At 62.9% G+C, this 56,539-nt stretch carries 55 protein-coding genes and 2 pseudogenes (1 of these 57 cut by a window edge); 39 read left to right on the forward strand and 18 right to left on the reverse strand.

The genetic code is table 11. The features are described from left to right. Positions 1-194 precede the first annotated feature (194 nt). On the reverse strand, positions 195-1,049 hold the full coding sequence (locus AB4Y32_RS34970) for an alpha/beta fold hydrolase (protein ID WP_368725669.1): 855 nt from the start codon (positions 1,047-1,049) through the stop codon (positions 195-197). A gap of 188 nt (positions 1,050-1,237) precedes the next feature. On the opposite strand from AB4Y32_RS34970, the gene AB4Y32_RS34975 reads away from it, so the two are divergent. The 4 genes from AB4Y32_RS34975 to AB4Y32_RS34990 all read left to right on the forward strand — a co-directional run bounded on the left by AB4Y32_RS34975 (position 1,238) and on the right by AB4Y32_RS34990 (position 3,537). Beyond that, entirely contained in the window at positions 1,238-1,867 is a 630-nt protein-coding gene (locus tag AB4Y32_RS34975; protein WP_368725670.1) for a CGNR zinc finger domain-containing protein, read from the forward strand. A 119-nt stretch (positions 1,868-1,986) separates the two neighbouring features. After that, positions 1,987-2,439 (forward strand): PA2169 family four-helix-bundle protein, encoded by a 453-nt coding sequence (locus AB4Y32_RS34980; RefSeq protein WP_368725723.1) that lies wholly within the window; start codon positions 1,987-1,989, stop codon positions 2,437-2,439. Positions 2,440-3,011: 572 nt separating this feature from the next. Beyond that, a complete protein-coding gene (locus AB4Y32_RS34985; protein WP_368725671.1) occupies positions 3,012-3,284 on the forward strand; it encodes a hypothetical protein in 273 nt (90 codons plus the stop codon). A gap of 52 nt (positions 3,285-3,336) precedes the next feature. Then, the gene (locus tag AB4Y32_RS34990; RefSeq protein WP_368725672.1) at positions 3,337-3,537 is read left to right on the forward strand and encodes a hypothetical protein; all 201 of its coding nucleotides are present in this window, start codon (positions 3,337-3,339) and stop codon (positions 3,535-3,537) included. Between the two features lie 125 nt (positions 3,538-3,662). Here the strand turns inward: AB4Y32_RS34990 and AB4Y32_RS34995 are convergent, their stop codons facing one another. Together AB4Y32_RS34995 and ctaD are read right to left on the reverse strand one after the other, a co-directional pair. Beyond that, positions 3,663-5,042, reverse strand: a complete 1,380-nt coding sequence (locus AB4Y32_RS34995; protein ID WP_368725673.1) for a nicotinate phosphoribosyltransferase — start codon at positions 5,040-5,042, stop codon at positions 3,663-3,665. A gap of 319 nt (positions 5,043-5,361) precedes the next feature. After that, positions 5,362-6,954 (reverse strand): cytochrome c oxidase subunit I, encoded by a 1,593-nt coding sequence (gene ctaD, locus AB4Y32_RS35000; protein WP_368725674.1) that lies wholly within the window; start codon positions 6,952-6,954, stop codon positions 5,362-5,364. 199 nt (positions 6,955-7,153) lie between these two features. Between ctaD and AB4Y32_RS35005 the strand changes: the two genes are divergently transcribed. The 10 genes from AB4Y32_RS35005 to AB4Y32_RS35050 all read left to right on the forward strand — a co-directional run bounded on the left by AB4Y32_RS35005 (position 7,154) and on the right by AB4Y32_RS35050 (position 16,921). Further along, the gene (locus tag AB4Y32_RS35005) at positions 7,154-7,672 is read left to right on the forward strand and encodes a DUF2244 domain-containing protein (RefSeq protein WP_368725675.1); all 519 of its coding nucleotides are present in this window, start codon (positions 7,154-7,156) and stop codon (positions 7,670-7,672) included. 283 nt (positions 7,673-7,955) lie between these two features. Next, a complete protein-coding gene (locus tag AB4Y32_RS35010; protein WP_368725676.1) occupies positions 7,956-8,501 on the forward strand; it encodes an SUF system Fe-S cluster assembly regulator in 546 nt (181 codons plus the stop codon). Continuing rightward, the gene (gene sufB / locus AB4Y32_RS35015) at positions 8,498-9,946 is read left to right on the forward strand and encodes a Fe-S cluster assembly protein SufB (RefSeq protein ID WP_368725677.1); all 1,449 of its coding nucleotides are present in this window, start codon (positions 8,498-8,500) and stop codon (positions 9,944-9,946) included. Before AB4Y32_RS35010 ends, sufB begins: the two co-directional genes overlap by 4 nt. A gap of 13 nt (positions 9,947-9,959) precedes the next feature. Beyond that, entirely contained in the window at positions 9,960-10,742 is a 783-nt protein-coding gene (gene sufC, locus AB4Y32_RS35020) for a Fe-S cluster assembly ATPase SufC (RefSeq protein WP_368725678.1), read from the forward strand. Between the two features lie 42 nt (positions 10,743-10,784). Next, on the forward strand, positions 10,785-12,110 hold the full coding sequence (gene sufD, locus AB4Y32_RS35025; RefSeq protein ID WP_368725679.1) for a Fe-S cluster assembly protein SufD: 1,326 nt from the start codon (positions 10,785-10,787) through the stop codon (positions 12,108-12,110). Continuing rightward, entirely contained in the window at positions 12,107-13,360 is a 1,254-nt protein-coding gene (locus AB4Y32_RS35030; RefSeq protein ID WP_368725680.1) for a SufS family cysteine desulfurase, read from the forward strand. The genes sufD and AB4Y32_RS35030 overlap by 4 nt, the downstream gene beginning before the upstream one ends. Next, positions 13,357-13,812, forward strand: coding sequence for a Fe-S cluster assembly sulfur transfer protein SufU (sufU, locus tag AB4Y32_RS35035; protein WP_368725681.1), 456 nt, complete (start codon positions 13,357-13,359; stop codon positions 13,810-13,812). The genes AB4Y32_RS35030 and sufU overlap by 4 nt, the downstream gene beginning before the upstream one ends. 19 nt (positions 13,813-13,831) lie before the next feature. Further along, positions 13,832-14,188 carry an SUF system Fe-S cluster assembly protein gene (locus AB4Y32_RS35040; protein WP_368725682.1) on the forward strand — a complete coding sequence of 119 codons (357 nt, stop codon included), beginning with the start codon at positions 13,832-13,834 and terminating at the stop codon, positions 14,186-14,188. A gap of 1 nt (position 14,189) precedes the next feature. Further along, entirely contained in the window at positions 14,190-14,522 is a 333-nt protein-coding gene (locus AB4Y32_RS35045; protein WP_368725683.1) for a non-heme iron oxygenase ferredoxin subunit, read from the forward strand. A 242-nt stretch (positions 14,523-14,764) separates the two neighbouring features. Further along, positions 14,765-16,921 carry a glycoside hydrolase family 28 protein gene (locus tag AB4Y32_RS35050; protein WP_368725684.1) on the forward strand — a complete coding sequence of 719 codons (2,157 nt, stop codon included), beginning with the start codon at positions 14,765-14,767 and terminating at the stop codon, positions 16,919-16,921. Between the two features lie 90 nt (positions 16,922-17,011). Here AB4Y32_RS35050 and AB4Y32_RS35055 read toward each other — a convergent pair whose 3' ends face one another. The 5 genes from AB4Y32_RS35055 to ehuC all read right to left on the reverse strand — a co-directional run bounded on the left by AB4Y32_RS35055 (position 17,012) and on the right by ehuC (position 21,493). Next, positions 17,012-18,391, reverse strand: coding sequence for an MFS transporter (locus AB4Y32_RS35055; protein ID WP_368725685.1), 1,380 nt, complete (start codon positions 18,389-18,391; stop codon positions 17,012-17,014). 187 nt (positions 18,392-18,578) lie between these two features. Next, positions 18,579-19,265 (reverse strand): GntR family transcriptional regulator, encoded by a 687-nt coding sequence (locus AB4Y32_RS35060; protein WP_368725686.1) that lies wholly within the window; start codon positions 19,263-19,265, stop codon positions 18,579-18,581. A 46-nt stretch (positions 19,266-19,311) separates the two neighbouring features. Then, on the reverse strand, positions 19,312-20,076 hold the full coding sequence (gene ehuA / locus AB4Y32_RS35065; protein WP_368725687.1) for an ectoine/hydroxyectoine ABC transporter ATP-binding protein EhuA: 765 nt from the start codon (positions 20,074-20,076) through the stop codon (positions 19,312-19,314). Between the two features lie 23 nt (positions 20,077-20,099). Next, positions 20,100-20,771, reverse strand: a complete 672-nt coding sequence (ehuD, locus tag AB4Y32_RS35070) for an ectoine/hydroxyectoine ABC transporter permease subunit EhuD (RefSeq protein WP_368725724.1) — start codon at positions 20,769-20,771, stop codon at positions 20,100-20,102. Next, entirely contained in the window at positions 20,765-21,493 is a 729-nt protein-coding gene (gene ehuC / locus AB4Y32_RS35075; RefSeq protein ID WP_368725688.1) for an ectoine/hydroxyectoine ABC transporter permease subunit EhuC, read from the reverse strand. The genes ehuD and ehuC overlap by 7 nt, the downstream gene beginning before the upstream one ends. Positions 21,494-21,817: 324 nt before the next feature. Between ehuC and AB4Y32_RS35080 the strand changes: the two genes are divergently transcribed. From AB4Y32_RS35080 to AB4Y32_RS35140, 13 genes and pseudogenes are all read left to right on the forward strand, one after another. Further along, the gene (locus tag AB4Y32_RS35080) at positions 21,818-22,963 is read left to right on the forward strand and encodes a M24 family metallopeptidase (protein WP_368725689.1); all 1,146 of its coding nucleotides are present in this window, start codon (positions 21,818-21,820) and stop codon (positions 22,961-22,963) included. An 84-nt stretch (positions 22,964-23,047) separates the two neighbouring features. Further along, on the forward strand, positions 23,048-24,304 hold the full coding sequence (locus AB4Y32_RS35085) for a sarcosine oxidase subunit beta family protein (RefSeq protein ID WP_368725690.1): 1,257 nt from the start codon (positions 23,048-23,050) through the stop codon (positions 24,302-24,304). An 8-nt stretch (positions 24,305-24,312) separates the two neighbouring features. After that, positions 24,313-24,630 (forward strand): sarcosine oxidase subunit delta, encoded by a 318-nt coding sequence (locus AB4Y32_RS35090; RefSeq protein WP_368725691.1) that lies wholly within the window; start codon positions 24,313-24,315, stop codon positions 24,628-24,630. Continuing rightward, positions 24,627-27,626, forward strand: coding sequence for a sarcosine oxidase subunit alpha family protein (locus tag AB4Y32_RS35095; RefSeq protein ID WP_368725692.1), 3,000 nt, complete (start codon positions 24,627-24,629; stop codon positions 27,624-27,626). The genes AB4Y32_RS35090 and AB4Y32_RS35095 overlap by 4 nt, the downstream gene beginning before the upstream one ends. Continuing rightward, positions 27,619-28,245 (forward strand): hypothetical protein, encoded by a 627-nt coding sequence (locus tag AB4Y32_RS35100; protein WP_368725693.1) that lies wholly within the window; start codon positions 27,619-27,621, stop codon positions 28,243-28,245. Before AB4Y32_RS35095 ends, AB4Y32_RS35100 begins: the two co-directional genes overlap by 8 nt. Next, positions 28,242-28,637: a hypothetical protein gene (locus AB4Y32_RS35105; RefSeq protein ID WP_368725694.1), complete on the forward strand. Its 396-nt coding sequence runs from the start codon at positions 28,242-28,244 to the stop codon at positions 28,635-28,637. The genes AB4Y32_RS35100 and AB4Y32_RS35105 overlap by 4 nt, the downstream gene beginning before the upstream one ends. Positions 28,638-28,653: 16 nt before the next feature. After that, entirely contained in the window at positions 28,654-29,919 is a 1,266-nt protein-coding gene (glyA, locus tag AB4Y32_RS35110; RefSeq protein WP_368725695.1) for a serine hydroxymethyltransferase, read from the forward strand. A gap of 16 nt (positions 29,920-29,935) precedes the next feature. Beyond that, positions 29,936-30,013: pseudogene (locus AB4Y32_RS35115) on the forward strand (serine dehydratase beta chain); the annotation flags it as partial. 56 nt (positions 30,014-30,069) lie between these two features. Next, positions 30,070-31,122, forward strand: coding sequence for a low specificity L-threonine aldolase (locus AB4Y32_RS35120; RefSeq protein WP_368725696.1), 1,053 nt, complete (start codon positions 30,070-30,072; stop codon positions 31,120-31,122). Beyond that, positions 31,122-32,549 carry an aldehyde dehydrogenase family protein gene (locus AB4Y32_RS35125; protein ID WP_368725697.1) on the forward strand — a complete coding sequence of 476 codons (1,428 nt, stop codon included), beginning with the start codon at positions 31,122-31,124 and terminating at the stop codon, positions 32,547-32,549. Before AB4Y32_RS35120 ends, AB4Y32_RS35125 begins: the two co-directional genes overlap by 1 nt. A 15-nt stretch (positions 32,550-32,564) precedes the next feature. Beyond that, positions 32,565-33,872: an amidohydrolase gene (locus tag AB4Y32_RS35130; RefSeq protein WP_368725698.1), complete on the forward strand. Its 1,308-nt coding sequence runs from the start codon at positions 32,565-32,567 to the stop codon at positions 33,870-33,872. Then, positions 33,838-34,791, forward strand: coding sequence for an ectoine/hydroxyectoine ABC transporter substrate-binding protein EhuB (gene ehuB / locus AB4Y32_RS35135; RefSeq protein WP_368725699.1), 954 nt, complete (start codon positions 33,838-33,840; stop codon positions 34,789-34,791). The genes AB4Y32_RS35130 and ehuB overlap by 35 nt, the downstream gene beginning before the upstream one ends. A gap of 91 nt (positions 34,792-34,882) precedes the next feature. After that, a pseudogene (locus AB4Y32_RS35140) lies at positions 34,883-34,978 on the forward strand (hypothetical protein); the annotation flags it as partial. 25 nt (positions 34,979-35,003) lie between these two features. Here the strand turns inward: AB4Y32_RS35140 and AB4Y32_RS35145 are convergent. The 4 genes from AB4Y32_RS35145 to AB4Y32_RS35160 form a co-directional block, all read right to left on the reverse strand. Continuing rightward, entirely contained in the window at positions 35,004-35,633 is a 630-nt protein-coding gene (locus tag AB4Y32_RS35145; RefSeq protein WP_368725700.1) for a phospholipid-binding protein MlaC, read from the reverse strand. A 189-nt stretch (positions 35,634-35,822) separates the two neighbouring features. After that, on the reverse strand, positions 35,823-36,860 hold the full coding sequence (locus tag AB4Y32_RS35150) for a Vgb family protein (protein WP_368725701.1): 1,038 nt from the start codon (positions 36,858-36,860) through the stop codon (positions 35,823-35,825). Positions 36,861-36,895: 35 nt separating this feature from the next. Continuing rightward, positions 36,896-37,828 carry a phosphorylase gene (locus tag AB4Y32_RS35155; protein ID WP_368725702.1) on the reverse strand — a complete coding sequence of 311 codons (933 nt, stop codon included), beginning with the start codon at positions 37,826-37,828 and terminating at the stop codon, positions 36,896-36,898. 60 nt (positions 37,829-37,888) lie between these two features. Beyond that, complete coding sequence (locus tag AB4Y32_RS35160; protein ID WP_368725703.1) at positions 37,889-38,374, reverse strand: adenosine-specific kinase; 486 nt, start codon at positions 38,372-38,374, stop codon at positions 37,889-37,891. Between the two features lie 254 nt (positions 38,375-38,628). On the opposite strand from AB4Y32_RS35160, the gene AB4Y32_RS35165 reads away from it, so the two are divergent. After that, positions 38,629-38,913, forward strand: a complete 285-nt coding sequence (locus AB4Y32_RS35165) for a hypothetical protein (protein ID WP_368725704.1) — start codon at positions 38,629-38,631, stop codon at positions 38,911-38,913. A gap of 148 nt (positions 38,914-39,061) precedes the next feature. Continuing rightward, positions 39,062-39,571 carry a DUF1269 domain-containing protein gene (locus AB4Y32_RS35170; protein WP_368725705.1) on the forward strand — a complete coding sequence of 170 codons (510 nt, stop codon included), beginning with the start codon at positions 39,062-39,064 and terminating at the stop codon, positions 39,569-39,571. 93 nt (positions 39,572-39,664) lie between these two features. On the opposite strand, the gene AB4Y32_RS35175 is transcribed toward AB4Y32_RS35170, so the two are convergent. Continuing rightward, positions 39,665-40,006 (reverse strand): zinc ribbon domain-containing protein YjdM, encoded by a 342-nt coding sequence (locus AB4Y32_RS35175; protein WP_368725725.1) that lies wholly within the window; start codon positions 40,004-40,006, stop codon positions 39,665-39,667. A 249-nt stretch (positions 40,007-40,255) separates the two neighbouring features. Between AB4Y32_RS35175 and AB4Y32_RS35180 the strand changes: the two genes are divergently transcribed. The 6 genes from AB4Y32_RS35180 (at position 40,256) to AB4Y32_RS35205 (ending at position 47,020) form a co-directional block, all read left to right on the forward strand. After that, positions 40,256-41,203 carry a DMT family transporter gene (locus AB4Y32_RS35180; RefSeq protein WP_368725706.1) on the forward strand — a complete coding sequence of 316 codons (948 nt, stop codon included), beginning with the start codon at positions 40,256-40,258 and terminating at the stop codon, positions 41,201-41,203. A 234-nt stretch (positions 41,204-41,437) separates the two neighbouring features. Further along, the gene (locus tag AB4Y32_RS35185) at positions 41,438-42,454 is read left to right on the forward strand and encodes an alcohol dehydrogenase (protein WP_368725707.1); all 1,017 of its coding nucleotides are present in this window, start codon (positions 41,438-41,440) and stop codon (positions 42,452-42,454) included. Positions 42,455-42,709: 255 nt separating this feature from the next. Continuing rightward, entirely contained in the window at positions 42,710-43,462 is a 753-nt protein-coding gene (locus AB4Y32_RS35190) for a DUF3348 domain-containing protein (RefSeq protein WP_368725708.1), read from the forward strand. 17 nt (positions 43,463-43,479) lie between these two features. After that, positions 43,480-45,579 (forward strand): DUF802 domain-containing protein, encoded by a 2,100-nt coding sequence (locus AB4Y32_RS35195; RefSeq protein WP_368725709.1) that lies wholly within the window; start codon positions 43,480-43,482, stop codon positions 45,577-45,579. Beyond that, positions 45,576-46,223, forward strand: a complete 648-nt coding sequence (locus tag AB4Y32_RS35200) for an OmpA family protein (protein ID WP_368725710.1) — start codon at positions 45,576-45,578, stop codon at positions 46,221-46,223. The genes AB4Y32_RS35195 and AB4Y32_RS35200 overlap by 4 nt, the downstream gene beginning before the upstream one ends. A gap of 77 nt (positions 46,224-46,300) precedes the next feature. Then, entirely contained in the window at positions 46,301-47,020 is a 720-nt protein-coding gene (locus AB4Y32_RS35205; RefSeq protein WP_368725711.1) for a DUF2894 domain-containing protein, read from the forward strand. Positions 47,021-47,071: 51 nt separating this feature from the next. Here the strand turns inward: AB4Y32_RS35205 and fusA are convergent, their stop codons facing one another. Then, positions 47,072-49,117, reverse strand: a complete 2,046-nt coding sequence (fusA, locus tag AB4Y32_RS35210) for an elongation factor G (RefSeq protein WP_368725712.1) — start codon at positions 49,115-49,117, stop codon at positions 47,072-47,074. 172 nt (positions 49,118-49,289) lie between these two features. Between fusA and AB4Y32_RS35215 the strand changes: the two genes are divergently transcribed. Beyond that, a complete protein-coding gene (locus AB4Y32_RS35215) occupies positions 49,290-49,937 on the forward strand; it encodes a DsbA family oxidoreductase (protein ID WP_368725713.1) in 648 nt (215 codons plus the stop codon). 470 nt (positions 49,938-50,407) lie between these two features. On the opposite strand, the gene AB4Y32_RS35220 is transcribed toward AB4Y32_RS35215, so the two are convergent. After that, complete coding sequence (locus AB4Y32_RS35220; protein WP_368725714.1) at positions 50,408-50,536, reverse strand: hypothetical protein; 129 nt, start codon at positions 50,534-50,536, stop codon at positions 50,408-50,410. Between the two features lie 10 nt (positions 50,537-50,546). Here AB4Y32_RS35220 and AB4Y32_RS35225 point away from each other — a divergent pair, with 10 nt between their 5' ends. Beyond that, on the forward strand, positions 50,547-52,064 hold the full coding sequence (locus AB4Y32_RS35225) for a diguanylate cyclase domain-containing protein (RefSeq protein ID WP_368725715.1): 1,518 nt from the start codon (positions 50,547-50,549) through the stop codon (positions 52,062-52,064). A gap of 364 nt (positions 52,065-52,428) precedes the next feature. Further along, on the forward strand, positions 52,429-52,734 hold the full coding sequence (locus tag AB4Y32_RS35230) for a DUF4148 domain-containing protein (RefSeq protein ID WP_368725716.1): 306 nt from the start codon (positions 52,429-52,431) through the stop codon (positions 52,732-52,734). A 13-nt stretch (positions 52,735-52,747) separates the two neighbouring features. Here the strand turns inward: AB4Y32_RS35230 and AB4Y32_RS35235 are convergent, their stop codons facing one another. Then, complete coding sequence (locus tag AB4Y32_RS35235) at positions 52,748-53,341, reverse strand: phosphatidylcholine/phosphatidylserine synthase (RefSeq protein ID WP_368725726.1); 594 nt, start codon at positions 53,339-53,341, stop codon at positions 52,748-52,750. A 44-nt stretch (positions 53,342-53,385) separates the two neighbouring features. Here AB4Y32_RS35235 and AB4Y32_RS35240 point away from each other — a divergent pair, with 44 nt between their 5' ends. Continuing rightward, positions 53,386-53,664 carry a hypothetical protein gene (locus AB4Y32_RS35240; protein WP_368725717.1) on the forward strand — a complete coding sequence of 93 codons (279 nt, stop codon included), beginning with the start codon at positions 53,386-53,388 and terminating at the stop codon, positions 53,662-53,664. Between the two features lie 81 nt (positions 53,665-53,745). Here the strand turns inward: AB4Y32_RS35240 and AB4Y32_RS35245 are convergent, their stop codons facing one another. Both AB4Y32_RS35245 and AB4Y32_RS35250 read right to left on the reverse strand, forming a co-directional pair. Next, entirely contained in the window at positions 53,746-55,125 is a 1,380-nt protein-coding gene (locus AB4Y32_RS35245; RefSeq protein WP_368725718.1) for an MFS transporter, read from the reverse strand. A 302-nt stretch (positions 55,126-55,427) separates the two neighbouring features. Further along, positions 55,428-56,539 carry the 3' portion of a leucine-rich repeat domain-containing protein gene (locus tag AB4Y32_RS35250; protein WP_368725719.1) on the reverse strand. The gene runs 154 nt beyond the window's last position, so only the last 1,112 of its 1,266 coding nucleotides appear in the window; the start codon falls outside the window, past its right edge; its stop codon occupies positions 55,428-55,430.

Raw genomic sequence — 56,539 nt, forward strand, 5'->3', positions numbered from 1 at the left:
AAAGCCCGCGCAAAGCGCCTGCGGCGCGACCAAATGAACCGGAATGACCATTTTCATTGGTGATTCGGAAAGTTTACGCATGCGCCATCGCAATCAGTCGCGTTTACTCGGCTTGATCAGCATTGCCCTAAGGTAGATGCAGCGTCGGTCGACGCAATGCGATGAAGCGGACGATGCGTCCGCAAATCAGCAAATCAGCGGATCAGAAATCCGGAAATGGCAGCGGCGATTTCTTCCGCATGCGTTTCGAGCGCGAAGTGGCCGGTGTCGAAGAAGCGCACGTGCGCGCCGGGCATGTCGCGCTTGAACGCTTCGGCGCCGGCGGGCTGGAAGAACGGATCGTTCTTGCCCCACACGGCGAGGAACGGCGGCTGATGCGTGCGGAAATACTGCTGGAACGCCGGATACAGCGCGACGTTGCTTCGATAGTCGCCGAACAGGTCCAACTGGACTTCATGTGCGCCGGGACGGCTCATGTAGTAGTCGTCGAGCGAGTAGCCATCGGGCGAAATCGACGCGGTGTCGGGCACGCCATGCGTGTATTGCCAGACGGTCGTCTCTTTGATGAGCAGCACGCGCAGCGCGTCGCGATTCGCTTGCGACGGGTCCTCCCAGTACGCGCGAATCGGATTCCAGCCGTCGCTCAGGCCTTCGACATAGGCGTTGCCGTTCTGCGAAACGATCGCCGTGATCCGCTCGGGGTGCTTGAGCGCGAGACGGAAGCCAGTAGGTGCGCCGTAATCGAAGACGTACACCGCGTAGCGGTCGAAGCCGATCACTTCGGTGAAGCGGTCGATCACATCGGCGATGTTGTCGAAGGTGTACGCGAAAGCGCTGCGCTCGGGCATGTCCGACTGGCCGAACCCCGGCAGATCCGGCGCGACGATATGGAAGCGCTCCGCGAGTAGCGGAATCAGGTCGCGAAACATGTGGCTCGAACTCGGAAAGCCGTGCAGCAGCAACAACTTCGGCGCGCCGGGGCGGCCTGCTTCCCGATAGAACACGTTGAAGCCGTCAACGTCTGCATGGCGATGGGAAATCGTGGGCATGGCGTTCTCTCCGTAAAAGTTGGGGTTTCTACCGACTCCGGACCGAGGTTTTTTTGCCTCGTTTGGTGTAACCGTCGTGTAACCACATAATTGATGTTTTACAGGTTACGAAATGGCGGTGTAACTTGTCAAGGAGATTTTTAGAGGTTACGATGATGTCATCGCCAACACACACGACTGACACGCAAATGGATTACCGCCTCATACCTGCGATGTTCGTGGCCGATGCGCCCGGCCTTGATTTCCTGAACTCGGTTGCGACTCCCGTCGATGAGCCTGTCGACTGGATCAGCGACGGCGAGGCTCTGCTCGGCTGGCTCGAACAGGCGGGCATGGTTCCGGGCGACGTGCTGGCGGCGATGCGCGCGCAGTCGACGCCTGCTGAACTCGACGAGGTCGCCGCAAAGGCGCGCAGTCTGCGCGAGTGGTTCAGGGGATACGTGCAGAAGAGGAAAGGGCGCGCGCTCGCCGTCAAGGACTTGCGCGAACTGGAGCCGCTCAACCAGTTGCTCGCGCGCGACGAACAGCACGGCCAGATCGTCGCGAACGGGCCGGACGAAGGGACGGCCCTGACGTTTCGCATGACGCGCAACTGGCGATCGGCGGAGTCGTTACTGATGCCGATCGCAGAAGCACTCGCAAGGCTCGTCAGCGAAGAGGACTTCACGCACGTGAAAGCGTGCGAAGGACCCAAATGCACGCTGCTCTTCGCCGATCACACGCGCGGCCATGCGCGTCGCTGGTGCAGCATGGCGGTCTGCGGCAATCGCGCGAAGGTGGCGGCGCATCGGGCGCGATTGAAGGAAGCGAAGGGTTAAGGCGCGCGGGTTAAATCCTGCGCGCTGAGGCGCCGTGTGGAAGGCTTCCTCCAAAACGGGCATGGCGCGTGCTGAAGCGTGGTGGCGTCTCACGCGTCTACCTCGATGGGAGCGAACCTATGACGGTCAATATCATTACCCTGCTGAACGAGTTAATCGAAACGTCGAAAGACGGCGAGCGCGGATTCATGAAAGCAGCGGAGGAGGTACAGCAAGCGAGCGTGAACGATGCATTGCTCGAAAGTGCGGAGCTCTGCTCGCGCGACGCGCGCGAACTGCAGGACCTCGTTTTAGAGCTTGGCGGCAGGCCTAAAAGTGACGGCAGCGTCGCGGGTGCGTTGCATCGCGGATGGCTCGGTTTGAAGTCCGCAGTCGGCGGCCGCACCGATCATGCGATCCTGGCCGATTGCGAAAAGGAAGAGGATGCCGCGGAGAAGCGGTTTCACGATGCACTAGAGCAGGATCTGCCTGGTGATGTGAATGTCTTAGTCGAGCGGCTTTATCGGGCCGTAGCGCAGGATCACGATCGCATTCGCGCATTGCGCGATCAATACGCGCCCGCCGAATTCTGAGCGCGCCTGCACATGCAGGGTGATATCCCCGTTCGTATGATGTCGGACGGTTCGTGTTTCTCGTGCGCGTCGTGGCAGGCATCCGGAGGTACACGATATGCGACGAAAACGCTGCGTGAACGGCCAGGAAAACGTCAATCGCCTCGATTGCGCACGAATGGTAGAAACTGCCGGCGATTGGCAGAATTTACCCAGTCCGTGGTAGATGGGCAGCTGCTGGCAAGCGTACCCGTTACTCGAACCCTGAGGAACCGCCGGCCTTCCTGGTGGTGAATGTTTAAAACAGCTTTGGACGGGCGCGGACATGACAACGCGCGAAGCGACAAGGGAGCACCAGGCGGAAACTACCGCTTCGCTCTGGTATGCGTCGACGCCGAATGGACTGAGGAAAATCGTCGATCACGCATGCCGCGTCACTCAAAGCTGTTTATCTTCGTGTAGCTTGCGGCGTCGTACGACCAGCGGAGCCGCGATTCCGGATCGTCAGCGTAATCGCGGCCCGCTTCGCAAAATAATGCCGCGTTCAGCCACGACACCCGATCCAGGTCCCACAGCGGCCAGGAGGCGCTAACGTGCTATCGCCACGAGAACCCATCCTGGTCCGCGCCACTACCCGCACGTTTGGCGTTCGTTGTCCTCCCGGACAGTTGCAGGTCATCACGCTTTGGAAGGTCATCGGTGAGTACGCGTCGCACGTGAAGCGCTGTCGCGCAGTGGCGAAAGGCGGCGCGACCTACGAAGAAATGAGCGTAATTTTCACGTGGGTTCCGGACGATGCGCTGGTCGCCATGGCAAGCCGTCTTGTTGCGCTGCCTTGGGTGCTCGACGTATGGTTCTGCCCTTGATCGAATGAACGAGCGAATGGAATGACGAAAGAAATGATGAAAGGAAGTAGCGATGATCTGGACGGTGACCCTCTCGGGCGCGCATTGGCGGGACGTTGATCCATCTCTCTTCCGCGAGCACCAGACTGTGCCGGATTGGAGCACGGTCGAGTGTGACGAGGTCGATGTATCGGGCGAAATGGTGGAGTTGCGCCGGGGCGAGCTCAAGCTGCTGGTGCCATGCGGAGCAATCCTGGCGGCCATCAAGGCTTGACATCGCGGCAAGCCATCAGTGCGCTTGCGCTGATCATTACGGATACCTCGCGACCTTCGCCATGCTGTACGCAGCGTAGTTTCGCGTGGATTTGAACGTCCCGCTCGCTGCCTTTTCACAGCCAGTTAGCGATCCGGGGTCGTCGCGCGCGTCGTCGATCTGTCCACTTCACGTGTCAGCGCGCGCAGCGGCTCGGCAATCGTAACGGCGTATGGCCTTGTGCCGTTCATCGCGCGCAGCGCCGCAGGCAGCGCTTCAATCTGAGTTTTGCAATAGACGCGAGCCTGATCGAGCGGCACCGGCGGCCGGATGCGCTGCCCCGCTGTGATGACGGGTGTGAGCAGCGCCATGCCATCCTGTTGATCAGTTGCGAGGGTGAGCACGTCGTGCAGCAGGTGGCCGCTCCCATCGACGTATCGATAGACCTGCTTTCGGCCCGGCCACGTGGCTTTGTGCTCCGAGCGTTTGCGACGTGCCCGACCGGCATATTCCTGCAGCTTGTAGACGCAGTCCAGGTACGGTGCATCTGCTGATGTGCCCACATGCGTGCCGACGCCATAACCATCGATGGGTGTGCCTTGCCGTTGCAGTGCTTCCAACCGGTATTCATCCAGGTTTCCGCTTGCAAATATCTGCGTCTGCCGCAGCCCGCCCGCGTCGAGAATGGCACGCACGCGCCGCGCGTGTTCCCCAAGGTCGCCACTATCGATCCGTACCGCGCGGATTTCGATCCCATCGATCCTGAGCCGGTGAGCAAGCGCGACAACCTTTCTCGCAGCGGCTTCCGTGTCGTATGTGTCGACCAGCAGGGTGTTGTTTGCCTGGGCACGGGCAAATGCCTCGAACGCATCCAGTTCATCGTCATGCACCTGAATGAACGAATGCGCCATGGTGCCGAACAACGGGATGCCGAACCAGGCGTTCGCCGGCACCGTTGCAGTGCCGGCAAATCCTGCCAGATAGCTGGCGCGCGCCGAGAGCAAGGCCGCTTCTGCTCCATGCGCCCGCCGCAGGCCGAAATCGATCACGGGCTTGTTCGCCGCAGCCTGCACACAACGGGCAGCCTTGCTGGCAACGAGCGTCTGGTAATGAATCAGATTGAGCAACCGGCTCTCCACGAGCTGAGCCTCGCGCAGCGGCGCAGCAATCTGAAGCAACGGCTCGTTCGGGAAGCAGACTGTACCTTCGGACATGGCCAGGACGTCACCACTGAAGTGCAGATCGGCAAGCGATTCGATGAATGCCGGCGTAAATCGCCCGCTTCGATGCAGCCAGTCGCGTTCATCGTCGCGCAGACGCAGCGCGGTCAGATACTCAATGGCCTGTTCCAGCCCCGCTGCGACGAGAAAATTGCGCTGCGGCGGTAGCGTCCGGACGAACAGTTCGAACACTGCAAGCCCGTTCATGCCACGCTCGAAATAAGCCTGCAGCATGGTGAGTTCGTACAGATCGGTTAGCAGCGCACCGTCACAGGACGGCACGCCGGCTGTGTCATTGATCGGCATACGTTCCTCCTGATGCTCCGTGCAAGGGTCCTTGTCGCTCACGTTCGGTTCGTGACGATCGGGCGGTTCGCCATTGTTCCCCGATCTTCGCCGGCGCTTGTCGCTAACGCTCGAGTACATGGGTGCCAGGCGCCGCACAGCATCGGCTCGGCGGCCAACGGCGGACGCGCGGTCCCCTCGCCGGGGTGCTCGATGAGCCAATATTGCCAGCACGGCCACCACGCGTCGTCGTGGAAGGCAGCCTGCGCGAGCCGCTCGGCTGGAGCCCGATACGGGGCATTCTGCCTGCGTGGATGTTGCCGGGGCGCCGTCGCCCCGCCTACTGAACCACCGGCGGCGTCTCGAACGTGTGATAAAGCGCGGGCGTAGGAACGCTCCATTCAAGCCCGGCGGCACCGTCCCACGGTTTTGCGTCTGCCCGCTTCAGGTCACCGCCTCCGCGATACACGGGCAACGCGACCGCGAACAGAAAATAGACCTGCGACAGGCCGAAGATAAATGCGCCGATTGTCGAAACCTGATTCCAGTCCGTGAATTGCGCCGGATAGTCGGCATACCGTCGCGGCATGCCGGCGAGCCCGAGGAAATGCATCGGAAAGAATGTCAGGTTGAACGCAATCATCGTGAGCCAGAAATGGATCTTGCCGCGCGTTTCGTTGTACATCCACCCGGTCCATTTCGGCGACCAGTAGTACCAGCCCGCGAACAGTGCGAACAGCGACCCCGCCACCAGCACGTAGTGGAAATGAGCCACGATGAAATACGTGCCGTGGTACTGGATGTCGAGGGGAGCCATCGCCAGCATCAGACCCGTAAAGCCGCCCATCGTGAATACGAAAATGAAACCGATGGCGAACAGCATCGGCGTTTCGTAGGTAATCGAGCCGCGCCACATGGTGGCCGTCCAGTTGAACACCTTCACGCCCGTGGGCACCGCGATCAGCATGGTCGCGTACATGAAAAAGAGCTGTCCCGTCACGGACATGCCGATGGTGAACATATGGTGGGCCCAGACGAGAAACGACAGGATCGCGATGGCCGCGCCCGCATACACCATCGAGCTGTAGCCGAACAGCGGCTTGCGCGAGAAAGCTGGAATGACGTGCGAGATGATCCCGAACGCCGGCAGGATCATGATGTACACCTCGGGGTGGCCAAAGAACCAGAAGATGTGGATATAGATCACCGGGTCGCCGCCGCCCGCCGGGTTGAAGAACGATGTCCCGAAATGGCGATCGAACAGCAGCATCGTGACGTCGCCCGCGAGCACGGGCATCACCGCGATCAGCAGATAGGCCGTGATCAGCCACATCCACGCGAACAGCGGCAGCTTCATGATGATCATGCCGGGCGCACGCAGATTGAGGATCGTCACGATGATGTTGATCGCGCCCATGATCGACGAGGCGCCCATGATGTGCACGGCGAAAATGGTCAGGTCCATGGCCGGGCCCTGCTGGACGGACAGCGGCGCGTACATGGTCCAGCCGGCCGCCATTGCGCCGCCCGGCGCGAGGAATGATCCGGCCAGCAGCAGCGCGCCCGCGACCAGAAGCCAGAAGCTGAAGTTGTTGAGGCGCGCAAACGCCATGTCGGATGCGCTGATCTGCAGCGGCAGCAACCAGTTTGCGAACCCCACGAATGCCGGCATGATCGCGCCAAAAATCATGACGAGACCATGAAGCCCAGTGAGCTGGTTGAAAAACTCGGGTCGCATGATCTGCAGCCCGGGTTCGAATAGCTCTGAACGTATGAGCAATGCGAATACGCCGCCAATGAGGAACATCAGAAACGAGAACGTCAGGTACAACGTGCCGATGTCCTTGTGGTTGGTCGTCAGGAGCCAGCGCAGCACGCCCTCGGGCGGGCCGGCATGTTCGTGAGTGGGATGAGCAGGTGTCGCGCGATTCATTGACACGCACTCCGCGAGATGGACCAATGCTTCGCACGTGCATGCGATGTGCCTCGCGGCGATGCTGTGAAGTGCGTGCGTGAGGCCGTCGCATCTTGCCGTTTCCGTTGGAATGGTTATTGCGCGCTGGCGATTGCAGGTCGCGTCGCGCGGAGTGATTCCGCGCGTGCGCAGCAAGGAAGCAGAGGTGTGGTGACAGATGTATACAGACTGGCGCAGCGCGCATGGCTCCGGTGGTGGCTCCGGCGACGGCTGGCATGGTGAATGTCAATGGCGCTTGAGGCGCAACTGTGCGCTTTCGCCCCGGCAATCCGTGGCCGCCATTGGTGTGCTGATCGGGCTGGTGGTCGCGACCGCGTTGTTCTTCGGCATTTTTTTGCGCCTGTGGCTGGTGCTCCCGTTCGCTGCGCTTTGCGCCGCAGCGATAGTGTCATCGTTCGTCTGCTACGCGCGCCATGCCACCGATGGCGAGACGGTGACGCTCGATTCGCTGACGCTCGTGGTCGAAGCGGATGATGGCGCGACTCATCGCGTGTACCGGATGCGCCCGGGATGGCTGCGCGTGATCGTGGATAGCGGCCATGGCACCGATGTCTCGGTGTATCTGTGCGAGAGAAATCGGCGCATCGAGATAGGCCGGGAAATCAGTGCGGTTTCCCGTCTGGAATTCGCGACCCAGTTGCGGCTCGAACTTGCGAGGGGCGCGTCTGAGGGGTAGTCGTCGGCGCGAGCGCATGTCGCCGCGTTCGTGCAGCGTATCGCATATGACGTCCCGCCCGCGATTGCTCATACATGACGAAGCGGAAATGTAGACATCCCGGTTCCAAGTGGCTGAGACCAGACGCTTGGGCAAGAACCGCATTCTTCCGGGAACGTCTACGCGCAGTGATGTCTTTCTTCTTTCGAGGACGACACGGTGCTAGCCTTGTTAATGAATCAGGACCGGTCATGTACGGATTCGACGCACGAATTCGACGCGGCGAATCCCGGGAGGGACAGCCATGCTGCGCATGAGCAAGCTAGCCGACTATGCCACCGTGATCATGATCACGATGGCACGCGACCCGGACGCCGTGAAAAGTGCCGGCAGCCTCGCCGAGGCCACGCGCATCCCGGCCCCGACCGTGTCGAAAGTGATGAAGATGCTCGTGCGCGGTGGTGTGCTTCTGTCGATGCGAGGCGTCAGCGGGGGCTATCAGCTCGCGCTGCCACCGCAGCGAATCACGCTGTCCGATGTGATCGCCGTCGTCGACGGTCCGTTCGGCATGACCGAGTGCAGCGCATTGCCGGGGCTATGCACGCAGGAGGCGGTATGCGGCGCACGCGCCAACTGGCAGAAGGTCAACCGGCTGATACTCGAAGCGCTGCGCCAGGTGTCGCTCGCCGATATGGCGGGTCCGGCGCTCAGCGAAGTCGATATCAGCGCGATTCGCGCGCGCAGCCTGTTGCCGCCAGGGCAGACGGGAATCGATGCGCGCCAGCGGTTTCAGTCTCGTCGCACCGGACCGTCATCCGGCCCCAGCAACGATGAAGGAGGGCATGCATGAGTTCGACCACGTCCAGAATCGATGATCTGATCCGGCGCGAATACAAGCATGGGTTCGTGACGGATGTGCTGTCCGATACATTGCCACGCGGCGTGTCCGAGGACGTCATCCGGCTGATTTCAGAAAAGAAGAACGAGCCCGATTTCATGCTCGAATGGCGGCTCGCGGCCTATCGGCACTGGCTGACGATGAGCGAACCGCACTGGGCCACCGTCGAGCACCCGCCGATCAATTATCAGGACATTGCTTATTATTCGGCGCCCGTTGCACCGAAGGATCGCCCGAAGAGCCTGGATGAGGTCGATCCGGAGTTGCTTCGCACCTACGAGAAACTGGGTGTGCCGCTGAAGGAACGCGAGATTCTCGCGGGTGTCGCGGTGGATGCCGTGTTCGACAGCGTGTCGGTCGCCACGACATTTCGCGAGAAGCTCGGCGCGCTCGGCATCGTGTTCTGTTCGTTCTCGGAGGCGGTGCAGACACATCCTGAACTCGTGCAGCAATATCTCGGCTCGGTGGTGCCGCACACCGATAACTTCTTCGCCGCGCTGAACTCCGCCGTGTTCAGTGACGGATCGTTTTGCTACATCCCGCCGGGCGTGCATTGCCCGGTCGAACTCTCGACGTATTTCCGCATCAACGCGCAGAACACGGGGCAGTTCGAGCGGACGCTGATCATCGCGGACAAAGGGGCATACGTCAGTTACCTGGAAGGGTGTACGGCGCCGATGCGCGACGAAAACCAGCTGCACGCGGCCGTGGTGGAGCTGGTCGCGCTGGAGGGTGCGCAGATCCGCTATTCGACGGTGCAGAACTGGTATCCGGGCGATGCGCACGGGCGTGGTGGGATCTACAACTTCGTGACCAAGCGCGGCGACTGCCGCGAAGCGGACTCAAAGATTTCGTGGACGCAAGTCGAAACGGGCTCAGCGATTACGTGGAAATACCCGAGCGTCATTTTGCAAGGCGACAACGCGGTCGGCGAATTCTATTCGGTGGCGCTCACCAACAACTATCAGCAGGCCGACACGGGAACGAAGATGACTCATCTGGGCCGCAACACGCGCAGCACGATTTTGTCGAAGGGCATTTCCGCGGGCCACGGCAGTAACGCCTATCGCGGGCTCGTGAAAGTCGCCCGTTCGGCGGAGGACGCGCGCAATTACACGCAGTGCGATTCGCTGCTGCTTGGCGATCGATGCAGTGCGCTCACGTTTCCGTATATCGAGGTGAAGAACCCGACTGCGAAGGTCGAACACGAGGCTTCGACGTCGCGCATCGGCGAAGACCAGCTCTTCTACTGCCGACAGCGCGGCCTGTCGGAGGAGGATGCGGTGTCGATGATCGTCAATGGCTTTTGCAAGGAAGTATTCAAGGAACTGCCGATGGAGTTCGCGGTGGAAGCACAAAAGCTGCTTGGCGTGAGTCTGGAAGGCAGTATCGGCTGACGGGGCAACGATCATGCTTGAAATCAGCAATCTGAGCGTTGAAGTAGAAGGCAAGCCAATTTTGCGCGGAGTGGATCTGCGCGTGAGGGCGGGCGAGGTGCACGCGATCATGGGCCCGAACGGTTCGGGCAAGAGCACGCTTGCGCACGTGCTGGCGGGCCATGCGCATTACTGCGTGACGGGCGGCAGCGTGCAGTACGCGGGCCAGGACCTGCTCGCGCTTGCGCCAGAAGATCGCGCACGGGCAGGGCTTTTCCTCGCGTTTCAGTACCCGGTCGAAATACCGGGCGTGAGCAACGTGTACCTGCTGAAGGCAGCGTTGAATGAACAGCGCAAGCACCGCGGCGAGTCCGAAATGGACGCTATGGAATTCCTGCAAGCGGTCAAGGAGAAGATGTCGCTCATGCAGATGGACGAGAGCCTGCTGTATCGCGCGGTCAACGAAGGATTTTCGGGGGGTGAGAAGAAGCGCAACGAGATCCTGCAGATGGCGGTACTGGAGCCGCGCCTCGCGATTCTCGACGAGACCGATTCGGGCCTCGATATCGACGCGTTGCAGGTGGTGGCGCGGGGCGTCAACCAGATGCGCAGCGCGGACCGCGCAATCGTGCTGGTGACGCATTATCAGCGTCTGCTCGAGTACGTCGTGCCCGATTATGTGCACGTGCTTTCGCATGGGCGCATTGCCAGATCCGGGACGCGCGAGCTGGCACTTGAACTGGAACGCAAGGGTTACGGCTGGCTCGATGCGGATGCACCGGCCGAGCCGCATTCCGGACCGCCTGACGCGCACTGACGCGAGGCGGTCAAACGTGATATCGCGAGGAGCAGACGTCAAATGAGTGAGACGACGCTCGAGTACCTCCGCCAAGCATTCGAGACCCTGTCGAGGACGCTGCCGGGCGCGGAACTCCGCTGGTTGCGCAGCGCACGGCGCCATGCGTTCGAGCAGTTCGAGGGGCTTGGCTTTCCCACGACGCAACTCGAAGACTGGAAGTACACGAATGTGGCTACCATCGCGAAGCGGCCGTGGCATTTCGCTTCGCCTCACAGTGATCACCTGGATGTTGCCGGCATCGTCGACGATCTCGTGCCCGACAAGGAGGTAGGCCGGCTCGTGTTCGTCAACGGCCGCCATATGCCGAGACTGTCGCGCATGCCGGCGTTGCCGGAGGGTGCATTCGTCGGCAGTCTGACACGCGCGATCCGCGAGGTGCCGGAGCGGCTTCGGGAAGTCATCGAGCAGCAGTCACCGCATGATGGCTTTGCAGCTTTGAATACCGCGTTGCTGAGCGACGGATATGTGCTCCTGCTGCCACCGGATTGTACGATCGAGACGCCGCTCGTCATGCTTTTCCTGACCGACGAAGCCGGCCTTGCGATGCATCCGTTCAACGCGATACTGGCGGACGCGCGCTCGCGCTGCTCGGTCGTCGAGCAGTTCGTAGGCATCGCAGACGATGCGTATCTCCTCAACACGGTAACGAAGATAGTGGCCGGCGAGGAGGCGAACGTCCAGCATTGCCGCGTCCAGCACGAAGCGCGCAGCGCCTTTCACATCGCGCGCGTCGACGTCGCGCAGCAGCGTGCGAGCCGCTTTACGTCGCATTCGTTCGCGCTTGGTGGCGCGCTGTCACGCACGGAGATCGACACGGCGCTCCGGGCTGTCGATGCCTACGCCGAACTGAATGGGCTGTATTTCGTGGGCGCGCGGCAGCATGTCGATCATCACACGCGCATCGATCACGAGAAGCCGGATGGCACGAGCCGCGAATATTATCGTGGGGTGCTCGATGGCGCATCGCATGGCGTATTCAACGGGAACGTAATCGTGCGCAAGGACGCGCAGCGGACCGACACGCATCAGGCGAACTATAACCTCCTGCTATCGCGCGACGCGCAAATCGACACGAAGCCGCAACTGGAGATTCACGCCGACGACGTGAAATGCACGCATGGCGCAACCGTCGGTCAGCTCGACGAGAATCAGCTGTTCTATCTGCGCTCACGCGGCATCGACGAACGCATTGCGCGGGCGTTGCTCGTATGGGGGTTTGCGCGCGATAGCGTTGAGCGGGTGAATATCGGCGCAGTGCGCAGCAGACTGAAGAAACTGCTGCTGGCGCGTGTGCCGGAAGGCGAGCAGATGCGGGAGCTGATATGAAGCCGTTCGAACCCGTGTGCGTCCCGGACTCAGATACGGTTGCGCGCTGGCGAAGCGACTTTCCGATTCTGCGCGAACGTGTGCGCGGCGCGCCGCTGGTCTATCTCGACAATGGGGCGACAACGCAGAAGCCTTCGGTCGTGATCGATGCGGAACGCGCCTATTACGAGCACATGAACGCCAACGTGCATCGCGGCGTGCATCACCTGTCGCAGTGCGCCACCGACGCCTACGAAGCCGCGCGTGCGCGGATTGCCCGCTTCGTCAATGCGGCGAGAGCAGAGGAAATCGTGTACGTCCGCGGTACGACGGAGGCGATCAACCTCGTCGCGCAAAGCTACCTGCGTCCGCTGGCAAAGCCGGGTGACGAGATCCTCATCAGCGCGATGGAGCATCACTCGAACATCGTGCCGTGGCAACTGCTGTGCGAGCAGACGGGCGCGGTGCTGAAGGTCGTGCCGATCGACGACAGCGGCGCGCTCGATGTCGATGCCTACGCGCGGATGCTTGGCGAACGCACGCGCATGGTGTCGATCGCGCATGTGTCGAATGCGCTAGGCACCATCAACCCCGTTGCGCGGTTGATCGAAATTGCACATGCGCACGGCGTGCCGGTGCTGGTCGACGGTGCGCAAGCGATCGCACACCTGCCCGTCGACGTGCGGGCGCTCGATTGCGATTTCTACGCGTTCTCAGGGCACAAGGTGTATGGGCCGACGGGAATCGGCGCGCTATACGCGCACGCGGACAAGCTGGAAGCGATGCCGCCGTGGCAAGGCGGTGGCGACATGATTCGCTCGGTGACGTTCGAGAAGACCGATTACAACGCCATTCCATGGAAATTCGAGGCGGGCACGCCGAACATCTGCGGTGCGATCGCACTCGCGGTGGCGCTCGACTACGTGAGCGCAATCGGCGCGGATGCGATCAGCGCACACGAGGCCGATCTGCTCGCGTATGCGACGGATGCAATGAGCGCTGTCCCGCATCTGCGGCTGATCGGCACCGCGCACGAAAAGGCGGCCATTGTGTCGTTCGTGCTTGACCAGATACACGCGCACGACGTCGGCACGATCCTCGATCATCAGGGCGTCGCGGTGCGCGCGGGCCATCATTGCGCGATGCCCGTCATGCAACGCTATGGCGTACCGGCAACCGTGCGCGCTTCGTTCGCGCTATACAACACGCGGGCCGACGTCGATGCGCTGATCGACGGCATAGCGCATGTGCATGAGGTGTTTGGGCAATGAACAGTTTGCGCGATCTCTATCAGGAAGTCGTTTTCGACCACTACCGACGGCCGAGAAACTGTCATGCGCTGGCCGATGCGAATCACCGGGCGGAAGGGTACAACCCGCTGTGCGGAGATCGCATCACGCTGTATCTGTGCATCGAAGACGGTGTCGTGAAGGACGCGGCATTCGAGGGGACAGGCTGCGCGATCGCGATCGCGTCGGCTTCGCTGATGACGGAGTCGCTCAAGGGCCGCAGCGAGCAGGAAGTCGAGGCGCTCTTCGGGTCGTTCCACGACATGGTGACGACGCCGGCTGACACGTCCGCTGAAAACGAGGCAGCGCTCGGCAAGCTCGTGGCGCTTTCGGGCGTACGCGAGTTTCCGGCGCGCATAAAGTGCGCGACGCTCGCATGGCATACGCTGCACGCGGCTTTGCATGATGCGCACGGCACGATATCGACGGAATGATGCAACGAGGCGAAAGGACATGACTGGGTTCGAGTGGTTCAAACGAGCAGACGCGCTGGAGTCTGGCGACGGCGATCTGCGCTTGCGCGTGATCGAAGCGTTGCGTACGGTGTTCGACCCGGAGATTCCCGTCAACATCTATGATCTCGGTCTGGTGTATGACCTGAACGTGGACGGCGAAGCAGGCGACGTGGCGATACGCATGACGCTGACTGCGCCGGGTTGTCCCGTCGCGCAGACGTTTCCCGCGACGGTCGAGGACGCCGTCTATTCCGTGACGGGCGTGAACAGCGTACGGGTGGAACTGGTGTGGGAACCGCCGTGGACGAAAGAGCGGATGTCCGAGACGGCACGTTTGCAGTTGGGGATGCTTTGACATGTCGGACTGGGTCGACGTCGTGGCAATGAGCGATTTCCCGCCGGGTTCGGTGCGCAGTGTCGACGTGGACGGCGCACAGGTGGCGGTGTTCAACCTGGATGGCACCTGTTACGCGATCGAGGATGTCTGCACGCACGACGGCGGCATTCTGACGGGCGGTGCGGTTGAGGGCGACGCGGTCGTGTGTCCGAGGCATGGCGCGCGTTTTTGCATCAGGACGGGCCGGGTACTCGCACCGCCGGCCTATGAAGACGTGGCCGTATTTCCTGTGCGCGTCGAGGCCGGCATCGTGCAGGTGCGCGACGCACGGTGGGATGAGCGTGGCTTCTGAGCCGGCCATGGATTGCTGGCGGGAGCGTGATCAACTTGCAGTGATTGCGCGATCCCGCCGATCAGATCGGCAAGCGAAAGCTCGTGCAAAAGGGGCATTGCCCTGTGATGAGATCTGCTCGCTTCGCCATTTGCGCGACGCTGGCCATCACTGCCCTGTGTAGCGGCGTTTCGAATGGCAAAGCCACCGGGCCGTATGGGAACGGGTCAGGCCGCCGCATACCTCTGGCCACTGGAAGCAGCGTGCAGGTCACGCCCGCTGCAAAAGGTCCCTTCTTCGACATCACGAAGTTTGGTGCGATTTCGAATGGCCCCGCGCTCGCCAATCAGACTGCGATCAATAACGCCATTGCGACGGCCGCTCGCGTCGGAGGGACGGTCGTCATTCCCGCGGGTGTGTTCAAGACCTACACGGTCCATCTGGCCAGCAACGTCGGGTTGCACTTCGCATCGGAGCGTTCCGTTTTGCGCGCGGCCGTGCCGGGGACGGGAGCAGGCGAGGATGGCGGCTTCTATGACGCGCCCGAGCCGAATCCTTATGTCGGGCTTCAGGACGAAGGCCACAGTCACTGGGCGAACAGCCTGATTGTCGGCGACAACGTAAAGCACATCATGATTTCCGGGCCGGGACTGATCGACGGCAGCTATCCCGGACCAGGCGGCAAGACCGTGAAGGTCCTGACGAGCGCGGATTCTGCGGAAGTGACTGAGCGCACCGCTGCGGGCAAACCCGGTGGCGCCAACAAGGCTATCGCGCTGAAGAACGCTACGGACGTCATCTTCCGCGACTTCAAGATCAAATACGGCGGTCATTTCGGCATTCTCGGAACAGGCGTCAGGAATTGGACCATCGACGGCATTCTTGTCGACAGCGATCGGGATGGTATCGACATCGACGCATCGCAGGACGTCACTATCAGAAATTCGACGTTCAACACCATCAATGACGACGCGATCGTGCTCAAAGGCACGTTTGCGCTGGGCAGATATGCGCCGACAAGTAACGTGCTGATCGAACACTGCGCGGTAAGCGGCTATGACACGGGCTCGGTGCTGGATGGGGTTCACAGCGCCCAGCAGTTGGGACCGGGTGACGGGCCAACGGGTCGAATCAAGCTGGGCACGGAAAGTACAACCGGGTTCGATACGGTGACTGTCCGTCATGTCACATTCGATCGTTCAAGAGGTCTCGCGCTGGAGTCGGTCGATGGAGCAGCGCTGAAGAACGTCGTATTCACGGACGTGACAATGAAGCATGTTGCGGGTGCGCCGATATTCATCGTACTCGGCGATCGTGGCCGTGGTCCTGTCACCGGGGACAGCGCCGATGAATCATTAGCGCCTGCCGACACGGTGCGCCTCGACGATCGCAATTGGGTTCTGCCGAATAGACCTTCTTACGGAACCTATCCAGCCGCTCGCTACATCCCGTCATACAATCGCGACCAGATTGTTTCCGTTGGAGGCGGAAGCAATTTCGCGGTTGTGAATCAGACCGCTCCAACGCGATTGAACGCTGCATCGGTTCGACCTCTTGATCCTCTGTATGCCAATGCGGTCGGCGCGCCGTTCGCAACTTTGGAGAACGTCGAGATCAGTAACGTCAAGATCAGCGATTCGGACCCACGCTATCCGATCATCATCGCTGGTCTGGTCGATCATCCCGTCCGCAACCTGAGCATCAGGAACCTGAGTGTCGAATTCAGGGGCGGGCTGAAGATGCAGGACGCCGTCGAGCAGCGGCAAATCAGCCAGCCGCGCGAATACACCGCCTACCAGGCCGAGCCCGACACCGGCTCGGTCATCTGGATGGTGAACGGCTCGTCAGCGGATCACAATGAAGCGTTGCTGCCGCGAATCAGTTGGGACCCCAAGGCGAACGACGGGAATGGCGCCTGGGTGGACGATCCGTACAACATCCCCGAGGCGCCCCGTGAATATCCAGAGCCCAGCATGTTCGGCATTCTTCCCGCCTATGGCCTTTACGCTCGTCACGTGCACGGCTTGGAGATGCGCAACGTCAAACTCTCTTATGGCGTCGAAGACGAACGGCCACCTGTCGTACTGGATGACGTCCATCACAGTAGCTTTATCGGATTCGCGGCAATGGCAAAACTGGGAACGCCAGAGTTCGTCATGGTCTCCAATGCGAGAAAGCGCGAAGCGCAGAGCGAGTTTGTCCCGAACTTCCCGTATCGCATGACGACGGTGCGCAATGTGTTCACGCCGCCGGGGACAGCGAAGCAGGCTGTCACCATTCTGCGCCCCGCGCCGGGCACACCGCCGGACCGCTTGTATGGCTATCCGACCGTGCCGAGCGCCGCGCATCCGTACGCCTATGCGATTCCCAATGCGTCGTATCGTCTGCCGTCGACGGTGCATCCGGGTTTGAATCCGTAAAGGCATACGGTGCGACTTCGATCTTCATTTGCCTGGCATTGGCAGCTGCGAGCATTCGTCAAAGTCCCGAAGCCGTATGCGACCCGGCAATCAGCTCGATTTGCCAGGCAATCCAGGCCCTCGCAGCGAACATCCCTTTGTCTCGATGACGAAGTACAGCGCAATCGCTCCCGCCACGCATGCGCCCATCATGTAGTACGCGGGGAAGAGTGCACCGCCCGTCTTTTCCACGAGCCAGTCGCTGATGATCGGCGCTGTTCCGCCAAAGAGCGTCGCCGAAATGTTGTACGCGATCGCCATGCCGGCGTAGCGAACATGCGTCGGGAACATCGCGGGGAACATGGCGGAAATCGTGGCGAGCTGCGGCACGTACAGCAGGCCCAAAACCGTGAACCCGATCAGCGCGCCAACGAGGCCGTGCGTCATCAGCGAAAACATCGGCACAGCCGCGACGCACAGCCCGACAAGCGAGAACCACCACATCGTCTTGCGGCCCCAGCGATCCGACATCCAGCCCGCGAGCGGCAGGAACACCATCATCGAGAGCATGCCGATCAGCGGAATCAGCAGCGACATGGTTTCGCTCACATGCATCTGCTGGTGCATGTAGGTCGGCATGTACGCAAGCAGCACGTAGTTGACGACATTGAGCGCGGCGGCGAGGCCGCCCAGCAGGATCAATTGCTTGCCGTAGTGTCGAAAGAGTTCTTTCAGCGAGACGGCAGGCTGATGCTTCACCTCGATCTCTTGCGCTGCTTCCTTGAACACGGGCGTTTCTTCGAGACGCGAACGCAGATAACAACCGATAAGGCCCAGCGGCGCCGCGACGAGAAAGGGCAGGCGCCAGCCCCATGCGTGCATCGCGTTGTCGCCGAGCAGCATCGAAAAGCCGAGCATCAGCAGCGCGCCGAGCGAGAAGCCCGACAATGTCGCGAATTCGAGGAAGCTGCCGCAGAAGCCACGGCGGTTGTCGGGCGCGTACTCCGCCATGAACGTCGCCGCGCCGCCGTATTCGCCGCCCGTGGAGAAGCCCTGGATCATCCGGAGTGCGATGAGCGCGGCAGGCGCCAGCCATCCTACGGAAGCGTAGGTGGGCAGCACGCCGACCAGTAGCGTTGCGCCCGACATCAGCAGCACGGTCAGCGCAAGTACGCGCTTGCGTCCGAGCCTGTCGCCGAGCGGTCCCCAGAACAGGCCGCCGAGCGGGCGGATCAGGAACGAAACGGCAAAGGTGCCGAGCGCGAACAGCGTCGCGCTTGCCGCGTTGCCCGGAAACAAAGCCGCTGAGATATAGGCGAGCCCATACGCATAGATACCGTAGTCGAACCACTCGGTTGCGTTGCCGAGCGCGGCGGCCGTAATGGCCCGCGTCAACTGGTGCGAGGAGATGACGCGGCTTTCGCCGTGGAGAGCCTCGTCGTCGACGGATGGCGCGATGCGAGCGGGGGACCACGATTCTGCGTAACTCATTGGTTTCCTCAATAAGGTTAGATTCGTCGGGTTCCTAAAGTACCGTCGACCGATACATACGCCGATGTCATAGGACGATGTTCGCATCGGGATTTCACCAGGTCGGCAGAGAAAAGAAACGCAGGGATGTCCCCGCTCTTTATGCTTCGGTAAAAGATCCGCACGAACGCCGCGGCCCCCGCAGAAGTTACGCCTGCTTCGATTCGAGGTAGTGACGCAGCCGCGCGAAGCTCATCGAAAGATGAGTCCGATGCAGATACCCAACCGATTCGAGGTCACCGATTTCCATCGCCTTCAGCACATCTTCGATTTCCTGGCGAAATATGTGGGCCTCGTTCTTCAGCCGGTCCGCTTCTAGCGTCTTTATCCAGATTCGTATCGCGAGAAAGAACAGCCGCTGAGCGGTTTCCTTCAAAGGACGGTTTCCGATCATCGACGTCAGCTCGAGCGAGTAATCGAGGTTGAGCCTCGCGAACTCGCTCATCGTGGGCGCGGCAGCGAGGCGCTTTCCGCGCGCGGCCAACGCTCTCATCCGCTCGAGATCTTCCTCACTGCGTGCGATGGGCGCGAGCCGCCCCATCAACGACGCGAGTTCGAGTCTGAACTGATAGACCTCTTTCAGCGTATCGTCGTCGAAGTCGGTGACGAACGTGCCCACCCCGTGCTGGCTCTCGACCAGTCCTTCGGCTTCGAGACGGCTCAGCACCCGACGCATGGGCGTGCGGCTGACGCCGAACTGCTGCGCGAGTTCATCCTCGAATAAAAGCGCGCCCGGCTGATATTCGAGCAGGCAGATTTTTTCGCGGATCGCGCTGTAGATCCGCTCGAAGCGCTCACGGGAACTGCTTCCTTTGCTATTGCTGTTCTTTGGCAATTAAGTCTCGCAACGATTCATTTGAACAAGATGCAGCCGCACGCGATCATGAGCCCGAGAGGACCGCGCGCAGGAACTGCTTTGTCCGGTCGTGCCTGGGGTCGCCGAATATCTGTTCGGGCGGTCCCTGTTCGGCAATGCGGCCTCCATGGAAGAAGCACACGCGATCGGAAAACTCACGGGCAAAGCCCATCTGGTGCGTGACCATCAGCATCGTCAGATCGTGTTCGCTGCCGAGCTGCCGGATCACGCCCAGCACTTCGCCGACCAGTTCAGGGTCCAACGCGGAAGTGACCTCGTCGAAAAGCATGACTTTCGGCCGCATCGCGAGCGCGCGCGCGATCGCCACGCGCTGTTGCTGACCACCCGACAGCTGCGCAGGGTAATGGCCGAGCTTGTTGCCGAGGCCGACCAGTTCGAGCAGGGCAGTTGCGCGTTCCTCTGCCTCCTGTGCGCTCAGGCCCAGGACGCTCATCGGCGCCTGCATGCAGTTGCGCAATGCGTTCAGGTGCGGGAACAGGTTGAAGTGCTGGAAAACCATGCCGATCTTACTACGCATGCGCCGCAGGTGACGTCCATCGGCGGCCACCAGCGAGCCGTTGCGATGCATATGTGTGAGCGGCTCCGAGTCGATCCAGATCGAGCCGGAGTCGACCCGTTCGAGCGTCATCAACGTGCGAAGCACCGTCGTCTTGCCCGATCCCGATGGGCCGATGATGCTGACCTTCTCGTTCGGCCGGATGCTCAGGTCCAGGTTGTCGAGCACGGTATGCGAGCCAAAACGCTTGGACACACGATCGAAACGCAACATCGAATCCTGCGTGTTTTGCGACATCATTTTTCTCCCCGGCATGAGCGCAGCCATGCCTCGACGTGTCGTACGCCCGATGCGGCGATCAGGCTGAATACCAGAAATAGCGCGCCCACGAGTGTCACGGGCTCGACGTAACGGAAGTTCGTGGAGCCGATGACGCGGGCCGTCTGCATGAGTTCGATCACGGAGATCGCCGAAAGCAGCGGCGTATCCTTGAACAGCGCGATCAGATAGTTGCCCAGCGCGGGCACGACGGGTGGAATGGCCTGCGGAATGATGATCTTGCGCATCGTGTCGGCGGGACTGAAATTCAATGCGATGCAAGCCTCCCACTGTCCGCGCGGGATCGCGCCAAGACCCGCGCGGTACACCTCCGAGCAGTAGGTCGCGTAGTGCAGGCCGAGCGCCATCACGCCGGCCGGAAAGGCGTCGATCACAATACCTAGCTTCGGCAGGCCGAAGTAGATGAACATGATCTGGATGAGCAGCGGCGTGCTTCGTATCGCTTCGACGAGCATCGAGACGGGCACGGCAACGGCGGGGGCCGGGACCATCCGGAGGATCGCGAACGCGAGGCCGAGCACGGCCGCAACGGCGAAGCTGACGACAGTGGCTTCCACCGTGATGATCGAGGCTTGCCCGAGCATCGGCAGGATCTGCAAAGCGTAGTGCCAATCGAATACGGTCACGATTTTCTCCTCATGCCCTGCGACGCGCGGCCCTCCAGCGTACGGAAGCCGATGGTGATCAGCACCGCGATGACCAGATAGATCAGCAGCACCAGCGTGAAGATCGGCACGGTCTTGAAGGTGAACTGATTGAGCTGCTGGGCCCTGAACGTCAGATCCGCGACGGTGATCATCGACACCAGCGAAGTCGATTTCAGCAGTTCGATGAACAGGTTGCCCCACGGCGGAATCATCGCGACAACCGCCTGAGGAATGATCACGCGGCGCATCGCGGTCGCGAAGCTCATGTTCAGCGCAATGGTCGCTTCCCACTGTCCGCGGGCGACGGCCTGCAGCGCGCCGCGCACGACTTCCGCGCCGTATGCGCCGATGTTCAGGCCGAGCGCGATGATGCTCGCCGGCACCGGCTGCAACTCGACGCCGAAATGCGGCAGCACGAAGAAAAGCCAGAACAGCTGAACGAGTGCGGACGTGCCGCGAAATACCTCGATATAGCCGATGGCCAGCCATCGCAACGGCAGTGGGGCGTACATCTTCATCAACGCCGCGATGAGCGCCATTGGCACGGCGACACACGCGGCGCCCGCTGTGATCTGCATCGTCATCACGGTCGCCTTGAGCAACGCGGGAACAAATTGCCTGAGTTGAGGCTGCGTGGCGATGCAGCCCAACAGCAGTGCTGTCGCCGCAACGCCGCACACTGCCCGGGTCTTGCTGATCCTCATTCCAGTCGTCTCCTGATCCTGTTGCCGCTTCGGCGCACGAGCGATGCGTCGCGGCGAGTATGTCACCTCAAAATTCCCGGCACAACGTTGTTGTGTACATCTTCAGCCGGAGCGCGGATGCTTCTGCGGTAGATGTATACACCAGTCGATATTGGAAGTGTGCATCAGCTAGGTAAATCCCTTATGAGACGGCATAAAACAGGCCTCAGATGGGAATGATGTACACATCATCACGAAATTTTTATTGCCGGTACTTGAAAGCCCGATTTTCTTCATCGATACTTGTGTACAACTAGCGTGATGCAACAACGAATGGAGACAACTGTGCAGCAAGCCATTTTTGAAGCGGCCGAATACGATGCACGCCTGCGCAACGTGCGCGAGGCAATGACGGCACGCGAGATCGATCTGTGTCTCGTGAGCAGCCCGGAGAACATCTTCTATCTGACCGGGCTCGATCACTGGGGCTACTTCGCGCCTCATCTTCTGATCGTGCCGCTCACGGGCGAACTGACGCTGGTCACGCGAGCAATGGAAGGCGTCACGATCCGCAACCATGTGCGCAATGCACGCTTCATCGGGCACAGCGACAGTGAGTCGATCGCGGACAAGGCGCTCGCTTGCATCGCCGAACACAGCGCGCGGCGCATCGGTCTCGAATGCTGGTCGGCGGGCCTGCCGGATGGCCTCGGGCAGGCGCTGCGCGGCGGCATGCGTCACGCGACGTGCGTGGATTTCTCGTGGGTCATCGATGACATCCGGCTCGTCAAGAGCGACGCCGAGCTGATCTATATGCGTTCAGCCGCGCGCGTTTCCGACGCGATGATGAGCGCGGCGATCGACGCGATCCGCGAAGGCGTCCCCGAAAGGCATGTGGCTGCGCGTTGCAGCGCCGCGATGATCGAGGCGGGCGGCACCTATCCCGGCTTCGGTCCGTTCATCCGACCCGGCAGCCGCCTCGGCGAAGAGCACACGACATGGGGCAATGGCGGGCTCGTCCACGGCGATACCGTTTTTCTGGAAATGTCCGGCTGCGTGAATCGTTATCACGCACCGATGGGCCGCCTCGTTCATATCGGCGCCGTGCCGCATCCGGCACGAACGATGGCAGCCGTTTGTCAGGACGCGTTCGCCGCCGTCGTCGAAGCATTGCGTCCCGGCGCACTCGCGCGAGACGTCTACGCCGCGTGGCAACGCGTCGCCGATCGCGCGGGGCTCGAACACTACCGGCGCCATCACTGCGGCTATCTGGTCGGCATCGGATGCGCGCCAAGCTGGACGGGCGGCAACCGCGTCGTCGGCTTGCGGCATGACAGCGAGCGCGTGATCGAGCAGGGGATGACCTTCCACATCCTGTCGTGGCTGATGGGAACGGGCAAAGGCGATTACTTCATGTCGAACACGGTGCTGCTGTCCTCGGCGGGCGCGGAGGTGCTGTCCAACGTGCCGGCGGACCCCGTTGCCCGCTAAACGGCAAGTCTCCATCCGTCTCCATCGCAACCAATCGCAACCGCCTTCCGGCAGATCGCCCGAACGCCAACTCACCTGATCGAAATGAAAGAATATTCGGCACTTCAACTCGTACGGCAGGCCCTGCGCGGCAATCAGGGCTGGCGGCGCGCATGGCGGGACCCCAAGCCTCAACGGGAGTACGACGTCATCGTGATCGGCGGCGGCGGGCACGGGCTTGCGACCGCCTACTATCTCGCGCGCGTGCACGGGATCAAGCGTGTCGCGGTGCTCGAAAAGGGCTATCTCGGCAGCGGCAACATCGGCCGGAACACCACGATCGTGCGCTCGAACTACATGATCGACGGCAATACGCAGTTCTATGACTGGTCGATGCGCCTGTGGGAAGGACTGAGCCAGGAGCTCAACTACAACGTGATGTTCTCGCAGCGCGGGCAAATCACGCTCGCGCATTCGCCCGATCAGCTGGACAGCTTCGCACGGCGTCTGAATGTGATGCGGCTGAACGGCATCGATGGCGAGCTGTGGTCGCGCGATCAGGTGCGCAAGGCCGTGCCGTATCTCGAGTACGGCGACGCAGCGCGCTTCCCGATTCACGGAGCGATGTATCAGGGCAAGGCGGGCACCGCACGGCACGACGCCGTCGCCTGGGGCTACGCGCGCGCGGCCGACCGGCTCGGCGTCGACCTGATCCAGAACTGCGAGGTGCTCGGCTTCCTGTTCGAAGCAGGGCGGCTCGCGGGCGTGCAAACGACGCGCGGTGAAATCCGCGCGGCGCGTGTCGGTCTTTCCGTCGCGGGCAGCACGAGTCTCGTCGCGTCGAAAGCGGGCATCACGCTGCCGATCGAAAGCCACGTCTTGCAGGCGTTCGTCACCGAGCCGATCAAGCCGCTCGTCGATCAGGTGGTCGCATTCGGCGCCGCGCACTTCTATGTCAGCCAGTCCGACAAGGGCGGCCTCGTATTCGGCGGCGACCTCGACGGCTACAACTCGTACGCGCAGCGCGGCAATTTTCCCGTCGTCGCGGAAGTCGCATCGATCGCTTGCTCGATGATGCCGTGCATTTCGCGCTTGCGTCTGCTGCGGCATTGGGCGGGCGTGATGGACATGTCGATGGATGGCAGTCCCATCATTTCGAAGACGCCCGTCGACGGGCTGTATCTGAACGGCGGCTGGTGCTACGGCGGCTTCAAGGCGACGCCCGCTGCCGGCTGGACCTTTGCCCACACGATCGCGCACGATCACACCCACGAACTCAACCAGAAATTCAGTCTTGACCGCTTCCGTACCGGCGCAACGATCAACGAGTCGGGTGCCGGCCCATACCCTTACGCGCACTGATTTGCATCATGTTGAGAATCCGATGTCCTTATTGCGGTGTGCGCGATCACACCGAGTTTCAGTACGGCGGCGACGCGACGGTTACGCGTCCCGCGCTGGATGACGCGTCGTTCGAGCACTGGTACGCGTATGTGTTCGACCGGCGCAATCCGCGCGGGCCGCACGATGAGTACTGGCAACACACGTCGGGCTGCCGCGCGTGGCTCGTCGTCACGCGTGACACGGGCACGCACGAGATTCTGAACGTGATCGCGGCGCGCGAGCATGCGACTGCACGCGACGACGCAAAGGCCGCCGTGCTCGCCGCCGAAGGGGTGCAGCCATGAGCGCACAGGTATTCAGGCAGACAGCGGGCGGGCGCATCGACCGGCAAGCGGAGCTGAGCTTCATGTTCGACGGCCGACGTTATCGCGGCTATGCGGGCGACACGCTTGCATCGGCGCTGCTCGCCAACGGCGTGCAGGTGATCGGCCGCAGCTTCAAGTATCACCGTCCGCGCGGCATCGTCGGCGCCGGGGTCGAAGAGCCGAACGCGCTCGTCGCGCTCGGCAGTGGGGCGCGCACGGAACCGAATACGCGCGCCACGATGATCGAGCTTTTCGACGGCCTCGTCGCGAACAGCCAGAACGGCTGGCCTTCCGTGCGTTTCGACCTGATGGCCGTCAACAACCTGTTGTCGCCCGTGCTGTCGGCGGGCTTCTACTACAAGACGTTCATGTGGCCGGGCGGCGCGTGGGAATGGTATGAAAAGCACATCCGGCGCGCTGCCGGCATGGGGCGCGCGACGCATCACGCCGACCCCGACCACTACGAGACCGTCAACGCGTTCTGCGACGTGCTGGTCGTCGGCGCCGGTCCCGCTGGTCTAGCGGCGGCCAGCACGGCCGCGCGTGCCGGCTTGCGCGTGACCGTCGTCGACGAGCATCCGCAGTTCGGCGGCGCGTTGCGCTTCGAGCGCGATCAGATCGGCAAGGAAAGCACGAGCCGCTGGGTCGAGCGCATCGTCGCGGATCTGTCGGGCCGCCCGAACGTGACGCTGCTTGCACGCACGACGGCGTTCGGCTACTTCGACGGCAACACGGTCGGCCTGCTCGAAGCCGTCGCGGACCATCGGCCCGCGCCGCTGCCGCATGAGCCACGGCAGCGCGTCTGGCTGATGCGCGCCCGAAAGGTCGTGCTCGCAACGGGAGCGATCGAGCGGCCGCAGGTGTTCGCCAACAACGACCTGCCCGGCATCATGCTCGCAGGCGCGGTGCGCGAGTACTGCAATGTGTACGCGGTGGTGCCCGGCCGGCGCGTCGTCGTCGCGACCAACAACGACAGTGCGTACCGCACGGCACGCGATCTTGCCGACGCGGGCGTTCAGGTCGTCGCCGTCGTCGATGGACGCGACCACGCGGCAAGTCCGCTCATCGAAGAAGTCGAGCGGCGCGGCATCGAGATCATCCGCGGACACGTCGTCGCGCAAGCGGAAGGCGGCCGCGCGCTTCGAGCGGTGCAGCTTGCACCCGTCGCCTCGGCGAACGTGCATGGACAGCGGACGCGGCGCATCGCGTGCGATCTGCTGGCCGTGTCGGGAGGCTGGACACCCGTCATTCATCTGCAGAGCCAGCGGGGCACAAAGGCCGTATTCAACGCGGAACTCGACACATTCGTCGCGGGTCCCGACACGTCCGATTGCGTGTGCGCCGGCGCGATTCGCGGCGCGGCGACAACCGTCGATGCGATCGCAAGCGGTCTCGGAGCAGGTCATGAAGTCGCCGTGCAGCTTGGGCAAAAGCCTACGGATGCGCTCGCGCTGATCGATCAGTTGCCGCGCGCCGATGCGCAAAGTCCGCTGCTGCCTCTGCATTTGATGAAGGGCAGCGGCACTTTCAAAGGCAAGGCGTTCGTCGACCTGCAAACGGATGTGACGGAAGCCGACGTGGCGCTCGCGCATCGGGAAGGCTTCGTTTCAGTCGAGCATCTGAAGCGCTATACGACGCTCGGCATGGGCACCGATCAGGGCAAGACGAGCAACCTGAACGGGATGGCGGCGATGGCGGGACATCGGCAGGCGTCGCTGCCTGCCGTCGGCACGACGACGTTTCGCCCGCCGTACACGCCCGTGCCGCTCGGCGCGCTCGGCGGAGCATCCGTCGGCCAGCATTTCCGTCCCGTCCGCCGCACGCCGATGCACGATTGGCACAGTGCGCGCGGCGCTCACATGGCGGAGGTCGGTCTGTGGATGCGTCCCTGGTACTACCCGTCGAGCGGCGCGGACGTCGATGCCGCGTACGTGCATGAGATGAAGGGCGTGCGCTCGGGTGTCGGCATCGTGGATGTCTCGACGCTCGGCAAGATCGATGTGCAAGGGCCCGACGCGGCCGAGTTTCTCGATCGCGTCTACGTCAACGGCTGGCTGAAGCTGGCGGTCGGAAAAGCACGCTATGGCGTGATGCTGCGCGACGACGGCTTCGTATTCGACGATGGCACGACGACGCGGCTCGCCGAGCATCACTTCTTCATGACGACGACGACCGCGAACGCAGCCGCCGTGATGAGCCGCCTGGAGTTTCTGCTTGAAACCGCCTGGCCGGAGTTGCGCGTGCACGTCACATCGGTGACGGACCAGTGGGGCGCGATGGCCGTTGCGGGGCCGCGCAGCCGCGCGCTGCTTTCGCAGGTGCTGGGCGGCGATCTGTCGAACGACGCGCTGCCGTACATGGGCTGTCTGCTCGCACAGTTCGAGGACGTGACGGTGCGCGTGCACCGGATCAGCTTCTCGGGCGAGCTGGCCTATGAGGTCTATTGCCCGGCGGGCGATGCGGCGCGTCTATGGGACCGGCTGTACACGGCCGGCCAGCCGCTTGGCGTCATCGCCTACGGCACGGAAGCGATGGGCGCGTTGCGCGTCGAGAAAGGGCACGCTGCGGGCCCCGAGCTCGACGGCCGCACGACGCTCGATGACCTCGGCCTTGGGCGGATGGCGAAAGCGAAGCCCTTCGCCGGCAGCGTGCTTCGTCAGCGAGCCGACCTTTGCCGCGCCGACCGTCCCGTGCTGATGGGCTTGCAGCCCGAGAACCCGCAAGAGCGGTTGCGCCCCGGCTGCATCGTGTTTCCCGAGGATGGTCCGCTCAAGGGACACGGCATCGGTCACGTCACATCGACGACGTATAGCCCGACGCTGGGCCGCTATCTCGCGCTCGGACTGGTCGAGCAAGGCAGGCAGCGCGAAGGGCAAAGGCTGCGCGCGGTGTATCCGCTGAAGGGCGAGACGGTCACGGTGCGTGTCGTCAATCCGATTTTTCTCGATCCAGAAGGAGAGCGTCTCCGTGCGTAACGAACAGTTCAATTCGTTGGCTGCGCAGGCCGGTATCGGCGTCGGCAGCCTCGGCGGCTCTGCGCCCCTTTATCACTCGTACCCGCGTCATCAGACGAAGCTGCGCACGGTGTCCGGCCGCGACTGGCTGCAATTCGGCGGCTGGCAGGACAACTGGAGCGCCGCTGTCGCGAAGGTCGAGGAGGCGATCGGCTGCGCGGTGCCGACGCTCGTCAACGCAGCCGTCGAGTCGGAAGGTTTGCGGGCGATGCGCGTCGGGGCGCGTCGCGTGCGGATCTGCGCGCCGCGTGGCGACCGTCGGCTCAAGCGCTTGCGCGGTCCGATCGACGCATCGATCGGCGTCGTCACCGAGCTGGGACATAGCCGCGAGTTGCTGCGCCTGTCGGGTGCGGGCGTGCGTCATCTGATGTCCGTGCTGATGCCGGTCGACTTTTCCGTTTCGGCGTTTGCGCTGCATGCGATCTCGCAGAGCCACGTGCATCACGTTCCCGTGCTTGCAATGTCGGTACTCGACGATGACGGCGCCGAAGCCTTCGACCTGTATGTGCCGTGCACGTTTGCGAAAAGCATCGAGGAGTGGATCGTGGCGCACGGTGCATCACGGGTACCACACGGATGAGCGGAGTCGCTTGCACCGAGGTTCCCGCCGCCGACCTCGCACAGCACCGGCGGCTATTTCTTCGCAACCGGCGCGTGAATCTGAACGATCCGAAACACGACGATGAGGAAGCCGCTTTTCTCATATCGATCGATCTTTACGTGCCCTATGGCACCTGCACGCCGGCTTCGGACTCGCTCGACGAAGTCGTGGATTACGAAGTGATGTGGCATGCGATCGAGGATTGCAGAAGGGCGCACATCAAAGGCGTCGCGGATTTTTGCGGCGCAGTCGCGCAACGGCTGATTTCGAATGCCGCTATTCGCGCAGTGAGAGTACGCGCGGGCAAACGCGAAGAAGACTCAGCCGGCACGCAAGTCAGCTACGAGACCGTTTACGCCATCAGGCACTGACGAAAAGGAAATACTCATGTTTACAGCATCACCAGGCATCGAGGAATTCGACCCGGAACTGGCCGACGCCATTCGCGGAGAGCAGCGACGGCAAGAAGAGCATATCGAACTGATCGCCTCTGAAAACTATGTGAGTCCGCGCGTGCTGCAAGCCCAGGGCAGCGCGCTCACCAACAAATATGCGGAAGGCTATCCGGGCAAGCGCTATTACGGCGGCTGCGCGCATGTCGATGTCGTCGAGCGTCTCGCAATCGAGCGCGCCAAAAAGCTGTTCGGCGCGGCATGGGCAAACGTCCAGCCCCATTCCGGTTCTCAGGCGAACGCGGCGGTGTATCTCGCGCTACTGCAACCCGGCGATACCGTGCTCGGAATGAGCCTCGCGCATGGCGGGCATCTGACCCACGGCGCGAAGGTCAATTTCTCGGGCAAGCTCTTTCGCTCCGTGCAATACGGTGTGAACGACGACGGCCTGATCGACTACGACGCGCTTGCGGCGCTCGCGCGCGAACACCGGCCGAAGCTCATCGTCGCGGGCTTTTCCGCCTATTCGCGCCAGCTGGACTTTGCACGTTTCCGGCAGATCGCCGATGAGGTCGGCGCGCTGCTCTTCGTCGACATTGCGCACGTCGCGGGACTAGTCGCGGCGGGCCTGTATCCGAACCCCGTGCCGTTCGCGGACGTCGTGACGACGACAGTGCACAAGACGCTGCGCGGCCCGCGCGGCGGGCTCATCTTCGGCCGCGAGAATCCCGGGTTGCAGAAGAAGATCGACTCGATGGTCTTTCCCGGCACACAGGGCGGCCCGTTGATGCACGTCGTGGCGGCAAAGGCCGTTGCGCTGCTCGAAGCGTCGCGGCCCGAATTCGCCGAGTACCAGCGGCAGGTGATCGCCAATGCGAAGGCGATGTCGGCGACGTTTGTCGCACGCGGATATGGCGTCGTCTCGGGCGGCACCGACAATCATTTGTTCCTCGTGAGCTTCATCGGGCGCGGGCTCACCGGCAAGGCCGCCGATGCCGCGCTCGAAGCCGCGCACATCACGGTCAACAAGAACGCCGTGCCCAACGATCCCGAGTCGCCGTTCGTGACGAGCGGCATTCGCGTCGGCACGCCGGCCATCACGACGCGTGGACTGCGTGAAGCCGAATCGGCGCAGCTCGCGCACTGGATGTGCGACGTGCTCGATGACGTCGATAACCGCGCAACGATCGACAAGGTCCGCGACAAGGTTCAGGCGCTGTGCCGCAGCTTTCCGGTCTATCAAGGCACGCAGACGCTGTGATGAAAAGGGTGCGGTGATGACGATCAGTGTGCTGGATCAGTTCAAAGTCGGCATCGGGCCTTCCAGCTCGCACACGGTCGGGCCGATGTGCGCGGAGGAAACGGCGCGCGGCGGCCTGGCGCTGAACGTGGTCGCATGTCAGGAGCCGACATGAACGAATCGGTAAAGCCGATGCTGGCGAGCGATAACGCGTCCGGCGTGCATCCTGCCGTCTTCGCGCGAATGATGGCGGCCAACGCCGGGCATGTGATCGGCTATGGCGCCGATGCGTACACAGCGAGCGCCGAGCGGCTGTTTCGCCTGCACTTCGGCGAGCAGGCCAAGGTGTTTTTCGTGACCACGGGCACAGCGGCCAACGCATTGGCGTTGCAGGCGATCGCGCAATCGGTCGATGCCGTCTTTTGTGCCGACTGCGCGCATCTCCGTGTCGATGAATGCGGCGCGCCCGAGCGCATCGCGGGCTGCAAGGTGGTGGGCGTTGCAACCAACGACGGGAAGCTCGAACTGCCCGCACTCGAAGAAGCGGTCGCGTTTCATGCGGGGCTCGTGCACCGCAGCCGGCCGCGCGTCGTATCGCTGTCGCAGGCAACCGAGCGAGGAACCGTCTATCAGCCCGAGGAGGTTCGCCGCATTGCCGGGTTCGCGCACGCGCAGGGCATGCTTGTTCATATGGACGGTGCGCGTCTTGCCAATGCCGCCGCTTCGCTCGATCTGCCGCTTGGAACAATCACGCGCGATCTGGGCGTCGACATCGTGTCGTTCGGCGGCACGAAGAACGGGCTGATGATGGCGGAGGCCATTGTCGTCATCGATCCCGCGCTCGGCGGCACATTGCCGTCGATCCGCAAGCAGGGCATGCAGCTCGCGTCGAAGCAGCGGTTCATCGCCGCTCAATATCTCGGCTATTTCGAAGACGACCTGTGGCTGCACAACGCGCGGCACGCGAACCGGATGGCGGCGCGTCTCGCGTCGGCGCTGCTCGCGATAGAAGGCGTGCGCGTCACGGCACCCGTGCAGGCCAACATGGTATTCGCAACGTTGCCGCCGTCGTGGATTGCGCCGCTGCAACAGCACACCGCGTTTCACGTCTGGAATCCGCGCACATCCGAGGTCCGCTTCGTCACGTCCTTCGATACGAGCGAGCGGGACATCGATGCATTCACGGGCGAGATGGCCCGACTGGCAACCAGGGAGACTGTTTGATGAGCATGATCGAATTGCGCAACCCTTTCACTGGGGAGCAGGTGTTTTCGGCGCCGTCTGAAACGTATGAGGCAGTGTCGAGCCGCATTGCCCAGGCGCGCGCGGCGGCGCGTGAATGGCGCAAGTTTCCGGCGAAAGACCGTGCTGGTCTTGTGAAGGCCGCGTTGCAGTACTTCCGCGATCATCGCGATGCGATCGCCCGCGAGGTCACGCGGGAAATGGGCAAGCCTGTGTCGGCTGCTGCTGCCGAAGTCGATTACATGATCGAGCGCGCCGAGTTCATGTGCCGTTTCGCCAGTGACGGCGCGCTCGCACCGTATGGCCTCGCTTCGTACAACAGCGAAGATTTCGAAGGGCGCATCGACTTCGTGCCGAAAGGGCTCGTGTACATCATCACGCCCTGGAACTATCCGCTGTTCTGCGCGATAAACGGTACGGTCTGCGCGCTGCTGAGCGGCAGCGCGGTGCTGCTGAAGCATACGACCACGCCTTCCGTGGGTCGTCACTTCGAGCGGGCATTCGGCTCACTGGGCGGAATCAGTTCGTTGCTGGTGAATATCACCGTCGACTACGACGTGTCGGCAAGAATCATCGAAACGGCCGACATCGATCATGTCATCTTTACGGGCTCTGTGCACGGCGGTCGCGCCATTCAGGCGAGCATCGCGAAGCGCGCGGCGAATGCGCTGCGCAATCCGTTTATCGGCGTTTCGCTCGAACTCGGCAGCAACGATGCCGCGTATATCGCCGAGGATGCGGATCTCGCGAGTGCCGTCGAATGGACCGTGCGGATCGGACGCCTGCACAACTCCGGGCAATCGTGCTGCGCAGTCAAGCGCGTGTTCGTTCACGAGAAGCTTTACGAGCGCTTCGTCGAGGCGGCCGCACAGGTGATGGCCGAGCAGCGGTGCGGCGACCCGACGGCGCCGGATACGACATTGGGCCCGCTATTCGGCGGCGATGTGGCCGTGCATCGGTTGCAACATCTCGTCGACGACGCCGTTGCAAAAGGCGCGACGGCGGTGACGGGCGGCGGGAGCGAGCGGATCGGCAACGCGCTGTTCCTGTTGCCGACACTGCTGGCCGACGTCGATCCCCGGATGGCCGTCCTGAGAGAAGAGACATTCGGCCCGGTACTGCCCGTGATGAAAGTGAGGTCCGACGCACAGGCCATCGAATGCGTGAACGATTCCGACTATGGACTCAGCGCGTCGATTTTCACGCGCTCGCGCGCACGGGCCGAACGCTTCATCGATGCGGCGGACACGGGTACGGTGTATGTGAACCGCTGCAATTTCGTCGATGCGCGGCTCGGCTGGATCGGTCACAAGAACTCGGGTAACGGTTCGATCGCGCTTTCCCCGCTTGGCTTGCCCGCGTTCAGCAATCTGCGCTCAGTCAACATCGATCCCACTCTACTCGCCTGAAGCAGGGCCGACCCGATGCACACACTTCCGCTGTACCCGCACGCCGAACATTTGGCGCCGCTCGTGGCCACGCGCCGTGCGTACCATGCGTACCCTGAACTGTCGTGGACTGAGTTTCATACCACCGCAAAGCTCTGCGAGGAACTCGAACAGCTCGGCTTCGCCGTGACGTGGGGCGAAGCTCTGTACGAAGGCGCCACGCGTTCAGGTCTGCCGACACCCGCCATGCTCGATAAGGCGTTCGCGCGCGCGAGCGCGGCACTGGGCGCGGACAACCGGTATTTGCCTGCGATGAAAGGCGGTTATACGGGACTGGTCGCGACGCTCGATGGAGCATCGAGCGGGCCGACGTATGGCTTTCGTTTCGACATCGACGCGCTGCCTATCGCCGAAAGCGATGCGGCCGAGCACGTGCCGGCTGCCGCGGGATTTCGTTCGCGCAACGACGGCGTGATGCACGCTTGCGGCCACGATGGCCATCTCACCATCGGGCTCGGCTTTGCACGGCGGCTCGCGGCGTCGCGCGCGACGTTGCGCGGCCGCGTGCATCTCTTCTTCCAGCCAGCCGAAGAAGTGGCGGGAGGCGGGGCCGTGTTCGCCCGCTTGCCGCAACTGGCAGAAGTGGAGTCGTTCGTCGCGCTGCATCTCGGCATTGTCTCCGAGCGCAAGTTGATCTGTGACGCGACGTGGCTCGCGGCGCGAATCTGCGACGTGCATTTTTCCGGACGCGCGAGCCATGCGGGCAATGCACCGCAGGACGGACGCAACGCACTGCTCGCCGCCTGCGCTGCCGTGCAGGGGCTGTACGCGATTCCTCGTCATAGCAAAGGCGCGTCGCGTGTCAACGTCGGCAAGTTCAGTTCGGAGAACGCGAACAACGTCGTGTCGGACGCCGCGAAATTCCGCTTCGAAGTCCGCGGCGCGAATGACGAAGTGTGTTCGTACATGTACGGGCGCGCAATCGAGATCATCGAAGGCGCTGCGCGGATGACCGGCGTGCAGGCCGAGGTGCGCCCCGTCGCCGAGTTTGTCGGCGCGGACAACAGCAAGGCGCTCGTCGACGCGGTGGCCGAGGCGGCGCGCAACGTCGGCATGCGGGATGACGCGGGCATCTCGGTGTCGAACTACCCTGTTCCAGCAAGCGAAGACGCAACGTATATGGCGCGCGCGGTCCAGCAGCGCGGAGGGCGCTCGACATATCTGCTGCTGGCGGGGCACACGCGCGGCGGACACCACAACGAGCGGTTCGACTTCGACGAGGATCTGCTCGGCTGGGGCGTCGATTTGTGTGCGCAACTGGCCGGCATCGACGCGGACGACTGAGCACATCGCATTACTAGCGACGAGATGTAATCCATTCGACTCGGCAAAAAGGAGACTGAAAATGTTTGACAGCAAGACTTTGCGGCACGGCATTTCAATGGTGTTGGCACTCGCGACGACTGCAGTCAGCGTCGCGGCGCAAGCTGAAACTACGTTGGAACGGGCAATGCATACGGGCACGATCAGGATCGGGTTCGCCAACGAAGCGCCGTATGGCTACGCGGACATGGACGGCAATGTGACGGGCGAAGCACCGGAGGTTGCGAAAGCCGTGCTGCACAAAATGGGTATCAAGAATGTGGTCGGCGTGCTGACCGACTTCGGGTCGCTGATTCCGGGCTTGCAGGCCGGGCGCTTCGACATCATCGCTGCTGGCATGGCCGTCACGCCGCCACGTTGTCAGCAGATCCTGTTCTCGGAACCGAGTTACGGGATGGGCGAGGCGTTGCTGGTCAAGAAAGGAAACCCGGACAACATGAAGGATTTCCAGTCGGTTGCCGCAAAGCCGAATACGAAGCTTGCCGTGATGGCGGGCACGGTCGAGGTCGGCTACGCGGAGCAGAGCGGCGTAAAGCCGAATCAGCTCGTGCAGCTGTCCGATCAGCCGAGCCTCGTCAGCGCGGTGCAAACGGGGCGCGCCGATGCGGCGGCGCTGACGGCGCTCTCGATCAACAACATGGCGCAGAAAGCCGACGGTGTGCAGGCAACGGCGCCTTTTCAGAGTGTCAACAACAACTCTGTGACGTCGCATGGCGCATTCGGGTTCAGGAAGAGCGACAAGGATTTGCGCGACGCCTTTAACAAGACACTAGTGCCTTTCATTGGATCGAGTGAACACCTGTCGCTCGTGACGCCGTTCGGCTTCGGCAAGGGATTCTTGCCGACCCAGAAGACCGAGCAGATCTGCTCAGGCCCGTAAATCAGTTGCGTAACATCTGCAAGCCAAACTGGAAACGCAAGGCGTGCTGAGTTACAACTACTCGGACGCGGTTGACGATGCGGCCAACAGCAGTTCGAGGTATCACCAGATCAACCTGATGGCCGACTACGCGTTGTCGAAGCGTACCGATGTCTACGCGCAGGCTGTTTATCAGCATGCGGTTGGTGCGGCGCATCGTCGAGCCTTGCCTTTCACTGCTTGCCCGACGCGAGTTGCTCGTTGCGTTCGGTGAGGAAGCGGATCAGTCCATCGATGCCGCCGCTTTGCTGGATCGTCTCGCCGAACTGCTGGCGATAAGTCTGCACGAGCCACGCGCCGAGCACGTTGAGGTCATACACGCGCCAGCCTTGCGGCGTTTTGCGCAGACGGTAATCGATCTCGACGGGCTGCGCATCGGTGATTGCAATCGTGCGCACGACGGTGTCGGTATCGATCGGCGAAAAACGTATCGGCGGATATTCGATCTTTTGATCCGGGCGAAGCTGCGCGAGCGCGCCTGAATACAGGTGGATCAACAGCGTCTGGAACTGCTGCACGAGCTGCTTCTGCTGCTCGGGCGTCGCCGTTCGCCAGTAGCGGCCTACCGCGAGCCGCGTCGTATGCTCGAAGTCGATATACGGCAGGATGTCCCGGTTCACGATGTCCATGATGCGCGGGATGTCGGTCGGCTCGATCGCGCGCTTGCGCACTTCGTCGAGCACCTGTTGCGTGACCGTCTTGATCAACGCCTGCGGGTCGGAACTGTCGACGGTCTGTGCCGATGCGCCCTTGCAAAACGTAAAGACGGCAAAGAGAAAAGCAATGAGAAATCGGAGTCTCATGAGTCTCATATCGGCGAACTCGTCGTGTGATTGCGTAGGTCGCGCTCGGCGCGGCGCGCGCGAGATCGCGCGGCGCAGCCTATTGTAGGGGCGGCCGCTATTTTTGGCAGACAAGCTGTCCGCGGCGTGGCGCGCGATGCGCGCGCGCCGTTGACGTCGCGCGCCAGTCAGTCGCCCGTCAGTCGCCCGTTAGTTCTTCGCTGCGCGCGACGGGTAGCGCACGAGATGGTCGGTCGCGGATTCGGACAGCCACACTTCGTCCGCGCGGCCCATCATCTGCCGAACGTTCGCGTGGTCACGCGGCAGTGCGAGTACATCGAACCGCTCGGTGTGCGGATCGAAGCGCACGAGCGCATTCGCGCTCCATTCGCTGAGCCAGACGACATCGTGATCATCGACGAAGATCGCATACGCATGCGGGTTGTCGCCAGGCAGACGCCATTCGCGCCAGCGCTGCGTCGACGGATCGAACATGCCGACACGTCCCGCGTTCCATTCGCTGACCCACACGCGCCCTTGCGAGTCGGACCAGACGCGGCGCGCGCCTTGATTTGCCGTCGGCGGCTTGATGACTTGCGCGGCGCCTGTGGCCGGGTCGATGCGGCCGAGGTAATTGCCCGCGAGCGACGCGAAATACAGCGCGCCGTTCGGCGTCACGCAGATGCCGTACGGGCCGGCGCCGTGCGGCGCATCGAACACGCGCATCGTGCCGCGCTTCGGATCGAGTTCGCCGTAGATGCCGCTTTGCCCCGTAAACCACAGATGTCCCTGCTTGTCGAACACGGCCGTATTGAGGTTGGCGTTAGACCGGTCCTTGGGCAGCGGAAAACGCGTGACGGCGAGTGTCTTCGAATCGACACGGACGATCGCGTTCTGGCCGCCATCGGTGATCCACGCCGCCTGGTCCGGCCCGACGATCACGCCATGCGGCGCCGATCCGTCGCCGAGCGCAATGCTGTCGATCTTGCCGTTGCGCGGGTCGAGCCGTCCCGCCGAGCCTCGCGCCTGCGCGGTGAACCACACGGTACGGTCCGGCGACGGCGCGACGTCGTGCGGCGCGCTGCCCGACGGCACAGCGAAGCTGTCGAACGAAGCGGGCCGCGTCTGTGCCGCGCCGACGAGCGCGGCACACGCGAGCGCTAATGCGGCAACAACGCGTACATTGCTGGCTTGAAGAATCTTGCGCGGCGTTGCCGCGACCCGATCGATCGCGACGTTCTTCAGCATGTCCGTCTCCTTCGCATTGGCATGAATCACTCGCATCATCGCGACGCGTTTGCAGGCAGCGCGACGCGTTGCAGAACCGTCATCGGGCCGAGCCGTTCGATCACATCCATCTGCGCCGCGTCGCGCACGAACAGCGATCCCGCGAATCCCAACGCGTTTACCGGCACGCCTTCGACGCGCTCATCCGACCTCGGCATGAGCAGCATCCACTCGCGCGTGACGAGCAGGTTGTACGGCGTCGCGTGACAGCGTTCCCCGTCGATGTCGACCGTACCGACACGCGCGGCTTCGAACAGCGTGCGATAGCAGGAAAGCGCGAGCCTTGCCGCATCGGCGGAAGCCATCGCATCGGGTTCGAAGCGCGCGAACGCGTGCCGAAACGGCAGACCCGGGACGCGTGCCGCCGGGCCTTCGATGACAGCCGTCGCGAGCATCGGCTCGATGGGCACGGGCGGACCGGCATCGCCGAGCGGCAGCGGCACGATCTGCAAATGCTTGTGCGGCTGACTCGCGCCCGCTGCGGCACCTGCGTTGTAAAAGCCGATGCCGTCGAACTGCGCCATGCACGCCAGCAGTGCCTCGAAGTCGGCGAGATCGAGCAGTGCCTCCTGGCGTTCGAACGCGCGCGTGACGATCAGCAGATGATGATCGATGACGTTGAACTTGTTGAGCAACGCGAGATGCGTATCGGAGATGTCGGCGACGAACAGATCCGGCTCGTACGGAAGGAACGGGTTCACGGAAGGGCGCTTCGCCGTCTGAACTTTTGCGGCCTGCGCGCGCTGCTGCTCCTTGCGCGTCAGGCTCGACACCTGCCGCACGAGAAAGCGGATGCCGCCGCTTTCGATCACCGCCTGTTGCGTGTCGATCGGTTGCAGCGCGCCGCAGCGTAGCGCATGTTCCGTCTGTCGAAGAACGGCCGGCCATAGCGTGCCCGGCGCGAGGCGTCGTCGTTGTCGTTGTTCCATGTCTGATCGGCTGGCGAGGCGGCGCGCGCAACGTGCACGATGTCTGGAAGCGCGAAGCCGCTACAGTTTGTATCCGATGGTGCGCAACAGATCCTTGCGCCACTGCACGTCTTCTGCGGTCTCGACACCGACGGGCGATAAACCGTCGATCACGCCGACGATGCCGCGCCCCTGATCCGTTTCGGCGATCAGCACCTCGACGGGGTTCGCCGTCGCGCAAAATATCCGGCACACCTCGGGCACAGCCTTGATCGTGTTCAACACGTTGACGGGGAAAAAGCCGTCGCCGAGAAACACGAAAAAGCTATGGCCCGCGCCGACGTTCGTCGCATTCTGGCATGCCATCTCGACGAGACTCTCGTCGGTGCCCGAGCGTCGGACGAGCCGCTTGCCGGATGCCTCGCAGAACGCGAGGCCGAACTTGATGCCGGGCACGGTGCCGACCAGGGCCTCGTGAATATCCTCGACGGATTTGATGAAATGGCTGTGCCCGAGAATGAAGTTGGTCGCTTCGGGCTTGACGACCTTGACGGCGGACAATTGCATGGCGGACCTCGCTCCGTTGCGGCACAACGACGTGAGAACGCGTCACAGATGGACGAACATGGCAGACACCGAGCGCATACCGTCCGTCCCCTCTGGACCCGCCTTCTAGACTAGTACCAACCGCGCATCAGCGAAAGCGCCGGACGAAACGCATATTTTGCGCAACGCGAGCGGAAACATCGCGATACAAAGAAGGGCGAATGCTTACCGATCATGTACCGTGCGCAATTGTTCGATATGGGAAAATCGGGGCCATGAAAAAGACCAGATTTTCGATCATCGTCGCCGCGCTGGTCATGGCCAGTCCGCTGGCGCATGCAAGCCTCGCTTCGGGCGCGCACCAGTTCAAGGAAGACGCCAAGATGGCGGGCCGGGACACGGGTCACGCAGTGGGCCATGCGGTACACGCCGTCGGCCACGGCGCGAAATCGGCCGGGCATGCGATTGGCCACGGCGCGAAATCGACGGGGCATGCCGTCGCCGATGCGACGAAGCACGGCTATCACGCGACGAAAAAATTCGTGACGGGACACGGCTGACGTTCGCGGCGCAACCCGTCCGCGGTTGCGCAGTGCCGCCCGAGCGCCATGACATTGGCGGACAGGCATGCGCTGGCGGGCGGTAACAGGCGTACGATAAACGGCATCATCCCGTTGCGGATCACCGCAAGTTTGACGGAGAGCCGACATGAGACGCCTTTATTTTCTCGTACCCGACACGCTGACAGCGAAGGCGATCGTAGACGATCTGCTGCGGGCGCGCATCACGTGGCGCCACATCCACGTACTCGCGAATCACAGCGTTACGCTCGAGCAACTGCCTCAGGCGTCCCTGCTGCAAAGCAGCGACGTCGTGCATGCACTCGAGCGCGGCGTGGCGCTCGGCGGCGCGACGGGCGCGCTGCTGGGGCTCGTGGCGCTCGTATTTCCGCCTGCGGAACTGGCGATTGCGGGCGGCGCCGTCGTCGGACTGACGCTGGCGGGCGCGGGCTTCGGCGCATGGACGGCGGCGATGATCGGCGTCGATGAACCCAACACCCGGCTACAGCGCTTTCGCGACGCGATACGCGACGGCCAGATACTGATCATGGCCGACGTTCCCGGCTCGCGCGAGCATGAGATCGAGCAGATGGTCGCGCAGCATTTTCCGAAGGCCGATCTCGAAGGCGCGGAGCCCACGACGCCGATTTTCCCGTGAGCACGCATTGCCGGCGTTGAGCATTCAGCAGATCGCGCTGTGTCCGGGAACGAGCCGCTCCCGGACCATCGAATGGCAATGACGTAAAGCCCGTCAAGCTTTCCTGACGAATTCCGACTTCAGGCTCATGGCGCCGAACCCGTCGATCTTGCAATCGATGTCGTGATCGCTATCCACCAGACGGATGTTCTTCACCTTGGTGCCCATCTTGATCACGCCTCCCGATCCCTTCAGTTTCAGATCCTTGATGACCGTGACGGTATCGCCGTCCTGCAGCACGTTTCCGGCTGAATCGCGATAGACCCGGGCCGTAGCTTCAGCAGGTCCCGCGGTTTGCGCTGTCCATTCGTGCGCGCACTCGGGGCAAATGAAGACGCCCGCATCTTCATACGTGAATTCGGAATGGCATTTCGGGCAAGGGGGCAACGTGCTCATAGGGAGTCCTTCGTGCGCGACGACGCGAATAATGAAAGTGCGAGAGTATAGCGATGTCGTGTGGCGGGTTCGTCGACTACGGGAGTGCGCGGCCACGATCAGAAGCGCGCCGGACCGTTCCGCGACGATCATGGACCAGCCGGGCCAGCGCGGGCGCGAATTCGACATCGCAGCGCAAATCGTTGAAAATCTAGCTCCTTTCGAGCCATGAGCAAACCAGCTTCGCATCAGACCTGCTGACGAACATCGATGAGAAAAACTCTAGACGGCTTTGCCGTTACAAGCATGATGATTCTGTGCCTCGTATGGGGGCTGCAACAGGTCGCGATGAAATCGATAGCGAGCGATGTCGCGCCGCTGCTTCAGGTGTCGATGCGCTCGGGCGTTGCCGCCGTGCTGGTCTGGGTGTTCGGCAGGATGATCGTTCGCGACAACTGGCTACCGGGCGTCGCGCTGAGGCCGGGCGCGCTGGTCGGCATATTGTTCGCCGCCGAGTTTCTGTTCGTGGCCGAAGGCTTGCGATGGACGACGGCGTCTCACATGGCCGTGTTCCTGTACACCGCGCCGATGTTCGCCGCAGTCGGCCTGCAAATGGCGCTGCCTTCCGAGCGCCTGACTCGCATGCAATGGACGGGCATCGCGATCGCGTTCGTCGGCATCGTCGTCACGTTTGTCGGCCCGGGCGCGAAGGGCGGCGGCGATCCGTCGTCGTCGAACTGGATGCTCGGCGACCTGCTGGGCATCTGCGGTGGCGCCGCGTGGGGCATGACGACGGTCGCGGTTCGCGCGACGCGTCTCAGCGAAGCGCCCGCGACGCAGACGCTCTTCTATCAGCTCGCATGGGCCTTCGTCGTATTGCTGCCGTTCGCGGCCATCACCGGCCAGTTCCATTTTCACGGCACGCCGCTCGTGTGGACGAGTCTCGGGTTTCAGGCGATCGTCGTTTGCTTCGTCAGCTACGCGGTCTGGTTCTGGCTGCTGCGCATCTACCTCGCGTCGCGCCTGGGCGTGCTGTCGTTCATGTCGCCGATATTCGGCGTCGCGATGGGCGCGCTGCTGCTGCACGAGCGGCTCGATCCGGGCTTTCTCGCGGGCAGTGTGCTCGTGCTCGCGGGCATGATGGTCGTCAATGGCCGCGAGTGGCTGAACAACGTGTTCGCACGACCAAGACGCCGCGGAAAAATCGGCTCGGCGTGAGCGCCAGCATTCGTCGGCCATTGCCGCATTAGCGATTGCCATCGGCGAGCGCCCGGGGTTGCCCGGGGGTGCCCGGACTCGCCCCGATTCGACCGTTCAATTGCGGGCGCACGCTTCTCCACCTACTATCCCTGTCGGACCAGCCGGCTGCGTCGCGATGCGGCGCGTCCGAAGGTATGGCCGATGCGAGCCCGGCCGCGCTGGAGTGACTGTTCTTCGACTGGAGCAAATTCGATGCGAAAGATGAGAGCGGTACAGGTCGGCGGCCCCGGCGGGGCGCTGGAGATCGTTGAGCGCGAAGTGCCCGCGCCCGGCCCCGGTCATGTATTGATCAAGGTGCAGGCGTGCGGCATCTGCCACAGCGACTCGATGACGAAAGACGGGCTGTGGCCGGGCCTGCAATATCCGCGCGTGCCGGGACACGAGGTGGCGGGCGTGATCGATACGCTGGGCGCGGGCGTCGAAGGGTGGAAGGCGGGCGAGCGCGTCGGGGTCGGCTGGCATGGCGGCCACTGCGGACATTGCGCAAATTGCCGGCGCGGCCACTTCGTCGTGTGCGAGAACGCGCAGGTGCCGGGCATCAGCTATGACGGCGGATACGCCGAATACCTGGTGGCGCCCGTCGAAGCGCTCGCGCGCATGCCGTCGGAACTCGACGACGTGGATGCGGCGCCGCTGCTTTGCGCGGGCATCACCACGTTCAATGCGTTGCGAAACAGCGGGGCGCGTGCGGGCGATGTCGTCGCGATTCTCGGCATCGGCGGCCTCGGGCATCTGGGCGTGCAATTCGCGCAGCGGATGGGTTTCCGCACCGTCGCGATCGCGCGCGGCGAGGACAAGGCGCCGCTCGCGAAGCAACTCGGCGCGCACCATTACATCGACAGCCGCACGCAGAATGTCGCCGACGCGCTGCGTGCACTCGGCGGCGCGAAAGTGGTGCTCGCGACCGTGACGAACGGCGACGCGATGACGGCAACGCTCGGCGGACTGGCGCTCGACGGCAAGCTGATCATCGTGGGCGTCGCGGAGAAGCCCATCGAGGTGCCGAGCGTGCAGTTCATCATGGGCCGCAATGCGGTGCAGGGCTGGCCGTCGGGCACATCGGCCGATTCGGAGGACACGCTCGCGTTCAGCGCGCTGTCCGGCGTCAAGCCGATGATCGAGACCTATCCGCTCGAACGCGCCGCCGAAGCCTACGATCGCATGATGAGCGGCGCCGCGCGCTTTCGCGTCGTGCTGACGATGAGCTAGCGCGGTCCCACGCTGCCGATCAGCCGCATCGGGTCCGCCGCATCGTGCCGCATCGGCGAGGGCCGGTACGGCACGCCTGGCCGCCATCGCACATCGGACGATGGCGGCCACGACTCGCGCTCCCCCTTGATGCGCGGGGCTTTCGCGGCCAACGTCCGCAACCGACACCCAATTTTGTATCGCCGAAATCATTCCCGGCTGGCGGCCGCCACCCCGTCAGCGTGTAAACTGCTGCCTTTTTACGATTCCGGTTGTATGGTTCAAGCCCCTCAGCGCGCAGCCGTCAGCGGCCCGTCGCTCGTCCGGCTGCTGGCCCGCCTGACGGCCGTCGACGTTCCCGCATCCAGCCAGTCGCTGTCGGACCAGTTGAGCCAATGGCTCGGCTGGACCGACGCGATCGCGCTATCGACGGCGCTGAATGGCAATCCGCCCGCCGTCGCTGGCGGCGCGCGGCCGCACGGCGGCATCGAGAGCGAGTGCGCGCAGGTGCGCGCGTCGCTCGCGAGTGCGATCGCCGGCGACAACGCGTCCGCCTCGACCCGCCGGCGCGGGTCAGCGCCGATATCCGCGCGGAGCGAGCCGACCGGACCGGCCCCCGATTACGCGGATTTCCGGCGGCACTATCTCGCGATGCAGCAGTCGATGGAAATCGCGATCGGCAATCTGCGCGGCCGGCTGCGGAGCATGCTGGCGGCGAAGACGCCCGAGATGACGCGGCTCGCGGTCGTCGACGCGATCATGGAGCGCGCACTGGGCGCGCGCGAGCACAACCTGCTGGCCGCCGTGCCGGGCATGCTCGGCGCGCACTTCGAGCGCTTGCGCCAGGCTGAGCAGGACGCGCTGGCCCAACTGGCGGACGCGCACGCTCCGGAAGGCGCTACGGCAGCCGTCAAGCCCGGCGCATGGCTCGACGTGTTCCGCAAGGACATGCAGGGCGTATTGCTCGCCGAACTGGAGATTCGTTTTCAACCGGTCGAAGGGTTGCTCGCGGCCCTTCGCATCAGCTAACAGCTAACTGGGACAACATGTCCAGATATCGCATTGATTTTGTCGTCGTGTTTTTGGTGGGTCTCGTTGCCGTGGGTTGGGTCGGCGCGGGCTATGTCGGCTCGAATCTGCTGGCCCTGACGGTCACGATGGTGATTGCCGCCTGCTACGTGGCGGGCGCGCTGGAGTTGCACCGCTATCAGCAGGCGACCTCGACGCTGACGGCCGCCATCGCCCGTCTGTCCGAGACGCCGCCGCGTCTGTCGGCGTGGCTCGACGGGCTGCATTCTGGCCTGCGCAGCGCGGTACGCCTGCGCATCGAAGGCGAGCGCGTGGCGCTGCCGGGACCGGCGCTCACGCCGTACCTGGTCGGCCTTCTGGTGTTGCTGGGGATGCTCGGCACGCTGCTCGGCATGGTCACGACGCTGCGGGGCACGGGCGCGGCGCTCGACAGCGCGGCCGATCTTCAGGCGATCCGCGAATCGCTCGCGGCGCCCGTCAGAGGACTCGGCTTTGCGTTCGGCACGTCGATTGCAGGCGTCGCGACTTCCGCGATGCTCGGGCTGCTCTCCGCGTTGTGCCGTCGCGAGCGGGCTCAGGCCGCGCAATCGCTCGACGCGAAGATCGCGACGACATTGCGCATCTATTCGCAGAGCCAGCAGCGCGAGGACACCTTCAGGCTCATGCAGCGGCAGGCCGAGATGATGCCCGCGCTGGTCGACCGTCTGCAAACGATGATGACGGCCATCGAGCATCAGAGCCTCGCGTTGAACGAGCGCCTCGCGGCCAGCCAGCACGCGTTTCACAGCAAGACGGAAGCGGCGTATGCGCGCCTCGCGTCGTCGGTGGCGCAGTCGTTGAAGGAGAGCGCCGCCGAAAGCGCGCGCGCCGCCGGCGCCGCGCTGCAACCGGCGATGGAGGCCACGATGACCGGTCACGCGCGCGAGATGGCCGCGTTGCGCGAGACCGTCACGCACGCGGTGCAGCAACAGCTCGACGGGCTGTCGAGCGGCTTCCAGGCGACGACCACGACCGTCGCGGACCTGTGGAGCAAGGCGCTCGCGGGACATCAGCGGTCGAGCGAATCGCTGGTCCAGGATCTGCGCGCGTCGCTCGATCAGTTCACGCAGGCTTTCGAGCAACGCTCGGCGGGTCTGCTCGACGGCGTGTCGACGCGTCTCGAAGCCACGGCGGACGGCGTCTCGCAAGCGTGGAACGAGGCGCTGACACGGCAGGAGCGCGCGAGCGAGTCGATTGCGGAGCGCAACCAGCACGCGCTCGCGACGGCTGCGGCGACGTTCGAGCAGCACGAGGCGGCGCTGCTGCGCGCAGTAGACCAGTCGCACGCCGATTTGCAGGCGCAATGGGCCGCGCGCGACGAAGCGCGTCTGGCGGCGTGGCGCGAGTCGCTCGGCGCAGTGGCCGCGACGCTGAGCAAGGAATGGGAAGAAGCGGGCGCGCGCGCCGCGACCCGCCAGCAGGACATCTGCGACACGCTTGCGCGCACGGCTAGCGACATTTCGGCCCAGACGCAGGCGCACGCGAGCGGCACGATCGCGGAGATTTCGCGGCTCGTGCAGGCCGCGTCGGAAGCGCCACGGGCCGCCGCCGAAGTCATCGCGGAACTGCGCCACAAGCTCACGGACAGCATGGCGCGCGACAACGCGATGCTCGAAGAGCGCAGCCGCTTGCTCGAAACGCTCGACACGCTGCTCGACGCCGTGAACCACGCTTCGACCGAACAGCGCACAGCCGTCGATGCACTCGTCGCGACGTCGGCGGATATGCTCGCTCGCGTCGGCACGCAATTCACCGACAAGGTCGAGATGGAGACCCGCAAGCTTAACGACGTGGCCGCGCAGGTCACGGGCAGCGCCGTCGAAGTGGCGAGCCTCGGTGAGGCGTTCGGCGTGGCCGTGCAGCACTTTGGCGAAGCGAACGACAAGCTGACGGCCCACCTGCAGCGTATCGAAGCCGCGCTCGACAAATCGCTGATGCGCAGCGACGAGCAGCTTGCCTTCTACGTCGCGCAGGCGAAGGAAGTGATCGATCTGAGCATGCTGTCGCAGAAGCAGATCGTCGAAGACCTGCAACAGCTTGCCGCGCAGCGGGCGTCGGCGGGAGCCGAATCGGCATGAACGACGAAATCGACGGCGGCATGGAGCCGACGACGCCCATCTGGGCGGCTTTCGGCGATCTGATGTCGGTGCTGCTGGGCGCGTTCGTGCTGATCCTCGTGGGCGTCATCGGCATGCAGCTCGAACTGACGACGAGGCTTCACGACGAGGTCAGGCAGCGTCAGATGGAAGCGCAGCGCCGCAAGACGCTCGAGCAGGCGCTCGCCGGGCCGCTGGCGGCGGGACGGGTGACGCTCGTCAACGGACGCATCGGCATCAGCGGCAGCGTGCTGTTCGCGCTGAACTCCGACCAGTTGCAGCCGCAGGGCCGCGAACTGTTGAAGAGCCTGTCGGGGCCGCTGTCCACGTACCTCAAGTCGCGCGACGAGATCCTGATGGTCAGCGGCTTTGCCGACGACCAGCAGGTGCGCGCGGGCAACCGCCGCTTCGCCGACAACTGGGAACTGTCGGCGCAGCGCGCGCTGACGGTGACGCGTGCGTTCATCGACGCGGGCATCCCCGCTTCGTCGGTGTTTGCTGCGGCGTTCGGCTCCGAGCAGCCCGTCAGCTCGAATGCCGATGACGTGGGCCGGGCCAGGAACCGGCGCGTCGAAATCGCGGCGGTGCCGAGGCCGGCATCGTCGAGCGCCGGGCGCGCGCCGTGAATATGGACGAGATGCCAGGCGGCACGGACGGCGAGATGCAAGGCCGGGTGCAAGCACAGAGGCAAGAGCAAGGCCAGATGCAAGAGCAAGGCCAGATGCGAGAGCAAGGCCAGGTGCGAGAGCAAGGCCAGGTGCGAGAGCAAGGCTCGCAATGCGAAACGCACGCGCGCGCAACGCTCGAAGCATGGCGCAAGCAAGGCGCCGATCGTCTCGACCCCATGCGCTTTCATTTCATCGACGCGATGGCGCGGCGTGCCGCCGTTCACCACGGCGAAGCGCGGCGTATTCTCGACGAGCGTCTGTCGGCGTTGCTCGAAGCCTACGCCGCCGATCTGCATAACAAGAACGACGCATGCGATGCCGATGCGGTTAGCAACAGCCCAGCACGCGCTCGCGGCCCGCTAGGCAAACTGGCCGACTACATTGCGGCGAGCCGGGCATCGGCGGAAGTCGACAGCCAGCTAACCGCTCATGCACCTCATCGCGTCTCGTCAAACCCACAGCTAGAAACACTCGATTACTTCAGACAAACCTGGTCGAAGCTCAGCGCCGACAAGCAGTTGCGCCAGTCGCTCGAACAGGTGCCCGGCAATGCGGGGCCGCTCAATTCGAGCAGCCTCGTGCACCGGTCGCTCTCGCTGATGCGCGAGTTGTCGCCGGGGTATCTGCAGCAGTTCCTGTCGTACGTCGACGCGTTGTCGTGGATGGAGCAGATGACGGGCGGCATCGCATCGCCGTCCAAAGATGCGCCTCGTGCCGCGAGCACGAAGAAGGGCACGCGAAGCAGATCGCGCTAGTGCACCGCCAATGCATCGCTAATGCGCCGAAGCGGGCAGGCGTGCTGCCTGCTAAGCCGCGTCGCTCTGCTTCTTGTACTGCGAGGCGAGCTTGTCCTGCTGATTCGGCGGCACAGGGTCGTAGTGGCTCAATTCGATGCTGTAGTTGCCGTGCCCGCCCGCAATCGCGTTCAGGCGCGACTGATAGTCCGCCAGCTCCGACAGCGGCACCTTGCCCGCCACCACGACCGCGTGGCCCGCGAGGTTGCGCGTGCCCTGGACCTGCGCGCGCCGTGCCGACAGATCGCCGATGATGTCGCCCATCGTCGTATCGGGCGTCATTACTTCGATGTCGACGATGGGTTCGAGCAGGATCGGCTGGGCCTTGAGCACGGCATCGATGAACGCCTTGCGGCCCGCCGTGACGAACGCGACTTCCTTCGAATCGACGGGATGGCTCTTGCCGTCGAACACGGTGATGCGCACGTCCTGCATCGGAAAGCCCGCGAGCGGCCCGCTCTCGATCACCTGCAAGATGCCTTTCTCGACGGCGGGGATGAACTGGCCCGGAATCGCGCCGCCCTTGACGGCATCGACGAACTCATAGCCCGCGCCGCGCGGCAGCGGCTCGACGCGCAGCATCACTTCGCCGAACTGTCCCGCGCCGCCCGTCTGCTTCTTGTGCCGATGATGGCCCTCAGCCTTGCCGCCGATGGTCTCGCGATACGCGATCTTCGGCGGCCGCGTGATGACGGCGAGCTTGTACTGATCGGCGAGCCGTTCGAGCATGTGCCGCAGATGCAGTTCGCCGAGCCCGCGCACGACCGTCTCGTTGGTGCCGACGGGATGGTCGATCTTCAGGCACGGATCTTCCGCCGCGAGCTTTTGCAGGAGTTCCCACAGACGCTGCTCGTTGCCGCGCCGCTCGGGCTCGATTGCGAGACCGTAGATCGGCGTCGGGAACGCAAGCGGCGCGAGATGGATGTTGCCGTCCTCAGGCGCATCGTGAAGCACGGCGTCGAAGCCGATCTCGTCGACCTTCGCGGTCGCGCAGATGTCGCCGGGACCCGCCTCGGTGACGTCCACGTGGTCCTTGCCTTGCAGCATCATCAGATGCGCGACCTTGAACGGCTGCCGCGCATCGCCGATATACAACTGGCTGTCGCGCCGCACCGTGCCCTGATGGATGCGGAACACGGCCATCTTGCCGATGTAAGGGTCGATCACGATCTTGAACACATGCGCGAGCACGTGCTTGTCGGCGGACGGCTCGGCCTGCACCGTCTCGCGCCGGCCATCGACGTCGCGATAGAAAAGCGGCGGGTTGCCTTCGAGCGGATTCGGCAGCAGCCGCACGAAGACGTCGAGCAGTTCCTGAATGCCCGCGCCCGTCGCCGACGACGTAAAGCAGACAGGTACCAGATGGCCTTCGCGCAGCGCGCGCTCGAACGGCTCGTGCAACTGCTCGGGCTTGATCGCCTCGCCCTGTTCGAGGTAAAGCTCCATCAGCTTCGCGTCGAGTTCGATCACCTGATCGACGAGCGCGTCGTGCGCGGATTCGACCGACAGAAAATCGGCTTGTCCGGACGGATTGAAAAAGCAGTCGACCACTGCTTGGGCGCCTTGCGCGGGCAGATTGATGGGCAGACAGGTCTTGCCGAACGTCTCCTGAATCTCTTCGAGCAGTTCGGGCAAATTGACCTTCTCGCCGTCGATGCCGTTCACGACGATGATCCTGCACAGCTTGCGTGCTTCCGCCCACGCCATCATGCGGCGCGTGGTCATCTCGATGCCCGTGCGCGCGTTGACCACGATCGCAGCCGTTTCGACGGCGGGCAGCGCGCTGATCGAGAGACCGGAGAAATCGGGGTAGCCAGGGGTGTCGGCGAGGTAGATGCGGGTGTTCTGGTAATGCAGGTGGGTGATCGCGGAGGTCAGGGAGTGGTGGTATTTGCGCTCCAGCGGATCGAAGTCGCAGACGGTCGAGCCTTTGTCGACGCTGCCTGCCGCATGGATCGCACCTCCCTGATGCAGCAGCGCCTCGATCAGCGAGGTCTTGCCGCAACCGGCATGGCCGACCAACGCAATGGTACGGATGGCTTCGGGTGGATATTCCATGTCCGTCCTCCCTGCGACAGTTATTCGGCCATTATTCGTGAAAACGGCGCGGGCCGCCACCGGGGACGGCGATGCGCGAGTCGGCAGATGTGCTGCGGCGCGGCATAAAACGATATCGCCGGATTCTGTTAAGGTGGGTTGAGTTCCACCAACTTCATTTGATGAAAGGCCAATGACTCAACCACTCAGAATCGATTTCGTCTCCGATATCGCATGTCCCTGGTGCGCTATCGGCCTGTCTTCATTGCAGCTTGCGCTATCGCGTCTCGGCGACTCGGTCGATGCGCAGATCGTCATGCATCCCTTTGAGTTGAATCCGCAGATGAGCCCGCAAGGCGAGCGCATCGTCGATTATCTCGGCAAGAAGTATGGACGCACGCCGGAACAGATCGCCGAAACGCAAGCGGCGATCCGCGAGCGCGGCGCAAACGTCGGTTTCGAGTTCGGGCCGCGCGAGCACGTGTACAACACGTTCGATGCGCATCGGCTGCTGCAGTGGGCCGGCATCGAAGGCAAGCAACTGCCGCTCAAGCTCGCGCTGCTGCATGCCTATCATTCGGACGGCAAGGACCCGAGCAATCACGATGTGCTGGTCGAAGCCGCGCAATCGGTGGGGCTCGATGCAGCGCAGGCACGTGCCGTGCTCGAAAGCAGCGACTATGCCGAGGATGTGCGCGCACAAGAGAACGAAGCGCAGTCGTTGGGCATTGAGTCGGTGCCGTCGATCATCTTCAACCAGCGCTATCTGGTGACGGGCGGACAGCCGCCCGAGGCATTCGAGCAGGCCATCCAGCAGATTCTCGCCGAACCGCAAGCGTAGTTCTCGTCGTGCGAGCCCGCGTGAGCCTGGCGCTACGCCGCAAGCGCGTTCACGTGAAGGCCGCAGTTTCAGCGCTGTCCGCGCGCGCATCGCCGTGCGCCGACAGCGGCGCCATGTTTTGCTCCGTGCAATTCGTACGCCACCGCATTTCGTAAACGGCGCGGCGCTATTCCTTCCGCGTTCGCATCCCGCTACGAGATCGCCCTCTTTAGACACCATCCGTGGATCGCAACCGGGAATCGTTGCTCGACGCCGCGCACGTGGCAAGCGACGACCAGCGTCACATGACGCACGGCGCGCAGGATATCGCCGGAACTCACTCGCAAAGCATCCCTGGCGAGAAAATCATCGTCGGATAGTGCGCATTTCATTTTCATTGCACGCGAAACGATTTAGCCCCTTCGCTGATGCGAAGGGGCTTTGTTTTTTGCGGGCTGTCGCTTTGTAAGGAGAAGAACAAACGGTCCGTATCAGGTAATAATCAAGAATTGCGAATTCGTGCCGTTAATGCAGAGATCAAAGGCAAAAGCGACGTCAGAAAGCGAAGTCAGAAAGCGAAGCTTGCTCACCATGAGCCGCAGTTCGACATTCTTGGCCACGGCCCCATCCATGTCAGAGAGACCTTCCCTGTTCGATCCGTTCCTGGCGACGCCAGCTCATGGAAAGTGCATCATCAGCCCGTCGATCCGCGCGTCGTTGCTCTCGACGCTGTTCGATAACGTCTGGCCGCTGTTCCTTTCCGGCATCGCAAGCGTTTTCGTCGCGCTGGTCGCGTTCGTGCGTCTGCGAGAGCCGTGGACGGTGGCGTGGCTCGTCGCCGATATCGGCGTGCTGCTCACGCGCCTCGGCATCGTGCGTCTCTATCTCGTGCGCAGCCGCGCGGGCGTCGTGCATCCCGCGTCGTGGGCGACGCGCTATGCGCCCGTTGGCCTCGTCGCGTGCCTCGTGTTCGGTCTGGGCACGATGGCGTGCGTGATGTCGGCGGACAGGCAGCTTGCGTTGCTGGCCATCATGGTGACGGCCGGCATCCTCGGCGGGATCGCTTCACGAAACGCGGCGCTGCCGCGGCTCGCCATCGCGCAGATCTGCCTGGGCGCGGTTCCGATCGGCGTCGGCGCGCTTTTCGCCGCGAAGAGCGGCCTGTGGATTCTGGTCCCGCCGCTCGTTGCGTATATCGGTGCGATGGTGTCGGTGGTCGGGCGCCACTACGAGGGCCTGGTCGCGCTGATGACGGCCGAGCAGCGGCACGCGGAACTGGCGGCCCGCTTCGATGCCGCGCTGGCCCACATGCCGCACGGCCTGTGCACGATCGATTCCAACGGCAAGGTCATCATCGCGAATCGCCGGACGGCGGAGCTTTTCGGCGCGACCGTCGAAACGCTGAAGCTCAATGTGCCGCTGCCCGAGCTCATCGGTCAGGTGGGGCTCGCGCAGTTCGGCGAAACGCTGCGCAGGCGAATGATCGAGCGATGCATCGCATGGCTTTCCGACGAGGGCCGGCCTCTCGATCTCGAACTGGGAGACGGCCGCCAGCTCGAAATGACCCGCAACCCGGTGCCCGACGGCAGCGCCGTCATCATCATCGAGGACGTGACGAAACGGCGCGAGAGCGAGGCGCAAATCCTGCATCTGGCGCGGCACGATTCGCTCACCGGCCTGCCGAACCGGCGTGAATTGCGCGACCGGCTGGAGCGCATTCTTGCCTCTGCGCCGAAGCGCAAGGAGGCCGCCATCGCGATGATGTATCTCGATCTCGACGGCTTCAAGCAGGTCAACGACCGTCTCGGCCATTGCGCGGGTGACGAAGTGCTGGAGACGGTGGCATTGCGCCTGACACGCACGCTGCGCCCAGGCGAACTGGTCGCGCGCCTGGGCGGCGACGAATTCGCGATCATCGCCGACTACGCGACGCTGCCCTCCATCGTCGCACTCGCGCAACGTGTGATCCGCGAGATTGCGATGCCGTATCACCTGTCTACGGGCGAAGCGATCAGCATCGGCACCAGCATCGGCATTGCGCTCGCGGCCAATGACGAGTCCGTCGACGGTCTGATCCGGCGCGCGGACCAGGCGCTGTACACCGCCAAGCAGGCGGGCAGAGGCACCTATCGGGTCTCGAACGGCTGACGCCCATTCACGCGACCGCTTTTCGACAATCCCTTCTTCGCACTCTCTCCTGGCAGCGCAAGCGCGCTTGCGCAGTTGCGCCAGCAACGTTCGTCCGGCAGATAACAGAATTGTCATCGACTGGTCAGTCTTTGGTCAGCGTCACGTGACGACAATCAATCACGCGTGTCATTCACCGCTTTCGACATGCAGTGAACCGGGCGCAATTTCGTTGGGCGCGACTAAGGAAGTTTTAAGTTAAGCGCCCTAATCTGAACCTGGAACACCACGACAGACCCGGACGCCTATGTCCGTTGAATGACGACGCAATGGTTGCCGGGCCGGTTGCTGTGTTTCAGCTTCGCAAGCTCAAAAGGAGAGCGAGATGAAAACTTCACTCACCGTTTCTTTGATTGTCGCCGCGCTGAGTATTCCCGCGATGTCGTATGCGCAGTCCGCGCAGACCACTCAGGACCCGATCCCGCGCAGCGAAGTCAAGGCGCAGACCGTTCAGGCCGAAAAGGACGGCACGCTGCATCAATCGAAAGTGCACTATCCGGACTACGCGGCGGCGCAGACGGGTGTTGCACGCGATTCAACGGAAGCGTACGGGACGATGCCTTTGAACTTTTCGCAATCGGGCACACCGTCGAAAGGAACGACGAGCACGTCGTTGTTCACGCATCGTTGACGATGCGATGCGTTTAGGGCTTTGGAATCCGGATCCGGCTGATCATCAACGATCCCGAGATGCCAAAGACGAGCGTCAACGGATGCAGCACATGCCCCGCGATACGCCATTCGCCTAGCCACAGTTGCGCGCCAAGTGCTTCTTGCCATGCAGCGACGGTGAGCAGCAGAACGATGGCGAACGACGTCGGAATAGGTGTGCCTTCGAAATGCGTGACCTTGCCGGTGCCGCCCGACATCGCATCGGCTGTCACGTTGTAGCGCGCAAGCCGCGACACGCCGCACGCAACGAAATACGCGAGAAGGAAGCGGTCGTAAAGACCGCGCATGCCGCATCCATAGCCGATCACGGTGGGCGCGACACCGAATGAGATCACATCGGCAAGCGAATCGAGTTCCTTGCCGAGCAGCGAGGACGTCTGACGCCAGCGCGCGATGCGTCCGTCGAGCACGTCGAAAACGAGTGCGGCGAACACCAGCGCACACGCGAAATAAATGTGCATGACGTCGGCGCTGCCGATATAGCTCATCATCGAAAACAGCGCACCCGTGCCGCAGATCACATTGCCGAGCGTGAACCAGTCGGCGAGATGAAACTCGCGGATCATCGAGAACCGCTTCTTGCTGGGCGTGGTGTTGTCGAGCGGTGAACGTGGCAACGTCATTCTCCTCGTGGTTGTCCGCTGTCGGGGCCACGAATGAGCGCGCAGCAGGACGCTATCGAACATGGGCGCTTCGCCGATTCAGTGCGATCTCGACCGAACAGGCCAATAATACTTCGTTTGTATTTTGCTTCGTCGGCGTCACCGACATCGAATCGATCGCCGTCGAGAAGACGCTGTTCGGCGCGGAAATGGATCACGCGGCGAGACAGGCTGCGTGTGAGCAGGCAGTGGCATTGGCGTCTGCTGTTTTAGCGCATGGTCGATAGCGATCCGCTGATAGCGTCGCACAAAAGAAAAACGGGCGCTGTTGCGCCCGTCGTTCGACTTCGTGCATCAAGCGAGTGACATCAACGCTTGTTTCCCGGCAACGTCTGGCCGCGCAGCGAGCAGCCCTTCGTTTCGATCACGAACAGCAACGCGATCGCGCCGATCACGCATGAGCCCATCATGTAGTAGGCGGGGACGAGCGCGCTGCCCGTCTTGTCCACGAGCCAGTCGCTGATGATCGGCGCGGTCCCGCCGAAGATCGACGTCGACAGGTTGTAGGCGATGGCCATGCCTGCATAGCGAACGTGAGTCGGGAACATCGCCGGGAACATCGCGGAGATGGTCGCGAGTTGCGGCACGTACAGCAGACCCAGGACCGCGAAGCCGATCAGGGCGCCTGCAACGCCGTGCGTCATCAGCGTGAACATCGGCACGGCCGCGACGAACAGGCCGACGAGCGAGAACCACCACATCGTCTTGCGCCCGAAGCGGTCGGACAGCGAACCCGCGAAGGGAAGAAACGCCATCATCGTGAGCATGCCGATCAGGGGAATCAGCAACGACATGTTCTCGCTGACGCCCAACTGCTTGTGCATGAACGTCGGCATATACGCGAGCAGCACGTAGTTCACGACATTGAGCGCAACGACGAGTCCGCCGAGCAGGAACAGCGGCTTGCTGTATTGAGCGAAGAGCGTCTTCAGCGGAACGGATTGCTTGTTCTTGTTGTGCGCTTTCTCTTCCAGTTCGCGGAACACGGGCGTTTCTTCGAGGCGCGAACGCAGATAGCAGCCGACGAGGCCGAGCGGCGCGGCCACGAGGAACGGCAGACGCCAGCCCCATGAGTGCATTGCCTGATCGCCGAGCATGAGCGAACAGCCGAGCATCAGCAGCGCGCCGAGCGAGAAGCCGGCCAGCGTCGCGAACTCGAGGAAGCTGCCGCAGAAGCCGCGGCGATCGTCGGGTGCGTATTCGGCCATGAACGTCGCGGCGCCGCCGTATTCGCCGCCCGTCGAGAAGCCTTGCAGCATTCTCAGCACGATCAGCGCGGCGGGTGCGAGCCATCCGATCGACGAATAAGACGGAATCACGCCGACGAGCAGCGTTGCGCCGGACATCAACAAAACGGTCAGCGCGAGCACGCGCTTGCGTCCCAGGCGGTCGCCGAGCGGACCCCAGAAGAGGCCGCCGAGCGGACGGATCAGAAACGAAATGGCAAACGTGCCAAGAGCGAACAATGTCGCGCTTGAGGCGCTGCCAGGAAAGAGCGCTGCTGAAATATAGGCAAGGCCATACGCATAGATGCCGTAATCGAACCACTCGGTTGCATTGCCGAGTGCGGCGGCGGTGATGGCACGTTTCAGCAGGTTTGACGCGTCACTTGCGCGTTCACGTTGATCGACTTCGTCCTGGAAGGACGGGGCGGCGGGTGTGGCATTCCAGGGTTGCGCGTAACGCATTGGCTTCCTCGCTTAGCTGCGGCCCGTCGGGTCGCTGATGTGATCTAAGGTAACGTCGCCAGATATATTTCCTTTTGTCATAGGACGATGTTCGTATTGGGGATTTCCCTGTATCGTCGGCTCTCGAATGCTCGTCCCGAGGCCTTGAGGCAAGGCGTAGTAAGGGAAAGCGAGTGGGGGCACATGCGTGCGCGGACATCCGCGAGAAGCGGCTGTCGTGGGGTGTAAAGGGTATGTAATGAGGTAATGGGTGCCGTGCGCTTCGACGTCGAATGTATCGACGCCTGGCGCTGACGGAACGATCACCAGACGACGCGGGTCTTCGGCAGCGCCAATTTGATCTCGTCGACGTTTCTCGCCCTGGTGCCGTAGAGCACGACTTCTCGCAACCCGGTCAGGCCTTTCAGCACCTCGACGTCATCGACGGGCGTGTTCGCGAGATACAGTTCTCGCAGACTGTTCATGCCCTTCAGCGCATCGATATTGCGAACCCGGGTGCGGAAGAGATTCAGCGATTGAAGCTCTTTCAAACCGCCGAGCGCGTCGATGTTGTCTATCGTCGTGTCAGCAAGGTTAAGCCATTGCAGCTTCTTCAGATCCCTGAGTGCATCGATGCGGTTGACCTGAGTGCGCGCGAGAACAAGCGTTTCCAACTGGGGCAGTCCGCGCATCGCATCGATGTTCTCGACCTTGGAGCCGTCGAGCACCAGCGTTTTCAGCGACGTCGTTCCCTTCAACGCGTCGATGTTGCGCACCGGCGTGTTCGCGAGATAGAGCGCTTGCAGATCGCGCAGCTTCCTCAACGCACCGATGCTCTCGACCTGGGTCTCGTTGAGGTCGAGCGTCTTCAAGGTGGTCAGCTGGCCCAGCGCATCGATGTCACGGACATTTCTTGCGCCTCCCAGCTTGAGCGTTTCCAGATGAGGCAAGTCTTCGAGCGGATCGAGATCGCGAACCTGCGTGTCCCGCAGATCGAGTAGTTGAAGACTGGTGAGACTCTTCAATGCGTCGAGATTCGCAACCCGCGTGTCCCACAGACTGAGCGATTGCAGTCCAGTTAATTCCTTTAGCGCATCAATGTTCTCGACTTCCGTCCGGTGAAGCACGAGCCGTTTCAGCGAATGTATTCCCTTTAGCGCATCGATGCGCCATACGGAGGTGCCCGTCAGGTCGAGCGATTCGAGCGTGTCGAGTCCGTTCAATGAATCGATGCTGTCGACCTGCGTGCCGGCAAGATTCAGTTCGAGTCTGCGATCGAGTCCCTTCAGGTGTGGCAACGCTGTCGCAAGCTGTGATGTGGTCAGTGCAGGCCTCGCTCGCAATGAAAGGCATTCGGACCTTGGAGCAGGAGCTGAACCATTACCGTCGATGCACGTGTCGATCGCGAATCCGAGGTCGGTCAACTCGCGCAGGT

This window comes from Paraburkholderia phymatum, assembly GCF_040965635.1.
Classification (GTDB): domain Bacteria; phylum Pseudomonadota; class Gammaproteobacteria; order Burkholderiales; family Burkholderiaceae; genus Paraburkholderia; species Paraburkholderia phymatum_B.

Excerpts from the sequence above, each read along its gene's own strand:
- AB4Y32_RS34970 (WP_368725669.1), bottom strand. The coding sequence starts at position 1,049 with ATGCCCACGATTTCCCATCGCCATGCAGACGTTGACGGCTTCAACGTG.
- AB4Y32_RS34975 (WP_368725670.1), top strand. The coding sequence starts at position 1,238 with ATGGATTACCGCCTCATACCTGCGATGTTCGTGGCCGATGCGCCCGGC.
- AB4Y32_RS34980 (WP_368725723.1), top strand. The coding sequence starts at position 1,987 with ATGACGGTCAATATCATTACCCTGCTGAACGAGTTAATCGAAACGTCG.
- AB4Y32_RS34990 (WP_368725672.1), top strand. The coding sequence starts at position 3,337 with ATGATCTGGACGGTGACCCTCTCGGGCGCGCATTGGCGGGACGTTGAT.
- AB4Y32_RS34995 (WP_368725673.1), bottom strand. The coding sequence starts at position 5,042 with ATGCCGATCAATGACACAGCCGGCGTGCCGTCCTGTGACGGTGCGCTG.
- ctaD (WP_368725674.1), bottom strand. The coding sequence starts at position 6,954 with ATGAATCGCGCGACACCTGCTCATCCCACTCACGAACATGCCGGCCCG.
- AB4Y32_RS35005 (WP_368725675.1), top strand. The coding sequence starts at position 7,154 with ATGTATACAGACTGGCGCAGCGCGCATGGCTCCGGTGGTGGCTCCGGC.
- AB4Y32_RS35010 (WP_368725676.1), top strand. The coding sequence starts at position 7,956 with ATGCTGCGCATGAGCAAGCTAGCCGACTATGCCACCGTGATCATGATC.
- sufB (WP_368725677.1), top strand. The coding sequence starts at position 8,498 with ATGAGTTCGACCACGTCCAGAATCGATGATCTGATCCGGCGCGAATAC.
- sufC (WP_368725678.1), top strand. The coding sequence starts at position 9,960 with ATGCTTGAAATCAGCAATCTGAGCGTTGAAGTAGAAGGCAAGCCAATT.
- sufD (WP_368725679.1), top strand. The coding sequence starts at position 10,785 with ATGAGTGAGACGACGCTCGAGTACCTCCGCCAAGCATTCGAGACCCTG.
- AB4Y32_RS35030 (WP_368725680.1), top strand. The coding sequence starts at position 12,107 with ATGAAGCCGTTCGAACCCGTGTGCGTCCCGGACTCAGATACGGTTGCG.
- sufU (WP_368725681.1), top strand. The coding sequence starts at position 13,357 with ATGAACAGTTTGCGCGATCTCTATCAGGAAGTCGTTTTCGACCACTAC.
- AB4Y32_RS35040 (WP_368725682.1), top strand. The coding sequence starts at position 13,832 with ATGACTGGGTTCGAGTGGTTCAAACGAGCAGACGCGCTGGAGTCTGGC.
- AB4Y32_RS35045 (WP_368725683.1), top strand. The coding sequence starts at position 14,190 with ATGTCGGACTGGGTCGACGTCGTGGCAATGAGCGATTTCCCGCCGGGT.
- AB4Y32_RS35055 (WP_368725685.1), bottom strand. The coding sequence starts at position 18,391 with ATGAGTTACGCAGAATCGTGGTCCCCCGCTCGCATCGCGCCATCCGTC.
- ehuA (WP_368725687.1), bottom strand. The coding sequence starts at position 20,076 with ATGTTGCGTTTCGATCGTGTGTCCAAGCGTTTTGGCTCGCATACCGTG.
- ehuC (WP_368725688.1), bottom strand. The coding sequence starts at position 21,493 with ATGAGGATCAGCAAGACCCGGGCAGTGTGCGGCGTTGCGGCGACAGCA.
- AB4Y32_RS35085 (WP_368725690.1), top strand. The coding sequence starts at position 23,048 with ATGAAAGAATATTCGGCACTTCAACTCGTACGGCAGGCCCTGCGCGGC.
- AB4Y32_RS35090 (WP_368725691.1), top strand. The coding sequence starts at position 24,313 with ATGTTGAGAATCCGATGTCCTTATTGCGGTGTGCGCGATCACACCGAG.
- AB4Y32_RS35095 (WP_368725692.1), top strand. The coding sequence starts at position 24,627 with ATGAGCGCACAGGTATTCAGGCAGACAGCGGGCGGGCGCATCGACCGG.
- AB4Y32_RS35105 (WP_368725694.1), top strand. The coding sequence starts at position 28,242 with ATGAGCGGAGTCGCTTGCACCGAGGTTCCCGCCGCCGACCTCGCACAG.
- glyA (WP_368725695.1), top strand. The coding sequence starts at position 28,654 with ATGTTTACAGCATCACCAGGCATCGAGGAATTCGACCCGGAACTGGCC.
- AB4Y32_RS35120 (WP_368725696.1), top strand. The coding sequence starts at position 30,070 with ATGAACGAATCGGTAAAGCCGATGCTGGCGAGCGATAACGCGTCCGGC.
- AB4Y32_RS35125 (WP_368725697.1), top strand. The coding sequence starts at position 31,122 with ATGAGCATGATCGAATTGCGCAACCCTTTCACTGGGGAGCAGGTGTTT.
- AB4Y32_RS35130 (WP_368725698.1), top strand. The coding sequence starts at position 32,565 with ATGCACACACTTCCGCTGTACCCGCACGCCGAACATTTGGCGCCGCTC.
- AB4Y32_RS35145 (WP_368725700.1), bottom strand. The coding sequence starts at position 35,633 with ATGAGACTCCGATTTCTCATTGCTTTTCTCTTTGCCGTCTTTACGTTT.
- AB4Y32_RS35150 (WP_368725701.1), bottom strand. The coding sequence starts at position 36,860 with ATGCTGAAGAACGTCGCGATCGATCGGGTCGCGGCAACGCCGCGCAAG.
- AB4Y32_RS35155 (WP_368725702.1), bottom strand. The coding sequence starts at position 37,828 with ATGGAACAACGACAACGACGACGCCTCGCGCCGGGCACGCTATGGCCG.
- AB4Y32_RS35160 (WP_368725703.1), bottom strand. The coding sequence starts at position 38,374 with ATGCAATTGTCCGCCGTCAAGGTCGTCAAGCCCGAAGCGACCAACTTC.
- AB4Y32_RS35165 (WP_368725704.1), top strand. The coding sequence starts at position 38,629 with ATGAAAAAGACCAGATTTTCGATCATCGTCGCCGCGCTGGTCATGGCC.
- AB4Y32_RS35170 (WP_368725705.1), top strand. The coding sequence starts at position 39,062 with ATGAGACGCCTTTATTTTCTCGTACCCGACACGCTGACAGCGAAGGCG.
- AB4Y32_RS35175 (WP_368725725.1), bottom strand. The coding sequence starts at position 40,006 with ATGAGCACGTTGCCCCCTTGCCCGAAATGCCATTCCGAATTCACGTAT.
- AB4Y32_RS35180 (WP_368725706.1), top strand. The coding sequence starts at position 40,256 with ATGAGAAAAACTCTAGACGGCTTTGCCGTTACAAGCATGATGATTCTG.
- AB4Y32_RS35185 (WP_368725707.1), top strand. The coding sequence starts at position 41,438 with ATGCGAAAGATGAGAGCGGTACAGGTCGGCGGCCCCGGCGGGGCGCTG.
- AB4Y32_RS35190 (WP_368725708.1), top strand. The coding sequence starts at position 42,710 with ATGGTTCAAGCCCCTCAGCGCGCAGCCGTCAGCGGCCCGTCGCTCGTC.
- AB4Y32_RS35195 (WP_368725709.1), top strand. The coding sequence starts at position 43,480 with ATGTCCAGATATCGCATTGATTTTGTCGTCGTGTTTTTGGTGGGTCTC.
- AB4Y32_RS35200 (WP_368725710.1), top strand. The coding sequence starts at position 45,576 with ATGAACGACGAAATCGACGGCGGCATGGAGCCGACGACGCCCATCTGG.
- AB4Y32_RS35205 (WP_368725711.1), top strand. The coding sequence starts at position 46,301 with ATGCAAGAGCAAGGCCAGATGCGAGAGCAAGGCCAGGTGCGAGAGCAA.
- fusA (WP_368725712.1), bottom strand. The coding sequence starts at position 49,117 with ATGGAATATCCACCCGAAGCCATCCGTACCATTGCGTTGGTCGGCCAT.
- AB4Y32_RS35215 (WP_368725713.1), top strand. The coding sequence starts at position 49,290 with ATGACTCAACCACTCAGAATCGATTTCGTCTCCGATATCGCATGTCCC.
- AB4Y32_RS35225 (WP_368725715.1), top strand. The coding sequence starts at position 50,547 with ATGTCAGAGAGACCTTCCCTGTTCGATCCGTTCCTGGCGACGCCAGCT.
- AB4Y32_RS35230 (WP_368725716.1), top strand. The coding sequence starts at position 52,429 with ATGAAAACTTCACTCACCGTTTCTTTGATTGTCGCCGCGCTGAGTATT.
- AB4Y32_RS35235 (WP_368725726.1), bottom strand. The coding sequence starts at position 53,341 with ATGATCCGCGAGTTTCATCTCGCCGACTGGTTCACGCTCGGCAATGTG.
- AB4Y32_RS35245 (WP_368725718.1), bottom strand. The coding sequence starts at position 55,125 with ATGCGTTACGCGCAACCCTGGAATGCCACACCCGCCGCCCCGTCCTTC.